The organism is Streptomyces sp. NPDC042002 (assembly GCF_055588305.1).
This window is the reverse complement of the sequence record NZ_JBVJCT010000008.1, coordinates 234,427-289,706: the sequence shown is the minus strand read 5'-3', so window position 1 is coordinate 289,706 and position 55,280 is coordinate 234,427. Positions and strand designations below refer to the sequence as shown.

The 55,280-nt window shown below is 69.5% G+C and carries 52 protein-coding genes and 3 pseudogenes (1 of these 55 running past the window's edge); 27 read left to right on the top strand and 28 right to left on the bottom strand.

Annotation, left to right across the window (positions count from 1 at the left end; genetic code table 11):
• Positions 1–580: the 5' portion of a hypothetical protein gene (locus tag ACZ6KY_RS15860; RefSeq protein WP_469310871.1), read on the bottom strand. 164 nt of this gene lie to the left of the window's left edge; only the first 580 of its 744 coding nucleotides appear in the window; its start codon is at positions 578–580; the stop codon falls past the left edge of the window.
• A 185-nt stretch (positions 581–765) separates the two neighbouring features.
• On the opposite strand from ACZ6KY_RS15860, the gene ACZ6KY_RS15855 reads away from it, so the two are divergent.
• Positions 766–891 (top strand): hypothetical protein, encoded by a 126-nt coding sequence (locus ACZ6KY_RS15855; RefSeq protein ID WP_469310870.1) that lies wholly within the window; start codon positions 766–768, stop codon positions 889–891.
• Between the two features lie 309 nt (positions 892–1,200).
• On the opposite strand, the gene ACZ6KY_RS15850 is transcribed toward ACZ6KY_RS15855, so the two are convergent.
• The 5 genes from ACZ6KY_RS15850 to ACZ6KY_RS15830 all read right to left on the bottom strand — a co-directional run bounded on the left by ACZ6KY_RS15850 (position 1,201) and on the right by ACZ6KY_RS15830 (position 6,733).
• Positions 1,201–1,869, bottom strand: coding sequence for a hypothetical protein (locus tag ACZ6KY_RS15850; protein ID WP_469310869.1), 669 nt, complete (start codon positions 1,867–1,869; stop codon positions 1,201–1,203).
• Between the two features lie 153 nt (positions 1,870–2,022).
• The gene (locus ACZ6KY_RS15845) at positions 2,023–3,390 is read right to left on the bottom strand and encodes a glutamine synthetase family protein (RefSeq protein WP_469310868.1); all 1,368 of its coding nucleotides are present in this window, start codon (positions 3,388–3,390) and stop codon (positions 2,023–2,025) included.
• The gene (locus tag ACZ6KY_RS15840) at positions 3,390–4,814 is read right to left on the bottom strand and encodes an amino acid permease (RefSeq protein WP_469310867.1); all 1,425 of its coding nucleotides are present in this window, start codon (positions 4,812–4,814) and stop codon (positions 3,390–3,392) included. Before ACZ6KY_RS15840 ends, ACZ6KY_RS15845 begins: the two co-directional genes overlap by 1 nt.
• 163 nt (positions 4,815–4,977) lie before the next feature.
• On the bottom strand, positions 4,978–5,994 hold the full coding sequence (locus ACZ6KY_RS15835) for a hypothetical protein (RefSeq protein WP_469310866.1): 1,017 nt from the start codon (positions 5,992–5,994) through the stop codon (positions 4,978–4,980).
• A 217-nt stretch (positions 5,995–6,211) separates the two neighbouring features.
• A complete protein-coding gene (locus ACZ6KY_RS15830; RefSeq protein ID WP_469310865.1) occupies positions 6,212–6,733 on the bottom strand; it encodes an ATP-binding protein in 522 nt (173 codons plus the stop codon).
• 163 nt (positions 6,734–6,896) lie between these two features.
• Between ACZ6KY_RS15830 and ACZ6KY_RS15825 the strand changes: the two genes are divergently transcribed.
• Both ACZ6KY_RS15825 and ACZ6KY_RS15820 read left to right on the top strand, forming a co-directional pair.
• Positions 6,897–8,288, top strand: a complete 1,392-nt coding sequence (locus tag ACZ6KY_RS15825) for a helix-turn-helix domain-containing protein (RefSeq protein WP_469310864.1) — start codon at positions 6,897–6,899, stop codon at positions 8,286–8,288.
• Positions 8,285–9,166 carry an aminoglycoside phosphotransferase family protein gene (locus tag ACZ6KY_RS15820; RefSeq protein ID WP_469310863.1) on the top strand — a complete coding sequence of 294 codons (882 nt, stop codon included), beginning with the start codon at positions 8,285–8,287 and terminating at the stop codon, positions 9,164–9,166. Before ACZ6KY_RS15825 ends, ACZ6KY_RS15820 begins: the two co-directional genes overlap by 4 nt.
• 529 nt (positions 9,167–9,695) lie before the next feature.
• On the opposite strand, the gene ACZ6KY_RS15815 is transcribed toward ACZ6KY_RS15820, so the two are convergent.
• Positions 9,696–9,866 (bottom strand): helix-turn-helix domain-containing protein, encoded by a 171-nt coding sequence (locus tag ACZ6KY_RS15815; protein ID WP_469310887.1) that lies wholly within the window; start codon positions 9,864–9,866, stop codon positions 9,696–9,698.
• Between the two features lie 647 nt (positions 9,867–10,513).
• Here ACZ6KY_RS15815 and ACZ6KY_RS15810 point away from each other — a divergent pair.
• The gene (locus ACZ6KY_RS15810) at positions 10,514–10,978 is read left to right on the top strand and encodes an SRPBCC family protein (RefSeq protein ID WP_469310862.1); all 465 of its coding nucleotides are present in this window, start codon (positions 10,514–10,516) and stop codon (positions 10,976–10,978) included.
• Positions 10,975–11,529 carry a TIGR03086 family metal-binding protein gene (locus tag ACZ6KY_RS15805; RefSeq protein ID WP_469310861.1) on the top strand — a complete coding sequence of 185 codons (555 nt, stop codon included), beginning with the start codon at positions 10,975–10,977 and terminating at the stop codon, positions 11,527–11,529. The genes ACZ6KY_RS15810 and ACZ6KY_RS15805 overlap by 4 nt, the downstream gene beginning before the upstream one ends.
• Positions 11,530–11,698: 169 nt before the next feature.
• On the opposite strand, the gene ACZ6KY_RS15800 is transcribed toward ACZ6KY_RS15805, so the two are convergent.
• A complete protein-coding gene (locus ACZ6KY_RS15800; protein WP_469310860.1) occupies positions 11,699–13,912 on the bottom strand; it encodes an FUSC family protein in 2,214 nt (737 codons plus the stop codon).
• Between the two features lie 589 nt (positions 13,913–14,501).
• Between ACZ6KY_RS15800 and ACZ6KY_RS15795 the strand changes: the two genes are divergently transcribed.
• The 8 genes and pseudogenes from ACZ6KY_RS15795 to ACZ6KY_RS15760 all read left to right on the top strand — a co-directional run bounded on the left by ACZ6KY_RS15795 (position 14,502) and on the right by ACZ6KY_RS15760 (position 22,429).
• Positions 14,502–16,523: a serine/threonine-protein kinase gene (locus ACZ6KY_RS15795; protein WP_469310859.1), complete on the top strand. Its 2,022-nt coding sequence runs from the start codon at positions 14,502–14,504 to the stop codon at positions 16,521–16,523.
• A 77-nt stretch (positions 16,524–16,600) separates the two neighbouring features.
• Entirely contained in the window at positions 16,601–17,683 is a 1,083-nt protein-coding gene (locus tag ACZ6KY_RS15790; RefSeq protein ID WP_469310858.1) for a DNA polymerase III subunit beta family protein, read from the top strand.
• A 413-nt stretch (positions 17,684–18,096) separates the two neighbouring features.
• Complete coding sequence (locus ACZ6KY_RS15785; RefSeq protein WP_469310857.1) at positions 18,097–18,543, top strand: SRPBCC domain-containing protein; 447 nt, start codon at positions 18,097–18,099, stop codon at positions 18,541–18,543.
• Positions 18,540–18,911: an ArsR/SmtB family transcription factor gene (locus ACZ6KY_RS15780; RefSeq protein ID WP_469310856.1), complete on the top strand. Its 372-nt coding sequence runs from the start codon at positions 18,540–18,542 to the stop codon at positions 18,909–18,911. The genes ACZ6KY_RS15785 and ACZ6KY_RS15780 overlap by 4 nt, the downstream gene beginning before the upstream one ends.
• A gap of 29 nt (positions 18,912–18,940) precedes the next feature.
• Entirely contained in the window at positions 18,941–19,426 is a 486-nt protein-coding gene (locus ACZ6KY_RS15775) for a hypothetical protein (RefSeq protein ID WP_469310855.1), read from the top strand.
• Between the two features lie 240 nt (positions 19,427–19,666).
• Positions 19,667–20,309, top strand: a pseudogene (locus ACZ6KY_RS15770) (IS200/IS605 family accessory protein TnpB-related protein); the annotation flags it as partial.
• A gap of 309 nt (positions 20,310–20,618) precedes the next feature.
• Positions 20,619–21,470 carry a lamin tail domain-containing protein gene (locus tag ACZ6KY_RS15765; protein WP_469310854.1) on the top strand — a complete coding sequence of 284 codons (852 nt, stop codon included), beginning with the start codon at positions 20,619–20,621 and terminating at the stop codon, positions 21,468–21,470.
• Between the two features lie 329 nt (positions 21,471–21,799).
• Entirely contained in the window at positions 21,800–22,429 is a 630-nt protein-coding gene (locus ACZ6KY_RS15760) for a class I SAM-dependent methyltransferase (RefSeq protein WP_469310853.1), read from the top strand.
• Positions 22,430–22,660: 231 nt separating this feature from the next.
• Here ACZ6KY_RS15760 and ACZ6KY_RS15755 read toward each other — a convergent pair whose 3' ends face one another.
• The 5 genes from ACZ6KY_RS15755 to ACZ6KY_RS15735 all read right to left on the bottom strand — a co-directional run bounded on the left by ACZ6KY_RS15755 (position 22,661) and on the right by ACZ6KY_RS15735 (position 28,457).
• A complete protein-coding gene (locus tag ACZ6KY_RS15755; protein ID WP_469310852.1) occupies positions 22,661–23,683 on the bottom strand; it encodes an ABC transporter permease in 1,023 nt (340 codons plus the stop codon).
• Positions 23,680–24,642, bottom strand: coding sequence for an ABC transporter permease (locus tag ACZ6KY_RS15750; protein WP_469310851.1), 963 nt, complete (start codon positions 24,640–24,642; stop codon positions 23,680–23,682). Before ACZ6KY_RS15750 ends, ACZ6KY_RS15755 begins: the two co-directional genes overlap by 4 nt.
• Positions 24,635–26,197, bottom strand: coding sequence for a sugar ABC transporter ATP-binding protein (locus ACZ6KY_RS15745; protein ID WP_469310850.1), 1,563 nt, complete (start codon positions 26,195–26,197; stop codon positions 24,635–24,637). Before ACZ6KY_RS15745 ends, ACZ6KY_RS15750 begins: the two co-directional genes overlap by 8 nt.
• A gap of 1 nt (position 26,198) precedes the next feature.
• Positions 26,199–27,299: an ABC transporter substrate-binding protein gene (locus ACZ6KY_RS15740; RefSeq protein ID WP_469310849.1), complete on the bottom strand. Its 1,101-nt coding sequence runs from the start codon at positions 27,297–27,299 to the stop codon at positions 26,199–26,201.
• Between the two features lie 144 nt (positions 27,300–27,443).
• Positions 27,444–28,457, bottom strand: a complete 1,014-nt coding sequence (locus ACZ6KY_RS15735) for a LacI family DNA-binding transcriptional regulator (RefSeq protein WP_328551658.1) — start codon at positions 28,455–28,457, stop codon at positions 27,444–27,446.
• A 159-nt stretch (positions 28,458–28,616) separates the two neighbouring features.
• On the opposite strand from ACZ6KY_RS15735, the gene ACZ6KY_RS15730 reads away from it, so the two are divergent.
• The gene (locus ACZ6KY_RS15730; protein ID WP_469310848.1) at positions 28,617–31,232 is read left to right on the top strand and encodes a PA14 domain-containing protein; all 2,616 of its coding nucleotides are present in this window, start codon (positions 28,617–28,619) and stop codon (positions 31,230–31,232) included.
• Between the two features lie 242 nt (positions 31,233–31,474).
• Positions 31,475–32,665, top strand: coding sequence for an MFS transporter (locus ACZ6KY_RS15725; protein ID WP_469310847.1), 1,191 nt, complete (start codon positions 31,475–31,477; stop codon positions 32,663–32,665).
• A 217-nt stretch (positions 32,666–32,882) separates the two neighbouring features.
• Here ACZ6KY_RS15725 and ACZ6KY_RS15720 read toward each other — a convergent pair whose 3' ends face one another.
• Together ACZ6KY_RS15720 and ACZ6KY_RS15715 are read right to left on the bottom strand one after the other, a co-directional pair.
• Positions 32,883–33,254: a VOC family protein gene (locus ACZ6KY_RS15720; protein WP_469310846.1), complete on the bottom strand. Its 372-nt coding sequence runs from the start codon at positions 33,252–33,254 to the stop codon at positions 32,883–32,885.
• A gap of 110 nt (positions 33,255–33,364) precedes the next feature.
• Entirely contained in the window at positions 33,365–34,300 is a 936-nt protein-coding gene (locus ACZ6KY_RS15715; protein ID WP_469310845.1) for an SDR family oxidoreductase, read from the bottom strand.
• Positions 34,301–34,462: 162 nt separating this feature from the next.
• Between ACZ6KY_RS15715 and ACZ6KY_RS15710 the strand changes: the two genes are divergently transcribed.
• Positions 34,463–35,029, top strand: coding sequence for a TetR family transcriptional regulator (locus ACZ6KY_RS15710; protein ID WP_469310844.1), 567 nt, complete (start codon positions 34,463–34,465; stop codon positions 35,027–35,029).
• A 191-nt stretch (positions 35,030–35,220) separates the two neighbouring features.
• Here ACZ6KY_RS15710 and ACZ6KY_RS15705 read toward each other — a convergent pair whose 3' ends face one another.
• Entirely contained in the window at positions 35,221–36,138 is a 918-nt protein-coding gene (locus ACZ6KY_RS15705) for an NADP-dependent oxidoreductase (protein ID WP_469310843.1), read from the bottom strand.
• A gap of 239 nt (positions 36,139–36,377) precedes the next feature.
• On the opposite strand from ACZ6KY_RS15705, the gene ACZ6KY_RS15700 reads away from it, so the two are divergent.
• Positions 36,378–36,806: a YrdB family protein gene (locus tag ACZ6KY_RS15700; protein WP_469310842.1), complete on the top strand. Its 429-nt coding sequence runs from the start codon at positions 36,378–36,380 to the stop codon at positions 36,804–36,806.
• A gap of 47 nt (positions 36,807–36,853) precedes the next feature.
• Here ACZ6KY_RS15700 and ACZ6KY_RS15695 read toward each other — a convergent pair whose 3' ends face one another.
• Positions 36,854–37,387 (bottom strand): GNAT family N-acetyltransferase, encoded by a 534-nt coding sequence (locus ACZ6KY_RS15695; RefSeq protein WP_469310841.1) that lies wholly within the window; start codon positions 37,385–37,387, stop codon positions 36,854–36,856.
• Positions 37,388–37,613: 226 nt separating this feature from the next.
• Between ACZ6KY_RS15695 and ACZ6KY_RS15690 the strand changes: the two genes are divergently transcribed.
• Positions 37,614–37,874 carry a hypothetical protein gene (locus tag ACZ6KY_RS15690; RefSeq protein WP_469310840.1) on the top strand — a complete coding sequence of 87 codons (261 nt, stop codon included), beginning with the start codon at positions 37,614–37,616 and terminating at the stop codon, positions 37,872–37,874.
• A 104-nt stretch (positions 37,875–37,978) separates the two neighbouring features.
• Here the strand turns inward: ACZ6KY_RS15690 and ACZ6KY_RS15685 are convergent, their stop codons facing one another.
• The 3 genes from ACZ6KY_RS15685 to ACZ6KY_RS15675 all read right to left on the bottom strand — a co-directional run bounded on the left by ACZ6KY_RS15685 (position 37,979) and on the right by ACZ6KY_RS15675 (position 39,623).
• Positions 37,979–38,203 (bottom strand): hypothetical protein, encoded by a 225-nt coding sequence (locus tag ACZ6KY_RS15685; protein ID WP_469310839.1) that lies wholly within the window; start codon positions 38,201–38,203, stop codon positions 37,979–37,981.
• Positions 38,200–38,829: a nucleotide-binding protein gene (locus ACZ6KY_RS15680; RefSeq protein WP_469310838.1), complete on the bottom strand. Its 630-nt coding sequence runs from the start codon at positions 38,827–38,829 to the stop codon at positions 38,200–38,202. Before ACZ6KY_RS15680 ends, ACZ6KY_RS15685 begins: the two co-directional genes overlap by 4 nt.
• A gap of 302 nt (positions 38,830–39,131) precedes the next feature.
• On the bottom strand, positions 39,132–39,623 hold the full coding sequence (locus ACZ6KY_RS15675; protein ID WP_469310837.1) for an SRPBCC domain-containing protein: 492 nt from the start codon (positions 39,621–39,623) through the stop codon (positions 39,132–39,134).
• A 211-nt stretch (positions 39,624–39,834) separates the two neighbouring features.
• On the opposite strand from ACZ6KY_RS15675, the gene ACZ6KY_RS15670 reads away from it, so the two are divergent.
• Positions 39,835–40,647 (top strand): polysaccharide lyase family 7 protein, encoded by an 813-nt coding sequence (locus tag ACZ6KY_RS15670; RefSeq protein WP_469310836.1) that lies wholly within the window; start codon positions 39,835–39,837, stop codon positions 40,645–40,647.
• Positions 40,648–40,771: 124 nt separating this feature from the next.
• On the opposite strand, the gene ACZ6KY_RS15665 is transcribed toward ACZ6KY_RS15670, so the two are convergent.
• Positions 40,772–41,404 carry a TetR/AcrR family transcriptional regulator gene (locus ACZ6KY_RS15665; RefSeq protein ID WP_469310835.1) on the bottom strand — a complete coding sequence of 211 codons (633 nt, stop codon included), beginning with the start codon at positions 41,402–41,404 and terminating at the stop codon, positions 40,772–40,774.
• A gap of 61 nt (positions 41,405–41,465) precedes the next feature.
• Between ACZ6KY_RS15665 and ACZ6KY_RS15660 the strand changes: the two genes are divergently transcribed.
• Both ACZ6KY_RS15660 and ACZ6KY_RS15655 read left to right on the top strand, forming a co-directional pair.
• Complete coding sequence (locus ACZ6KY_RS15660) at positions 41,466–42,416, top strand: ABC transporter ATP-binding protein (RefSeq protein ID WP_469310834.1); 951 nt, start codon at positions 41,466–41,468, stop codon at positions 42,414–42,416.
• A complete protein-coding gene (locus ACZ6KY_RS15655; protein WP_469310833.1) occupies positions 42,406–43,164 on the top strand; it encodes an ABC transporter permease in 759 nt (252 codons plus the stop codon). The genes ACZ6KY_RS15660 and ACZ6KY_RS15655 overlap by 11 nt, the downstream gene beginning before the upstream one ends.
• 70 nt (positions 43,165–43,234) lie before the next feature.
• On the opposite strand, the gene ACZ6KY_RS15650 is transcribed toward ACZ6KY_RS15655, so the two are convergent.
• Positions 43,235–43,828 (bottom strand): TetR/AcrR family transcriptional regulator, encoded by a 594-nt coding sequence (locus ACZ6KY_RS15650; protein WP_469310832.1) that lies wholly within the window; start codon positions 43,826–43,828, stop codon positions 43,235–43,237.
• A gap of 183 nt (positions 43,829–44,011) precedes the next feature.
• Between ACZ6KY_RS15650 and ACZ6KY_RS15645 the strand changes: the two genes are divergently transcribed.
• Positions 44,012–45,031, top strand: coding sequence for an aldo/keto reductase (locus tag ACZ6KY_RS15645; RefSeq protein WP_469310831.1), 1,020 nt, complete (start codon positions 44,012–44,014; stop codon positions 45,029–45,031).
• A 162-nt stretch (positions 45,032–45,193) separates the two neighbouring features.
• Positions 45,194–45,398 (top strand): annotated as a pseudogene (locus ACZ6KY_RS15640) (LLM class flavin-dependent oxidoreductase); the annotation flags it as partial.
• Here the strand turns inward: ACZ6KY_RS15640 and ACZ6KY_RS15635 are convergent.
• A pseudogene (locus tag ACZ6KY_RS15635) lies at positions 45,379–46,149 on the bottom strand (glycosyl hydrolase family 28-related protein); the annotation flags it as partial. The pseudogenes ACZ6KY_RS15640 and ACZ6KY_RS15635 sit on opposite strands and share 20 nt — an antisense overlap.
• A gap of 209 nt (positions 46,150–46,358) precedes the next feature.
• Here ACZ6KY_RS15635 and ACZ6KY_RS15630 point away from each other — a divergent pair.
• Entirely contained in the window at positions 46,359–47,999 is a 1,641-nt protein-coding gene (locus ACZ6KY_RS15630; protein WP_469310830.1) for a WD40 repeat domain-containing protein, read from the top strand.
• 183 nt (positions 48,000–48,182) lie between these two features.
• On the opposite strand, the gene ACZ6KY_RS15625 is transcribed toward ACZ6KY_RS15630, so the two are convergent.
• On the bottom strand, positions 48,183–49,601 hold the full coding sequence (locus tag ACZ6KY_RS15625; protein ID WP_469310829.1) for a DEAD/DEAH box helicase: 1,419 nt from the start codon (positions 49,599–49,601) through the stop codon (positions 48,183–48,185).
• 285 nt (positions 49,602–49,886) lie between these two features.
• Between ACZ6KY_RS15625 and ACZ6KY_RS15620 the strand changes: the two genes are divergently transcribed.
• Positions 49,887–50,174: a hypothetical protein gene (locus ACZ6KY_RS15620; RefSeq protein WP_469310828.1), complete on the top strand. Its 288-nt coding sequence runs from the start codon at positions 49,887–49,889 to the stop codon at positions 50,172–50,174.
• 108 nt (positions 50,175–50,282) lie between these two features.
• Positions 50,283–50,528, top strand: coding sequence for a hypothetical protein (locus ACZ6KY_RS15615; RefSeq protein ID WP_469310827.1), 246 nt, complete (start codon positions 50,283–50,285; stop codon positions 50,526–50,528).
• A 480-nt stretch (positions 50,529–51,008) separates the two neighbouring features.
• Here ACZ6KY_RS15615 and ACZ6KY_RS15610 read toward each other — a convergent pair whose 3' ends face one another.
• Together ACZ6KY_RS15610 and ACZ6KY_RS15605 are read right to left on the bottom strand one after the other, a co-directional pair.
• Entirely contained in the window at positions 51,009–51,185 is a 177-nt protein-coding gene (locus ACZ6KY_RS15610; RefSeq protein WP_469310826.1) for a hypothetical protein, read from the bottom strand.
• Between the two features lie 54 nt (positions 51,186–51,239).
• Positions 51,240–51,836: a TetR/AcrR family transcriptional regulator gene (locus tag ACZ6KY_RS15605; RefSeq protein WP_469310825.1), complete on the bottom strand. Its 597-nt coding sequence runs from the start codon at positions 51,834–51,836 to the stop codon at positions 51,240–51,242.
• A gap of 239 nt (positions 51,837–52,075) precedes the next feature.
• Here ACZ6KY_RS15605 and ACZ6KY_RS15600 point away from each other — a divergent pair, with 239 nt between their 5' ends.
• Positions 52,076–52,684, top strand: coding sequence for an ATP-binding protein (locus ACZ6KY_RS15600; protein WP_469310824.1), 609 nt, complete (start codon positions 52,076–52,078; stop codon positions 52,682–52,684).
• Between the two features lie 384 nt (positions 52,685–53,068).
• Here the strand turns inward: ACZ6KY_RS15600 and ACZ6KY_RS15595 are convergent, their stop codons facing one another.
• Both ACZ6KY_RS15595 and ACZ6KY_RS15590 read right to left on the bottom strand, forming a co-directional pair.
• Positions 53,069–53,884 (bottom strand): alpha/beta fold hydrolase, encoded by an 816-nt coding sequence (locus ACZ6KY_RS15595; protein WP_469310823.1) that lies wholly within the window; start codon positions 53,882–53,884, stop codon positions 53,069–53,071.
• Between the two features lie 205 nt (positions 53,885–54,089).
• A complete protein-coding gene (locus tag ACZ6KY_RS15590) occupies positions 54,090–55,058 on the bottom strand; it encodes an MHYT domain-containing protein (RefSeq protein WP_469310822.1) in 969 nt (322 codons plus the stop codon).
• Positions 55,059–55,280 lie beyond the last annotated feature (222 nt).

Below are 55,280 nucleotides of genomic sequence, written 5' to 3'. Positions count from 1 at the left end.
ACAGTTCGTAGGGGTGCCGGCGCAGGAACAACGGCCAGAAGTTGTCGACGAGTTGCCAGACCATCTCGTCCCAGTGCGCTGTCTGCACCGCACGCAGGATGTCCAGGATGCTGCTCTCGTACGACTCCAGCCAGGCCAGAGCGCTGGCGCCATCGTCGAAAGGCGGCTCAACGGCTGGCAGCGTGTCCATCGGCGACCGCCGGAGAGCCGCCTGGGCAGGGGTGAGCCGAAGCTGGGCCTGCGTGGAGATCGCCAAGACCCACTCACAGAGCCGGCGCAACACAAGGACCAGGTCGTCCTCCGGATCGTGCCGCACAGCCAGCGACCGGGCGTGGTCGCGTGCGGCGGGGATCAGCCGGTAGCGGACGCGGGACCCCTGTTCCTCCAGCGCCTCCAAGAGCTGCTCCTCAGCCAGGACCTCCAGCCCCCACTTTGCCCGCCCCCACGGCAGCTCACAGACTGCGGCGATCTTGTCCGGGTCGGCGTCGGCGACCGGAAGCAGGCCCAGCCAGCGGTAGATGCACTGGGTCTCCTCCTCCAGGTCCTGGTACGTCTCGTCGAGCGCCGTGTTCGTGATCATCTGCGTGGGGTCCTCAGGGTCGGTGTGAAGGGGAGATGCACGGCGGGCCGGGGCGTCGGCGAAGGCCGTGACGGAGTGATGTCGGCGGAGGCCAAGCAGGCGCCGATCAGAACCAACGGCAGCGGAAGCCGGTGGCATGTTTCGGTAAGGCGGGGCGCATCGCCGGGCGCGGCCGCGATCCGTTTTTGGCCGGCGAAACTGGCAGGGAGCTGAAGGGCTGCCTGTTGGGTGAAAGGCCGGAGCTGGTGGAGTACCAGGCCGTCGACGGCCTGGCCACTACACGGTTGTCGGTGGGCATCAGCCCGCTGTGAGCCGAGGCTGATGGATGTCTGGACATGGGTTCTGAGACGAAGTGCGAAGGTGCGGGCGGCTCACGGGCCGGGGAGGTTCACCATGCCGCGGCGGCCGCCGTCCGACTGCCCGCCGCCGATGACCTCAGCGAAAGTGCCTCCTCGTCGGCGGCGCGGTCCTGTTGGGCGTCCAGGCCCCGGGCAGCGCGGAGTGTTGTCGTACCCCGGCCGGAGCAACCCGCGTGCGGCGTCACGGACCTCCTGCTCTGGGCGTACGGCCTGCCCGGTGGCCTGGGCACGGACGGTTTTCCCGGGCCACCGGGCAGGGGTTTATGCGGCCAACGCGAGTTCCCTAAGAAGCTCGTCCACGCCGAGGACGCGGAAGCTCTTGAGCCGGCGGATCATCTGCGAGGCGAGGAATGTGGCCAGGTCAGGGTTTCCGTACGGCACAGCGACGTCGGGTCGGGCAACGACGTGCAGACCCCCGCGGGCGAGGCGGCCGTAGAGCACTCCGCCCACGCCGTACATGGGGGCGCTCTGGGCGAGGAACACCATCGGTTCCTTCTCCATGTGCGGGCACAGCGCTGCAACGGTGCGCACGTGCCGGGCGCACACCGGAGGCTGATTCGTCAGGATCTCCGCCCGGGTGGGGTCCTCGTCCCTGGGCCCCGCAAGGAAGATGAAGCCGATCTTCGTCCTGGCGGGCTGCGTGCACACCTGGCACCGAAGCATCTGCATGGTCATCATCTGCCGGTGCGGGTGCATGAACCTCCACTCGGGTTCCCCGGTCGGCATCCCGTCCTCGCCCAGCGGATTCCAGCCGACCCGCGCGTACAGCACACCCCGGGGGTCGCGATCCTGGGGGTCTTCGTCGAGGTAGTGGAGTCGGCTACGGCCCGGCACGGTGCGCCTGATGACCAGATTGTCGGGCGCCGCCTCCTCTCCTAACCGCTGGGTGACGTACGGGATTACGGCCGGTCCGGCTGCGGTGGAAGGCATGGAGCGATATGTCTCTCTCAACGGGGCGCGCGGGCCGTACGGAAGCAGGGAACCCAACATCAGGTCATCTCCTGAGGGCACTGGATCGCGTGAAGGCGCTGATGGAATTCGTTGGCTGACCGGGCCATCCGGCGCAGGTTCGTAGCCAGGAGGTCAGGCATGGAGAAATCCCCTTGTCCGGTCCACGTCCGTGACCTTCCCGTGGACAGCCTCAATCTCGGCGCAGGCAGCACGGGCGTAGTGCTGCACCGCGGACGGACCGAAGGCACGCGTGGCGAGTGCTCCCCCGGCGAAGCTGGCCGTAGCTTCGGCCAGGGAGCGCGGCACCGGCTGTGGAAGCGGACCAGGCTCATAGGCATCTCCCGCACAGGGGTCCGGGAGCTTGGGCTTTTCCGTGATGCCGTGAAAGATGCCCGCGAGCACAGCGGAGAGGGCGAGATAGGGGTTGGCGTCGGCGCCTGCGAGCCGGATTTCAAGGCGCGTGTCTTCGTGGTGGCCCGCGACGCGGACGGCGCAGCTGCGGTTGTCGAACCCCCACGTGTAGTTGACCGGCGCAAAGGACTGGGGCCGGTATCGCTTGTAGGAGTTGAGAAACGGGGCGTAGAGCGGCGCCATTTGGGGCAATGCGTTGAGGAGTCCGGCAATGGACTGGCGGAGGACTTCGGGGAGATCGACGCCGGGCGCCGTCTCGAACGCCGGCTCGCCGTTGCGCCACAGGGACACGTGGAAGTGCAGGCCGGAGCCGACGCCGGTCTCGGGGGCGGCCATGAACGTGGGAGTCATGCGGTGCGTCGCGGCGACGGCGCGGACGGCGTGCTTGTGAACGGTGTACGTGTCGCAGGCACGCATCGGATCGCCGTACGGCCACGTGACCTCGATCTGCCCCGGCGCGCCTTCCGTCTTGATGGCCTCGACCGGTGCGTCAGCGTGGTGCAGCGCGTGCCTAAGGTCGCCGAAGAACGCGGTGAGGGCGGGAGGATGGTCGAGGGCGTAGTCGAGGTTGTGGGGCGACACGGGCGTCAGGCCGCGGTATTCCGCTCGGCGGATACGGTCGGCGCTGCCGCGGTAGAGCAGGAACTCGCTCTCGATACCTACACGGGCCTCCCACCCGAGGTCGGAGAGGCGCTTGAGCTGTCGGCGCAGCATCTGCCGGGGTGCCACCTGGACGCGGTGGCCGTTGTGCCGGTGGGCGTCGCCGAAGACGAGGACGGTACCGGGGAGGTAGCTCAGGCGCCGGACAGCGGTCAAGTCGGGGTGGACTGCCAGATCGCCGTATCCGTCGTGCCAGCCGGTGAGCCCGAAGCCGTCCAGGGGAGTCATGTCGACGTCGGAGGCCAGGATGTAGGCGCACATCTCGGACCGGGTGGGAAGCCGTGCGAGAAAGTGCCGGGCGTCGAAGCTCTTCCCTTTGAGACGGCCCATCAGGTCCGGGACGCCGAGCATCACTGTGTCGATCTTGTGGTCCTGGACGAGCTTGCCGAGGCTGTCACGGGCCGGGGTGTCGTCGATCTCGTCGGTCATCACAGGACCTCTGAGGCAAGGGCGGCGTTCTGGGCGGCGGAGCCGAGCGGAGGAACCTTGTAGTCGCGTCTGCCCTTGGTGATCCAGGTGATCCAGGCCAGCAGCAGGACGACAGCCAGTGCGACGCCTGCGTAGTTGAACGACTCCGTGGTGATTGGAGAGGTCTGGGGCAGGCAGAACACGACGGTCAGGATGATCACGTAGAGGACGGAGAGCAGGCCGAGGGGGCGGCTCCAGCCGCCGAGGTTCCAGGGACCGGGCCGGAAGCGGTGGCCGGCGCGCAGCCGGAGGTAGACGGGGATTGCGTAGGCCGGGGTGATTCCGATGACGTTGATCGCGGTGACCGCGGCGTACGCGGTCGGCGAGTACAGGCTCGGCAGCGCGAGGAGCAGGGCGACTCCAGCGGAAAGCCACACCGCGGCGATCGGGGTGCGGGTGCGGTGGCTGACGCGCCGCCAGTTCGCGGAGAACGGCAGCGCCCCGTCGCGGGAGAACGCGTAGACCATGCGGGAGGCGGCAGCGGTTTCGGCGTTCCCGCAGAACAGCTGGGCGATGATGACGATAAGCAGCAGCACCTTGGCCATGCCGGTGCCGAGGACGTCGATGAAGATCTGTGCCGGGGGGACGCCTGTGCTCGTGCCGAGGGTGCCGTCGTAGTCCTGGATGGCGAACAGCAGGCCGGCCAGGAGGACGAAACCGGCCGCCCAGGACCAGGCGATCGAGCGGACGATGCCGCGGGGCGCCGCCATCTGCGCCCCGGTGGTCTCCTCCGACAGGTGGGAGGAGGCGTCGTAGCCGCAGAACGTGTATGCGGCGAGGAGACAGCCGAGGGCGGCCACGTAGAGGGGGCTGGAGAATCCGGTGCCGTTGTTGACGTGCCCGAGTACGAAGGATGCGGACTGGTGGTGGGCCGGTGCCAGGGTCAGCGTCCCGACGATCAGCGCGACGCCCAACAGCTGCCACCACACGGAGATGCTGTTGAGGACATTGACCAGGCGGACCCCGGCCGCGTTCAGCATGCCGTGCAGGACCAGGATGCCCGCGAAGATCAGGACCGTTGTCTCCGGCGTGGGCGTCAGGCCCCACTGGAGGTTGGCGAACGCGCCGACGAACAGGGCACAGCCGTAGTCGATACCGGCGATGGCGCCGAGCAGGCCGAGGAGGTTGAGCCAGCCGGTCACCCAGGCCCAGCGGGGTCCGCCGAGACGGTGGGCCATGTAGTAGAGGCCGCCGGAGGTGGGGTAGGCGGACGTCACCTCGGCCAGACACATCCCCAGAAGTAAGGTCATGGCGCCGATGCCGACCCAGCCCCAGATCATGACGGCGGGGCCGCCGGTGTTCATGCCGTAGCCGAACAGGGTCATGCCGCCGGCCAGAATGCAGATCACGCTGAAACTGATCGCGAAATTGCCGAACCCTCCCATCCGGCGGGACAGTTCGGGCTTGTAGCCATGCGCACGCAGTGCGGCATCATCGTCAAGGTCAACGCGTGCATGTGCTCGTCTCGAAGACAATGGGAAATCCTCTGCTTGAAGCGGGGCTGGGACAGGGTTTGCCGGGTATGACCAGGCAGGGGTGCCCGAATGCTCATCGGCGACCGCTGAGGGATCTGCCGCGTGCGGAGCGGAAATCGTCCTGCCACCACGCGGGGTTCGTGCCCATATGGATCCACGGCGCAGGGGTGGCATAGCGGCCGATAGCGTTGAAGACCTCCCGAGCCCTTCCTACGCCCGTCGCGTTGAGGGCAAATCCGAGATGGTTCAGATCCGCCAGCGAATGGGTGCGCGAGTCGCGCGGCTGCGGCCTTTTGCCGGATGGTGCCGGTTCCAGTGCGTTGAACCACCACTCAAGGCCCCGGCGGGCATAGTGCGCTTTCTCCTCGGTGGCCCAGAAGGCGATCACGCTGGTGGTCTGGCTTCGTGCGATGGCGCGTCGGTAGGTCTCGACGAACGCGTACAGGGGCAGCAGCGTCACCGCAGTGCCAGCGGGCGCTGAGGTGGCCACCCACAATGCGAAGTCCAGGTCACCCGCCCCGCGGGCCTGCAAGACCTGCAGGACCCGGTGGTAGGCCTCCCGGTTGTACGGATCACGGGCGTGGACCCAGTTCAGCAGCTTCCACGGCCCCGGCGGCAGGAATCCGTCTCTGTGCTCTACCCAGTTCAGCGGGGAGTGCGGCCATGACGGGTCCACGTCGGTCTGAGCCAGGGCCAGGAGGCAGACACCCGGCACCGGATCCGCCGGCCATTGCTTGGCTGCGGTCCTGCACGCCTGGTCTGCCGCATAGGTCACACGGCGCAGCTCCTCACCGCGTACGCCGACGTGGAAGGCGTGGAGCGCCCGCTGGGTCAGTACCCGGGCCCACATCATCAGCGCATCCACATTCGTGGGCTGCTCGTCCCGCCATGCTTCAACAGCGTGGCTCTTGGCGGCGCCAACGGCCAGGACCTGGCTGCGCGACGTTCGTAACTCCCAGTTCGTTCCGGTGCTTTGAAGGAGTTGTTGGGCTGCGAGCCACCGGTCCAGTTGCAGGTCTTCCATGGCGAGACGCAGCTCATGGTCCCGGCCAGCGGAGTGAATGATCAGGTCCGTAACCTCGGTGGGCATCAACGCACCTCCGAGTACACGGATGAAGGTCCAGCTGACTGCGCAACCAGGGTGGGTAAAAGGGACATGGGGGTTGGTGTCCTCAAAACGGAGTGGAGGAGCCGCCGGGCTACAGGAGGTTGCTGCCCTAGTTCTTGGGGGAGCCAAGGCCGTTTCTGCGGCCCGCCGGCCGATCAGGGGGAATGACGCTGCATAGCAGGAGGGGAAGGTCCATCGGTCATCGTGCGACCACCGCAGGAAGTCCGCGGGGCCGGGAGGCGGACGCCTTCGCCGAGTCTGTAGCGGTGACTTTGACGAGGATCAGCCACACGTCTTTACCGCCGCTGGGCGATGGCGAGACTCCGAATCGGTGCGCGAGTGCCTGGACGAGCCACAGGCCCCGGCCGCTCTCCTGGCCGTCGTTGGCACTCGTGCTTCCGGGCAGAGTGGGGTCCGAGTCATGCACACAGAGCGTTACACCGTCCGGCGTGCGGGTGAGAGTGAGCTGAGCGATCCGCTGTCCGGAACTGCCGGGTTGGGTGTGCTGCCAGACGTTGGTGAGCAGCTCGGACACGGCGAGACATGCGCCTTCGGCGAGTTCCTCCAGCCCCCACAGTTTCAAGTGGTCCCCGACGATGCTTCGCGTGATGTGCACCGAGAACGGCGTCACGTCCTGGTCCATCTCCAGCATGCCCGCGCTGCTCTGCGTGCGCGCACGCACCTCGGACGGGTCGTGGAGGGGTGCAAGGAGGATGGCCATCCGAGATCCAATTCGTTCTGGCGAAACCTCGCCGGAGAGTTCCGGCTGCGGTGTGTACTGGTGCGGAATCGGTCAGCAACCATTGAGGCAGGCCGAAGTCGCCACGTGCAGATGCGGAAGCGGAAACGTCGTTTTTCCGTTTCGGGACCTAGGGGAAACCGTCATGCCACGACCTGAGAAGCCGTTGACGCCAGACGCGTCACCCCGCGACTGGTTCGGGCACGAGGTCCGGTACTGGCGCAAGCAACGGGGTTACACAGCTTCTACGTTGGGACCATTAGTCCAGGTCAGCCCGTCTCTCCTGGAGAAGATCGAGAAGGGCATCGCTACCTGCCGGAGAGACTTGGCGGAGCAGCTCGACGACATGCTCGACACCGGTGGAGTGCTCGCGCGCTCCTGGGGCATGGTCTACGTCGAAGCGGAAATTCCCGCGGGTGAAACGGAAAAGGGTGCCCGCCGGGTAGTTGGGGGCACCGTTCAGGCTCATCAAGGCCGCATCCTGGGCAGAGATACATCACTGCCGTCTGGGAGCACTGAAGTGGACCGTCGCGCCTTTCTGGCGGGCAGTAGCGTCGCTGCCGTCGCCTCGATAGACCTTGCTGCTCTGGTTGCACCGTCAGCGCCGCCGAAGCTTCCTGCATGGATCCGTTCCAAGGACATTGGGCAGGTGCTGAGCGTTGCGGACGATTTGCACCGCCGGGACAACGCGCAAGGTGGTGGTGGCCTGGTCGGGGTCCTGGCTGGCCGCGCCATGCAGTGGGCTGCCGGACTGCTGGCGGTTCCCTGCCCGGATCAGCTCAACGCCCAGTTGTACGCGGCGGTCGCGCGGTTGGGCATCGTGGTCGGCGCCAGCCACTTCGACTCGTACGCCCACGACGATGCGCGGGTGGCCTTCAAAATCGCTGCCGACTGTGCGGAGGAGGCGAACGACTGGCCGCTTCGCGCCAAGGTGTACAGCTTCCTCGCGCGTCAGGAGATCTGGATCGGCGACCCGGACACCGGACTGACGCATGCGGAGAAGGGCCTCGTACGAGCGGACCGCCTCACGCCGACCATTCAGGCCATGCTGCACAGTGCGCGGGCGCGAGCGTTCGCGAAGATGGGCGACGTCGGCGGGACACTTGCCGCAGTGGGAGCGGCCGACGACGCTTTCGCCAAACGGAACCCGGCGGACGATCCGCCGTGGATGGCGTACTACGACGAGGCGCAGCACCACGGGGACAGTGCTCACGCGCTGTTCGATCTCTCGGTCCTCAAGGACCAGGATCCCGGCCAGGCAGAGCGCCGGTTCGAGATCGCGATCTCCGGCCACGGCGACGGTTATGCCCGATCCCGGGCGATATCCGGAACGAAACTGGCAAGTCTGTTGATGGCCAAGGGCGATCCGCTGCGTGCCGCCGCTGTCGGCCACCGGGCTCTGGACGACGCCGGCCAACTGACCTCGCAGCGCGCGGCCGACGACCTCAAGGAGCTCAGCCGCTTCTCGGCCCGGCACCGGCGCCTGTCAGAGGCCGTGTACCTGCGCGAGCGGATCAGCGCTACGTTGAAGGAATGACGATCTCGGTCACACCTTCCGCGGTCTTGACGGAGGCCTGCGCGGCCGCCGGGTTCGATGCGGCGGGCGCTGAGCCCGTCCGCATCGCCGAGAACGAGATATGGCGGCTCCCCGGGGGCGGCGTGATCGCACGCATCGCCAGGCCGGGGCAGCAACACGCGGCCGTCAGGGAAGTGCAGGTGGCCCGTTGGCTCGCGGACAACGCGGTTCCTGCCGTACGCGCCTTGCCTGTTGACCAGCCCGTGGAGGCCGCAGGCCAGCCGGTGACGTTCTGGGAAGAACTGCCGCCGCACGAGAACGGCTCCGTCAAAGACGTCGTGCAGCTACTGAAGCGACTGCATCCCCTACGTCTCCCCGACTTCCCGCTGGGGCGCTTGGACCCGTTCGTACGCGTCTCCGAGCGCATCACCGCGGCGACCTCACTGACCGAGGACGACCGCGACTGGCTACGTGGACGGCTCAAGGAGCTGACGGAACAGTGGGAGCAGCGCCCGGACGGGCGGCCCGACTGCGTGGTCCACGGCGATGCGTGGGTCGGCAACGTCGCCCGCACTGCCAACGGCCCGGTCCTCATGGACTTCGAACGCGTTTCCATCGGCCCGCCGGAATGGGACCTCGTCTCAACGGCCCTCAAGACAACGACTACGGGCGCAGTGACCGAGGAGGAATACGCCGAGTTCTGCGCCGAGTACGGCATGGACGTCACCCGGTGGGAGGGCTACGAACTCCTGGCCGGTGCCCGAGAGTTGCGCATGACGACGTACGCGGCCCAGCACGCAGCGACCCGACCGCAGTGGCGAGCCGAGGCGCAGTACCGAGTCGACTGCCTCCGTGGCCGGACGGCGCCCAAGCCGTGGCACTGGACCGGAATTCTGTAGCACATCAAGCCGAGCCCCGACCAGACGCACTCTGGCCATGCGTGTATCGCCGCGCATGGTCAGACGACGAAGTTCTTCTGAAGGGGCGGACCAACACCGGTGTGTTTGAGTTTTGAGCCGCAGGTCGAATCTGCTGTGCAATTCCGTGCGGGTGGCTGTGGGCGCGGGATGAGGATGGGCGCGCTGATTCGGACGCCGACGAAGTGCACAGTAGTTCTTCCGGGGATTCAAGGAGACCTCGTTGGGTGAAGATCTTTTGAGGGTGTCTGGCGCGAGGGTGGCTTGCGGGTTCTTGATCCAGCAAGGCCACGCCGTGCCAGATACGCCCGGCCGTACGGCGCCGACGCGGGAAAATATGTGCCGGGAGAGGCAGGCAGGTCTACGGTGATGGGCTCCGTGGCGATGATGGACCCGATCCATACAAAACTGTAAGTGGGCCAGGCCCTCAATAGACCTGCGCCCAACTCGTTTGATGAGTCGGAGGTCGCATGCTGGAACAGATTTGGTGGTGTGAACCCTGGTTCCATTTCTAATGGACCTTCTGCTGCTCCAGCCATTTGAAGATCTCAGCTCTCTTGTAAAGGACCTTAGCGTTCCTGCCTCGGCCGAGCTTGTAACCCTTCAAGCCCAGTTTCGAAGCCTCCCTGTAGACCCAGCTCGTGGACATGTTGAGCATCGCAGCGACCTCAGTAGTATCCATAAGTACGGATTCGACGCTAGGGTGCCTGCGCGACGAGTTGATATCGGTGCGGGTCTGCGACTGCGGTTCCACGGGCAAGATGGCTCCTTGAGGCTGGCCTGAGCCTGATCGCGGCATCTGCTCGCGCTTTTGCTCTGGCTGAATTCCAGACGTCCTTGACGCCCGCCCTGTGTCACCGCCAAGAGTCACCGGACGAGCTATAGCTATGGTCATGAGAATCGCCGGTTTGGCCAACCGGCGGGCCGCTGCTATGTTGCCGTGCCCTTTGGCCACTGAGATTCCTTGATGAACATGGGAGCCTGCTCTTCGGTGAAACGGAAGGGCTTGGGTCGGCTGCCCCTTGGGGGCGTGTGGCTCGACCGCCTCGCTCGTGACCATCGTGCCCAGGTTGCCCGAGTGGTGGTGATCACGGACGCCCTTCGAAGGGTGCTGCGTAGGCTTGGGCCGTCGCTGTGGCGGGGTCCGGGAGAGCAGGCGAAGCACTCCTGCAGTCGCCTGACGATGCGTCAGGAAAGTCAGCAAGTGGTCAGCATGAATCCTGTAAAACCTGGGGAAAGCTGCCCGAACGTGCGACTCGTTATAGGGTTCAGAAACAGCCCTTGACCTGCAAAAACGCAGGCAGGGAGCCTGCTTGTGGGAGTACCCCGATGTTGCGTACCATGTTCAGGGCGTACACCGATCCTGATCTCGTCGTCCAGTGGCTCGGCCCGCGCCGCCTCACGATGCGGATCGACGTCTACGAGGCGCGCAGTGGTGGCTCGTACCGCTACACGCATCGCGAGGACGACGGGACGGAGTACGGCTTCCGCGGGGTGTTCCACGAGGTGCGTCGCGACGAGCGCATCGTGCAGACCTTCGCCTACGACGGCTTCCCGGACGGCGTCAGCCTGGAGACCACCGTCTTCGAGGACCTCGGCGGTCGCACCCGGGTCACCACCACCTCCCTCATGGGCTCCGTCGAGGCCCGCGACGCGATGATCAGAAGCGGCATGCGACGCGGCGTCCGCGAAGGCCATGAACGCCTCGACGAACTGCTCGGCGGCCGCCGGAGCGGCAACGCACGAGCGGCAACGCACAATGACGGACCGACAACGGAAGGCTTGAGATCATGACGAGCGCAGCCGATGAGCACCGCACCGTCGCCGGGGTCTTCACTGACCGGGTGCGCGGAGTGCGTCCCGGGGCATGGGACAACCCCGCCCCGTGCGAGGGCTGGGTCGCCCGGGACGTGGTGCGCCACCTTGTCGAATGGTTCCCGGACTTCGTGAAGGCGGGCGCCGGAGTCGAACTGCCGAAGGGGCCCTCGGTGGACGACGACCCGGTGAAGGCCTGGACGGTGCACAGCGACGGGGTGCAGGCCCTCCTCGACGATCCGGCCACGGCGCACAAGACGCTGTCGAACCCGCACATCGGAGAGGTCCCGCTCGACCAGGCGGTCGACCGCTTCTACACCGCCGACGTCTTCATGCACACCTGGGACCTGGCGCGGGCCAGCGGCCAGGAGGAGCGCCTCGACCCCGGCAAGTGCGCCCAGTTGCTCGACGGGATGCTGCCGCTCGACGACGTGCTGCGCATGAGCGGGCAGTACGGGCCACGGGTCGAGGTCCCCGAGACCGCTGACGTGCAGACTCGCCTGCTCGCCTTCATCGGACGCGAGCCCTGAGACGTCACCGGCCTGGTTCCCCTCCATCGGGTCCTCCATCGGGTGGCCGCCCGGCCTGATCACCGTCGCGCCGGATCCTCGCGCGGCTGGATCACCGTCCCGCCCGATCGCCACCCGGCGGATCACGGTCCGCCGGGTTCAGGGTCCGTCCAGTTCGCGTCCGTCCGGTTCACCGTCCCGTACGGGCCGTGGCTTCGTTTGCGCCTGCCGGTTCCGTTCCGCCGTCCTGGACCGGGGACGTCGGCCCGTCCGGACCGCGCCCGCCGATCGCCGTCAGCTCCGCCGCGAGGGTCTGAAGCCAGCTGTCGATGTCGATCAGCGCGGGCAGTACGGGGGCCGGGGCCGCGGAGACGACCTCGGGGGGAAGCGGCGTCGGCCGTGCCCGTACGCCACCTGGCGGGAACGCGGCCGCCCGGTCCATCGCCGTGGCCAGTTGCCCGACCGACTCCCGCGCCCATCGGACGGCGTCGGGCGGCGCGGGACCGTACGCCTGCCGGGGCAGCCAGTGGGATCCGATCTCCGCGTGGGAGGCGCAGTTGAGCGCCAGATGCCAGTCCGGTCCGCCGTCGACGGGATCCCTGCCACCCTCCGTCCGGTACTGCGCGTAGGCGCCCTCAGCGATGCGGAGCCGGTGCCGTGCCAGTCGCAGCGCCTCCTCGGCCGCACCGTCCCGAGGACGTGGATCGCCGGACGCGTCGGACGTGCCGGACGCGCAGACCGCGGCGACCACGGTGACCTGCACCAGGGGGGCCACCGCGCGCAGCAACTCCGCCACACTGCGTCGAACCTCGGCGCGGGCTCCGGCGGGCCAGGCGAGCACGCCGCACATCAGCCCGATCGCGCAGCCCGCCAGGACGTCGAGCAGCCGTGTCTCCGCCAGCCGCCAGGTGGCCGGAGCGAGCTGGCTGAAGGCGGCGGAGACGACCAGGGTGAACAGCCCCTGCGCCCAGGCCGGTCCCGCGATCGGCCCCACGGAGAAGGCCACGAACATCGCCGGAACGAGCATGACGGCGTACACGTCGACGGTGCCGCCCGCCTCGAAGATCAGCACCCCGGCGGCCAGCGCGCCCACCAGTGTGCCGACCGCCGCCGAGCGCACGGTGGACCAGGTCGCTCCAGCGGTCGTGCGGCCCAGTGTCAGCACGGCCAGCAGCACCCAGAAACCGTGCGAGAGCTCCAGGGCTCCGGCCACGAGACGGGCCAGACCGAGCCCGAGGGCCGTGCGCGCGGCGTTCTGGAACAGGACCGAGCGCAACGTGAGATTGCCCGTCAGCCGCATCCACAGAAGCCGTGTCGTGGGTGGCTCGGCGTACCAGAACTGCTCGGGCGGCAGTCCCGCCGAGTCGCGGCGCCCGCCGATCGCCACGGCCACTGCGGCCTGAACGGTCAGGGCCGAGGCCGCTGTGGTCAGCAGGTCGGACCGGCATTCCAGCAGCCGCTGCGACGCTTTGGCATCCGTGTCGAGCCCGGTGCCTGACGGACGTCCGCGTACGGCGACGAAGTCGGCGACCATCTCCTCGAGGGCCTCGGGTCCCGGCACGGCCCGCGCGCCACGGAGAGCTTCCGCCGTCGCGGCGCACCCGGCCGCGACACCGCGCAGCAGCCCCTCGGAGGGCGGATCGCCGGCCGACGCGGACTCCGGCCGCTCGGCCATCCGGGCCAGCTGGTCCAGTACACGCCGTGTCGCGGCTCCGGCCTGCGCCAGTCCGCGGTCGGTGCGGCCCGCCCCGGTCGGGCGCGAAGCCGGGGGCGCCTGCGACAGGCGCAGGGTCAGCCCCTCCTCCCGCAGACGCCGTGCCCGCCCGGGATCGTGGCGGTGGCCCTGAGCGGCCGCGAGCGCCGAAGCGGCCGCGAGATCCAGGGCGGCGGCGATCCGCGCACGGTACGGCTGAGCAGATGGGGCGGGCAGGAGCAGCAGCTCGCACAGGACCAGCAGGGTGATCCCGGTGAGCAGGCCGACTAGCCGCTGCGGCAAGGTCTCCGGCGCGTACGGCGGGAAGCACGCGAGCACGTAGAAGAGCAGCAGCCCCGGGACGGTACTCGCCGCGGCCGGTCCGTACGCGGCGGCGAAGGACACGGTGAAGCCGATCACCAGCATCCCCGCGACGGCGGAGGCGGTCGTCACGGCGAGAGCGGTGCCGAGGGCGGTCAGTGCCACGGCGACCGGCAGCACGCACAGGACGGTACGCGCCCGGTCCCGGCCGCCGCCGGGGACAGGCGAGAGGACGCCGAGCGCGATCGGCGCGAACAGGGCGTAGACCGCCACGACCGGCTGGTCCAGCAGGTACAGGGCCGAGTAGAAGCCCGTGGCGGACGCGACCGTGACACGCGCGGACTGCCGCGCGGCCCGTACGCGACCGGGGGAGGGGGGCCGCTTCGGCATGGATGTTCCTTCCTCAGCGCCTCCCCGGGCCCTTCCCCGCCGTACGTCCATTGTCGACCGGGACCGGTTCACGGGCAGCACGACAGTCGCCGGCCCTGTCCCCGCCCGGGGAACCACGGGCACCGCTCGGTCGGCCTCGGCTTCGCCGCACGGCCGAGCGATGGCTCTGCTCGGGCCGGACTGTGGACCTGCTCGGGCTGCCCGTTGGTTCGGCTCGGCCGGCCGATGGCTTTGCTCCGGGCACTCGATGGTTCCGCTCCGGGCGGCCGTGCGTCCGCCGGAGGCGATGGCCGTAACAAGGAGACGTGGTAAGGCAGTTGGACGGCAGTCTTACGGATCGGGGCCGGGGGACGGCCGTGGACGTGCCGGGCCCGCGACACGGTCCGCAAGCGCGTCGTCACGCGGCACGCGAGAGCACACCGTCTGGTCAGGGGTTTCTCTATCCAGGAGGCGGGTCAGCGCATAACATCCGGACGGGAAAGCGCCCCGAAAGGCCTGCTGGGGCATTCTGCCGGGACCCCGACTCGCCCCGGCCACCTGTCACATCTCCGCCTGCTCCAACGTTCAGTCCCGCACGAAGGAACCATCAGTGAGCGAAGCCGGATCCTCCGGAAGAGTCCAGCCGGCTCATGCCGGCGATCCCTCCCGAATAGGTCCGTACCGGATCATCGGTCGTCTCGGCGCCGGAGGCATGGGTACCGTCCACGCCGGAGTAGCCCCCGACGGAACGCGCGTGGCGGTGAAGGTGATTCACCCCGCGCAGGCCCAAGTGCCCGAATTCAGGGCCCGTTTCAGGCGCGAAGTGGCATTGTCCTCCCGTGTCACCGACCCGTACCTGATCCCCCTGCTCACCGCTGATGCGAACGCCGAAAACCCCTGGCTGGCCACCGAGTACGTCGCCGGACCGACGTTGAACCAGCAGGTGCTCGCCCAGGGACGGCTCGCCGGAGCGAGTCTGTACGCTTTCGCGGCAGCCACCGCGCAGGCCTTGGCCGCCGTCCACGCCGCCGGCGTGGTGCACCGCGACGTGAAGCCGCAGAACGTCATCCTCACGCCCTCCGGCCCCCGCGTCCTGGACTTCGGAATCGCGCACGCCGCCGACGGCACGAGTGTCACCCGGACCGGAGTCATGACCGGTACCCCGGGCTGGATCAGCCCTGAGCGGTACCGCACCGGCGCTGCCGGGCCCGCGGGCGACATGTTCGCCTGGGGAGCGCTCGTCGCCTACGCGGCCACCGGAAGAACGCCTTTCGGGACCGGCACACCCGACGTGGTCGCGCTCCGCGTGATGTCCGGTGAACCCGACCTGGACGGTGTCCCCGCGCCCCTGCGCGGGACCGTGCGGGGGGCGCTGGCCAAGGAACCCGGGGACCGTCCCTCGGCCGCCGACGCCGCCGAGGAGTGCTTCGAACTTCTGGGCTCCCAGGTCACCCAAGTGATGCGAGCCGACAGGTTGTTCACGCGCGCCGAGGACATGGTCACGGCCGTCTGGGACGTACCCCACGCGAACGATCCGGTGTGGCCACAGCCCGCGAGACGTCCGCGAAGGCCGTGGGCGGGCATGGTCGTCGTCGCGGCAGCGGTCATCGGGGGCCTGGTCGGCGGAGTGGTGGCCCTGATGCCCGGCAGGACGGAGGGCGGCCGTCACGTAAGCTCGAACGCGACTTCCGCTCCCGCCTCCTCCTCGCCCCGATCCCCGCGGTCGTCCACGGCGACCGCGAAGGCGAGCAGGGAAGCCGGCACGGCGGCGAAGCGGAAGCAGGCGTCGGGCAACGGCCCGGCAAGCGCGGAGAGTTGGGCCGAGGCGCGGTCGGCACGGGGCGAGGGCGAGCACGACGTGGCACGTGCCGTCCTGCACGACCAAGGGGCTCTCGTCCAGGAACTGGGCGACGGTGTCGAATTCGCCCCGGTATCCGTGCGGTTCGACGCGTCGCGCGGAGAGGTCTACCTCTCGTACCGGCTCTCCTCCGACGAGCAGGGAACGACGTACGCGGAGACGAAGGTCGCCGGTCTGCTGTGCCGGACGCTCAGGGAGGCCGTTCTGCGCCTGCACCCGGAACTGCCGTACCGCACCTATGTCATGGTGAAGGAAGCGACGGGCCATGACCCGCGGGTGACCTGGGACGACGACTTCCTCAGCAACGCGCGGTGCGCGTCGGCCGCCGGCAACGACACCGGGCAGGCGTCCGACGCCGACCTCGGCTGGCAACCGGACGAACAGGGCCTCGGCCAGGCCATGGTCCCCAGTACCGACAGCGATGAGATCAACGTCGCGGACCGCGCGACCAGGAGGATCATCGAGCGGACGAACGGGATGCGGACGACACTCGGCACCGATCACCCGCTCGGCAACGCGGAACTCAAACTGGGCTTCGACCCGGGAGGCTCGGCGATGTACGTGTGGTCGGACTACGGCACTTGGAACCAGGGGCAGATCGCGACCTGGGCGGACATGGCGGCGGGCGAGGCATGCCGGGCTCTGGTGAAACAGAAGGACAGCGCGGGCGGCGCTTGGCCGTACTCCCGCTATGCCGTGGTCCAGAGGGGCGGCTCCCACTACCTGATGATCCGCTGGGGTACGGCCGAAACGGCGGCCGACTGCCCGGCCTGATCGAGGACCGCCCGAGCGTGACCGGGGTTGACCCTCGACATGGCCGAGGGCTCAGGGTTCCGGGTGTGGAGAGCGAGATGCGCAGCATCGGCGAGATGGCCCGCGACAGCGGACTGAGCGTGAGCGCCCTGCGGTTCTACGACCGCGGTGGTGTGCTGGTCCCCGCCTGGGTGGATCCGGTGAGCGGCTACCGCTGGTACGGCACCGAGCAACTCGAAGAAGCCCGGTTGCTGGCCCGGTTGCGCCGGGCCGGCATGCCGTTGGCGGACATCCGGCTGGTTCTCGCCGGCTGGTCCAGCGCGGACACCGACCTGGTGCGCAAGCTGCTTCAGACGCATGTGCGCCGTCTTGAGGCGGGACTGTCCGATGCCCGCAACGAGTTCTCCACGCTCCGAGCACTCCTCGAACGCAGGGAGAAACCCATGACTTCGCCCAGCACCACCGCCGTCCGCCTGTCCCTCTCCGCGCCGGAACTCGCCGACGCGCTGGACGCGGTCCGTTTCGCCGCCGGTACCGACCCGGAGCTGCCGATGCTCGGCGGCCTCCTCTTCGACATCGAGGGCGAGACACTCAACGTCGTGGCCACCGACCGGTACCGGATGGCCGTCGCGCGGGCCGGCACCGGCGGGCACGCCGAAACCCGCGTGCAGGTCATCGTCCCGTCGCCGCTCGCCGACGCGATGCGGGCCTTGATCGGCAGCGAGGAATCCGTCCAACTCGCCGTCGACGGCGGCCGCGTGACACTGGAGACCGGAGACCGGCAGACCGCCGGCCAATGCCTCGACCATGACTTCCCCGACTACCGCCGTCTCGTCCGCTTGCCGGCCGGCCGACGCGCCCTGGTCGATGTGGCGGCCTTCCAGGAGGCGGTGGAGACCGGTCCCGTCCGCACGAGCGAAGGGAGCGGACCGGGTGAAACGGCCGCCGAACTCAGCTTGCTGATCGCGACGGCCGACGGAACACTGACCATCGGCGAAGACGGTCACGACGACCAGAACCAAGTCGCCGTCAACCGCGAGTTCCTGCTCCACGCCCTCGCCGCCGGAGCCAGGGACCGACTGATCCTGGAGATCGGCGCCCCCATCGCGCCCATCGCGATCCGACGGCCCGATGACGAGAACACGTTCTCCCTGCTGATGCCGGTCCGTCTGGAGAACTGAGCACAGCGCCTGCGCTTTTGCCGCTCACGCCGCCTGCTCGGCGCGGGCCACAGCGGCGGTCGCGCGGCAACTACCGCTCGGCGCCGAGGCGTGGGCTCCCCCGCGTCGCCGGGGCGGCGGTTCAAGGAATCCCGCGCCGGCCGTCAGGGAACCCGCCCGCGTCGGCCGTCAGGGAATCTCGGGACGCACGAGTGCCCTGGCGAAGGGCTCACCGGTGCGTCGCGCGTACGTCATCCGCTCGCACCGCCGGCCGTGTACCAGGGAAGACGCGAGGTGTGCCGGTCCCGCGGTGAGTGGATCGCGTGGGACCACTGAGGTGGCGCTCGATCGAAGTGCAACTCTCTGGTTGCGCCTTATGGAGTGTTGTGCAACCCTGGAGTTGCATCTGATCGTGGCGATGAAGGAGTCCCCTCATGAGCGAGGACCGGATCGAACGCGAAACCCTGATCGAAGCTCCCCTGGAGCGGGTCTGGTCGCTGGTGGCCCAACCCGGCTTCTGGGTCGCCGACAAGGCGAGCCTGCCCGGCACCGTGGCGAGGGAGGGCGAGTCGATGGTGGCGAAGAACCCCGAGCACGGTGACTTCCCGGTGCGCGTGGAGAAGGTCCGGCCGCCGACGTATCTGGCGTACCGCTGGACCAGCGCGTTCCCCGGAGAGGAGCTGCGCGAGGAGAACAGCACGCTCGTGGAGTTCACGCTGACCCAGGAAGGCGACCGGACGCGGCTGCGTGTCGTGGAGAGCGGGTTCGCGGCGCTGGCCGGGTCCGGGGAACTGCGCGGCCGGAATCTGAAGGACCACACCCAGGGCTGGCCCGTGGAACTCGACGCGCTCAAGAAGCGCGCCGAGCAGCCGTCGCCGTGAGGGAGGAGCAACCTGGTCGCGCCGCCGAGGACATCGACAGCGTCCTCGGTGCGCTGGCCGATCCGACGCGACGTCAACTGCTCGATCTGCTGGCCGAACAGGGCACCGCCACGGCGACGACCCTCGCCGAACGGCTCCCTGTCTCGCGGCAGGCGGTGGTCAAGCACCTCGCCGTCCTGGACGCCGCGGGGCTGGTCTCCGGCAGCCGGGTCGGGCGTGAGGTGCGGTACGCGGTGCGGTCCGCGGCGCTGGACGCGGCCGCACGGTGGATGGCCGCGCTCGCGGTCGACTGGGACCGGCGGCTCGCGCACATCAAGCGCGTCGCCGAGTCACCGGAACAAGGCCCCCCATCGGCTCGGCCCGACTGACACGAAGCACTCGCTGAAAGGAAGCGCCCATGGACACGACAGGACTTCGCGCCGCCTACGACAGGTTGCTCGAGGTCGCGGCCATGCCCGACCTCGGCGACGCCCACGACGGCGGGTGGAACGCCGATCAGATCCTGGCTCACCTCCTCAGCGTCGACGCGACTGTCGCCGCGGTCGCACTGAGTGTCGTATCGGGTTCGCGCCCGACGTTCGACAACCGCGTCTCTCTCGACCCCTGGAACCTTGACCGGATCATCGCCGAGCACTCGGGCAGGGCAGACCTGGCGGCCCATCTCCGCGGCCAGGTCGCCGTCCTGTGTGACATCGCCGGTCTGCTCGGCGAGCGAGCGGCGTCGGTTCTGGTGCCTTCGCTCCTCCTGTCGAACAACGCCCTTGGGCTGGACCAGCCGGTTCCGCTCGCCGCCCTCATCGACGGCCTCGCCGACGACCATGTGCCCAGGCACACCCAGCAGCTCCTGGACCTTCGCGTCGCCGTCCCCGGGCGCGCCGCCTGAAGGCGGGATCGGATCGTCTCCGCTGCCGGCCCGACGTCGGCAGGGGAGCGCGGCGCGGTCCGACGGGGGCGGCTGTGGGTCGCGGACGGGGGTCCTGCTGCGGGCCGCGGTCCGCCTGTGGCTACTCTCCCCGGCATGCACGACGAGCACGACGTCGAGGTCGCCCCGATACCTGACCCGATACCGCTTCCACCAGGGAAGACGCTGCTCTCGGGCGAGTCCGGGAAGCGGTACGGCAACGAGACCGTCCGGGTAGGTGGCCTGATCGGCGTCGACACCAACGCCGATCTCCCCCACGCTCGGCTTCGCTCGCGCGGGGGACCCCCACGGCCGCCTGGCGGCTCGATGTTCACGGCGACCCGGTCGGCGCCCCGCGCCGCTTCGACTACGACCTGTCCGGCACCGCCGACCACCGCGACGCCCAGGTACGCCACGCCCTGACCCGCCTCCTGCACTGGGCCACCCGCCCCCACCTCGCCATCGCCGTCGAGGACCTCGACTTCACCGCCGAGACCAGCCGGGAGAAACACGGCCGACGCAAACGCTTCCGCAAGCTGATCTTCGGAAGGCGCGCCCTGGGGCATCCGGTCAGGCGTCGGACGGCACCGCCCCGTACCCACCAGTGTGATGGGTACGGGCATCGGACCGTCCAGGCCCGACCGGAAACCCCGGGGCGCGAGGCGCTGTTCATCAGCGGCCTCCGGCCGCGGGCCGCCCCCGCGTTCCCGGACCACGGACACGATCCGTGCCGCCCGGACGCGGAGCGAACGCGGGCAACCAGAACGCCCAACACCGTCCGGGGCGTTCGGCCGAGGATGGGTTCTGGCAACAGGGACCCACTCCCGCTCAGCCCATGGGAACGGTGTTACTCACTTTCGAGTGACGGGTGGGTAGGTGCGGCGATGCTCCGGATGCCCGAATATAGACTAAATGCTTCGGTAGTACGGGAGTTGGTGATGATAGTCCATCACTTTTCAGCTTTCCGTAGTTAAAGGCCTTATGCAGGCGTCTGTAACTGATATGTCCGTAATTGGTAACAGCGGTCTGGTGTCGCTCATCTCGGGCGGGGGTGTGGAGCAACTTATGAGTCCTCGGCCACCGGGCCGGGACTCGCACAGGGTCGCACCGTGCAGTTCCCCGCAGTGGGGCGCTCGCACGGGGTGTGCCGGCTCTGGAACCTTGAGGAGCATTCATGTCCGTTTCCACGTCTGTCACGGCCCGCCGTGTGGCGGCCGCGGCCATCGCGGCAGGCGCGCTGGTCGGCTCGGCCTCCGTGTCGGCCTCCGCCGCGGAGCCGCGCTTCGAGCGCACGCACGTTGCCATCAGCAGGGTGCAGGCCGACGCGCCGGGCTTTGACGACCGCTCCAGCCGTTCCCTGAACGCTGAGTGGGTGGAAATCACCAACTCCGACCGTCACGGAGTGAACCTGAACGGCTGGACGCTGTCGGACAAGGACGGCAACCGCTACACCTTCGACGACTACCGCCTGGCCGGCCGTACCACCGTCCGGATCCACACGGGCTTCGGCCGCGACACCAGCCGTGACCTCTACCAGGACCGCCGCAACGAGGTGTGGGACAACCACTCGGACGTCGCCACGCTGCGGACCGACCGCGGTCGCTTCGTCGACAGTGTCTCCTGGGGCCGGCGCCACGACCGTGACCACGACCGTGACCACGGCCGTGACGACCACCGTGGGCAGGGCGACCACCGTGACCACGGCCGTGACGACCACCGTGACCACGGTCGTGACGACCACCGTGGGCAGGGCGACCACCGTGACCACGGCCGTGACGACCACCGTGGGCAGGGCGACCACCGTGACCACGGCCGTGACCACGACCGCGGGCAGGGCGACCACCGCGGCCAGGGCCAGGGACGCAGCCAGGGCCAAGGCCAGGGGCAGGGCCAGGGTCAGGGTCAGGGTCACAGCCAGGGCCAGGGCCAGGGCCAGGGCCAGGGTCAGGGTCAGGGTCAGGGTCAGGGTCAGGGTCAGGGTCAGGGCCAGGGTCACGGCCCGCTCCACGGCCTCATCGGTCACTGAACGGCTCCTGAAGACAGGCCCGTTCAGGGTGTACGCGGGTGGCATCCGGTCAGGACGTGGAGGTGACCGGCTGTAACCCCGGGCCCGATCGGACCCGGTGAACGCGCGAACCCGCAGGTCGGCATCGCCGCACGAGACCCGCACCGCACGGTGCGGGTCTTCTGCGTCCGAGCACGAGCCTGAGCCCGGCGCCGCGCAGCGTCACCGGCGTGCCATCGCCCGCACGGTCCGAGAGGTCTCCTCCGGCGTACAGTCGACCGGTAGAACGCCGCCGTGACATGATCCCGGGCGCCGGACCCGGGCGACGGCGGCGGTGGAAGGTCGATCGCATGGCCGGACCGCCCCCGCACGACGACACTGACGCGCCGAACCCCTGGCAGTGGCTCGACGACCTGTACGCCGTCCGGCCGCCGTGGGAGATCGGGCATCCGCAGCCGGTCTTTCTCGACCTGGCGCGGTCGGGCGCCATCCGTGGACGGGTACTCGACGTCGGCTGCGGTACGGGGGAGCACGTACTCATGTGCGCCGACCTCGGCCTCGAAGCCACCGGCGTCGACCTGGCGGCCACCGCGCTGGCGGCCGCTCGGGACAAGGCACATCGGCGTGGGGCCACCGTGCGGTTCCTCCACCACGACGCACGGCGGCTGACGGAGCTGGGAGAGCAGTTCGACACCGTGCTGGACTGCGGTCTGTTCCACCTGCTCGATCCGGAGGACCGCGCCGCGTTCACCGACGGGCTGCGGGCCGTGCTGCGCCCCGGAGGACGCTACTTCTTGCTGTGCTTCAGCGACCGGCAGCCCAGGACCGGGGCCAGAGGGCCGCACCGGCTGACGCGGGACGACATCACGGCCGCGTTCGCCGACTCGCTGCGGATCGACTCCGTCGAACCGGCCACGATCGAGATCACCTTGGACCCGGCGGGCATCCGGGCCTGGCGGGCCGCCATGACGAGGGTATGAGGGTGCTCGTGATGACGGGGGAGTGAGGATGCTCGTACGACTCCGCGGGCGGCCCGCCCTTCCCGCCCATGACGGCCCGCCCTCCCCACCGGTGACGGGCGGGCCGTCACGCGGCGCGTCCGGTCCACGGCGACCGCGTCCGCGACGCGCACGGATCATCCGCGACGCGCACGGATGATCCGAGGCGGACGGATGATCCGCGACCGATCCGGATCCGGACCGGTCGCACCTTCACAGCACCCGGCGCCGACGTCCCAGCCAGGTCTGCGCGATGACGACGACGGCCAGGAAGGCGCCGCTGACGACCTGTTGGTAGGCGGAGTCCAGCGAGCCGATCTGGTTGATGACGTTCTGGATGACCTTCAGCAGCAGCACACCGACGAGTGAGCCGCTGATGAAGCCGAACCCGCCGGTGAGCAGGGTCCCGCCGATGACGACCGCCGAGATCGCCTCCAGTTCCATGCCGGAGCCGAGGATCGTCACGCCCGACGCCAGCCATGCCGCGTTGAGCGCTCCGGCGAGTCCCGCGCACAGCCCGGAGAGCGCGTAGACGGAGATCTTCGTACGGGCCACGGGCGCGCCCATCAGAGCCGCCGCGTCCTCGTTCCCGCCGACCGCGTACACGTACTGCCCGAACCGGGTGCGCCGGAGCACGACCGCGCCGAGCACGAACAGTGCCACGGTGATCCACACAGGCACGCCCACGCCGAGCAGCGCGCCCTGTCCGAGCTTCGCGAAGAACGAGCCCTTGTCCACGAGATACGTCTTCGAGCCCTCGTCGGTGACGGAGAGCAGGAGACCCCGCGCGCCCAGCATCGAGGCCAGCGTGACGATGAACGGAGCCAGCCGTGAACGGGCGATCAGCAGGCCGTTGACCAGACCGATCAGTCCGCAGACGGCCAGCGGCAGCAGCAGTGCGACGACTGTCCCGTACTGGGAACCCCAGGCCGCCAGCACGCCGCCGAGCGCGAAGAGCGAGCCCACCGACAGATCGATGCCGCCGGTGACGATGACGAAGGTCATGCCGAGCGCGACCACGGCGAGGAACGCCGAGGAGAGCGCCATGTTCTCCAGGTTGTCGCCGGTCAGGAACGTGTCGAAGCTGAAGGACGCCACGGTCATCGCGACGATCAGGGTGACCAGCGCGCCGTGCTGCTGGGCCAGGGCGCTGAGCCGTTCGGAGCGGCCGGCGCCGGACGGTTCTTCCTCGGCCGTGTCTCGTGCGCGCACCGGAGTGTCCACGTCGGTCGTCATCGCTTTCCTCGTTCCCGTGCCGCGTAGACGGCGAGGACGATCACCACGGCCTGGGCGATCTGGGTCCACGACGGCGGCAGATCGTGCTTGATGAGCGTGGTGGTGAGCAACTGGATGAGGACGGCGCCGGCGACCGTGCCGCCGATGCGGACCCGGCCACCGCTCAGCGGGGTGCCGCCGACCACGACCGCGGTGATCGCGGACAGCTCCATCAGGTTGCCGAGCGAGGTCGGGTCGCTCGCGGTGAGGCGGGCGGTGGCGAGCACTCCCGCGACGGCGGCGAGGACGCCCGAGCAGACGTACACCAGGATGAGGACGCGGCGTACCGGCAGTCCGGCGAGCCTGGCCGCCGGACGGCTGTCCCCGATGGCGAGCAGCTGGCGGCCGAAGGTCGTACGGCGTACGACGAAGGCGACGAGCAGCGCGAGGGCGGCGGCGATCAGTACGACGTACGGGACGCCCAGGACATCGCCGGAGCCGAGTTCCGCCATCGCCGGGTCGTGGACGTCCTTGAGCTGGGGGAGGAGGACCAGGGCCAGCCCGCGCCCGGCGACCATCAGGGCGAGCGTCGCGACGATCGGCTGGACGCCGACGAACGCGATGAGGGATCCGTTCGCGACGCCGATCACGGCGCCGCCGGCCAGGGCGATCAGGATGGCGACGCCGGGCCCGTAGCCGAGGTAGAGGGACAGGAGCGAGGTGGACAGGGCCATCACCGAGCCCACCGCCAGGTCGACGCCCTCGCTGCCGATCGCCAGCGCCATGCCGAGCGCCACGATCAGGACCGGGGCGACCTGGACCGCCTGGGTGCGGAAGTTCTCGGTGGACAGGAAGTGCGGGGTGAAGACGGTGTTCACCAGGAAGAGGACCACGACGCCCAGGTAGACGCCGTACTCCTGGAGCAGGCCCAGCAGACGGTCGCGGTCGGCGGTCACCCGGCCGAGTGTCAGGTCAGTCATCGTGGCCTCCCGCGCCGGTGCCCGTGCCCGCAGCGGTAGTTGTGACGGGGGCTGCGGCGGGTGCGGCGGCGATGGCGCGCATCAGCCGGTCCTCGGTGACGGCGTCGCCGGTCAGCTCCTCGACGACCGCGCCGTCCTTGAGCACGATCACCCGGTCGCTGCCCTCGATCAGTTCCTCGGGGTCCGAGGAGATGAGCAGGACGCCGAGTCCGTCCTCGGCCAGTTCGTCGATCAGTTTCTGCACCTCCGCCTTGGCGCCGACGTCGATGCCCCGGGTCGGCTCGTCGAGGAGCAGGACCTTGGGCTGCATGGCCAGCCAGCGGGCCAGCAGCACCTTCTGCTGGTTGCCGCCGGACAGTTCGCCCACCTTCTGGTGGGGGCTCGCCGCCTTGATGCGCAGCCGTTTCATGAAGGTCTCCACGATCCGGTCGACGCGTGCCTCGTCGACCAGTCCGAAGCGCGAGAGGCCGGGCAGCGCGGCGAGCGCGATGTTCTCGCGGACCGAGAGGCCCGGCACGATCCCCTCGGCCTTGCGGTCCTCGGGCAGCAGGCTGATGCCGGCCCGGATCGCGGCGGGCGTCGAGCCGGTGCGCACGCGGACGCCCGCCACCACGACCCGTCCGGAGTCGGTGGGCAGCGCGCCCGCGATGGCCTTGGCGGTCTCGGTGCGGCCCGAACCGAGCAGCCCGCCGAGCCCCACCACCTCGCCGGGCCGCACGGAGACCGAAACGTCGTGAAGCTGGTGACGCACGGTCAAATGCCGTGCTTCCAGGACGGGTTCGGCCTCCGTGTCATGGCCGCCCGCGAACTTGGTCAGGCCCTCCTGTCGTACGTCCGCGATCTCCCTGCCCAGCATCAGCGCCACGAGCCGCAGCCGGTCGAGTTCGGCGATCCGGCCCGTGTGCACCACCAAGCCGTCGCGCAGCACGGTGACGGCGTCGCAGATCTCGTACAGCTCGTCGAGCCGGTGGCTGACGTAGATCACCGCGATGCCCCGCTCGCGCAGCATCCGGATCACCCCGAACAGGGTCCGTACCTCGCGTGGTTCGAGCGAGGAGGTCGGTTCGTCCATGACGACCACGCGGGCGTCGACGGAGACGGCGCGGGCGAGGGCCACCATCTGCTGGGCGCCGACGCCCAGTTCACGCAGCGGCCGGCGTACGTCGACCCGCAGGCCGAGTTCGCGCAGCGCCTCCCCGGCCTGCCGGTGCATGCGCCGGAAGTCGATCAGGCCGAGCCGGCCGCGGGGTTCGCGGCCGAGGAAGAGATTGCGGGCCACGCTCATCAGCGGGACGAGGTTGACCTCCTGGTAGATGGTGGAGATTCCCGCGTGCTGTGCCTGAAGCGGCGTGGCGAAGCGGACCGGGACGCCGTCGTACGTCACCTCGCCCTCGTCGGGCCGGTACACGCCGGTGAGGACCTTGATGAGGGTCGACTTGCCCGCGCCGTTCTCTCCGATGAGGGCGTGCACCTCCCCGGCGCGGGCCGTGAAGTCCACCGAGGACAGGGCCTTCACGCCGGGGAAGGACTTCGACAGGCCGGTCACTGACAACATGTCAGAAGGCCTTGCCCAGGTCGGACTTGGCGTTGTCCTTGGTGTACGCGCTGTCCTGGATGACGATGTCCTGGGAGACCTTCTCGCCCTGGGTGAAGGTGTCCAGGGTCTGGAAGGCGAGCGGTCCGAAGCGCGGGTTGGACTCGATGACGCCGTCGATCCAGCCGTCGACGATGCCCTGGACGGCGTTGCGGGTGCCGTCGATCGTCACGATCTTCACGGCGCCCGGCTTCTTGCCGGCGCTCTTGAGGGCGTTGACGGCGCCGAGGCCCATCTCGTCGTTCTCGGCGTAGATCCCGGTGATGCCGGGCTTGGACTGGATGAGGTTCTCGGTGACCGACTGGCCCTTCTCCCGGGCGAAGTCACCGGTCTGCTTGAAGACGATCTTGAGGCCCGGGGCCTTCTCCTTGAGGCGCTCCTCGAAGCCCTTGGTGCGTTCGGTCGTCACGTTGTTGCCCGCGGCGCCGAGCAGGATGGCGATGTCGCCCTTGCCGCCGGTCGCCTCGATCATCCGGTCCGCGGCCCGCTTGCCCTGCTCCACGAAGTCGGATCCGATGAAGCTCACATAGTCCTTGCAGGCGGTGGCGTTGATCTTGCGGTCGATGGTGATGATCGGGATGTGCTTGGCGGACGCCGAGCGCAGGACGGGTTCCCAGCCGTCGGAGTTGAGCGGCGCGATCACGAGGAGGTCGGCGCCCTTGGCGATGAGGTCCTGGACGTCGCTGATCTGCTTGGAGAACTGCGACTGAGCGTTGGCCGTCAGCAGTTTCACGCCCCGCTTGCCCGCCTCGGCCTTGATCGACGCGGTCTCGGCGATCCGGAAGGGGTTGGCCTCCTTCTCGGACTGGGAGAAGCCGACGGTGGCCGACTTCAGGTCGATCTTCTTGGCGCCGTAGGCGTCGATGGCGCAGGTCGGTCCCGCGCCCGTGGACGGCGAGGCGACGACCTGCCCGCCGTCGCCCTGGCCGGTGGAGTTCTTGTCCTTGCCCGCGGTGTCGTTCTCCGACTTCGCGCATCCGGAGACGAGCGCGAGGCTCGTGATGAGGCCGGTGGCGAGGAGGGTCCTGGCGGAGGTGCGGTGACGTGGTGCGATCGGCTTCATGAGATCCCCAGACGGCGCGGCCCCGGCGGCTGAGAGCGCTCCCGGGGATGATCGGCTCTTGCGGTCAACTCGGTGTACACGTCGTTCCGGGGAGGTTTTTACATCGTTGAAAGGAGGCTGTAAAGCCTTCTGTCCGAAATCTCGTCAGCGCCGCCCCAGCGTGCTCTCGCGCTCAACCAGCCTGAAATCCGCGGTCAGTTCACGTCCGCCGGGCTCCGTCCGGCCCGACAGGCTGCGCAACAGGGAGGCCACCGCCATCCGCGCGATGGCCTGCTTATCAGGCGAGATCGTCGTCAGCGTGACCGCACCGAACCGTCCCTCTTCGATGTCGTCGAAGCCGACCACCGCCACGTCCCACGGAACCCGCAGGCCACGCTCGTGCAGCACCCGCATCGCGCCGATCGCGACCAGGTCGTTGTACGCGAACACGGCGTCCGGACGGACCCCGGAGTCCAGCAGCCGGGCCATCGCCCGCGCGCCCTCGTCGCGGCTCCAGCCGCCGACCGGTACCACCAGTTCATCGGGCGCGGGCACCCCGGCCTCCGTCAACTCCTCGCGCCAGCCCGCCAGTCGCAGATGCGCGGGCCGGTTGGCCGAATCCGTTCGGGCCCCCAGGTAGGCGATCCGCGAGCGTCCGCGGCTCAGCAGATGGCGTACCGCACTGCGCGCGGCCGACACGTTGTCGATCGCGATGTGGTCGTAGGGCACCTCGTACTCCCGCTCGCCGAGCAGCACGAGCGGCACGTCGTCGGTGCGCGAGCGCAGATCCTCGTCCTCCAGCTCCAGCGGGCTGAGGATCAGACCGTCGATGACATTGGCCCGGAAACCCTGGCTCACCAGCACTTCCTGCTCGCGGTCGCCGCGCGTGTGGTCCAGGAGCACGGTGAACTCGTGCTCGGCGGCGGCGTCGATGACGGCACCCGCGAGCTCCGCGAAGTACGGGTTGCCCAGCTCGGGGATGGCGAGGGCGATGATGCCCGTGCGGCCCTTGCGCAGGTGGCGGGCCGTGAGATTCGGCCGGTAGCCCAGCTCGTCGATGGCCTCCTGGACCCGTGCCCGCATGGCCGGAGCGACGTGCGGATAGTTGTTCACGACGTTCGAAACCGTCTTGATCGAGACGCCGGCGTGCTCGGCGACGTCCTTCAGGCTGACCCGCAAGGGATCTCCTCTTCATCGATGTGCGCCCCTGTCACCTGGGCGTTTGTCATGCCCCTGGACAGGGGCCGGGACCCGTGCTGTGATGCCAACTCCCCTTCCTTCCAACGTTGTACAGACTGAAGCAACGAGCCGCCACCCTTCCTCAGCCAAGGAGGATCCGTGCGCATCAGTGGACCCAGAACCCTCAGAACCCGACTGGCGTTACTGCTCGTCGCGGTACTCGGCCTCGCGGGACTCACCGCGGTCCCCGCCGCCACAGCCGCCGACGACCCCGTGGAAGTCCACGGCCTGAAGGGCGAGTACTACACGCAGTCCGCCCCCGGCGCCTTCGACTTCCACGAGCTGAAGGCCACCGGACTGGACACGAATCTCGACTTCGACAACCTGGAGCCGCGACTGGCCTTCGCCACCGGACAGTCGGACGACGTCAACGTCCGCTGGACCGGCCGGATCGTCCCCGAGAAGACCGGTGCCCATACGTTCTCGATCATCGGGGACAACGGCTTCCGGCTGTGGGTCGACGGACACCTCGCCATCGACCACTGGGTCGACGACTGGGACCGAGAACAGACCTCCCAGCCCATCGACCTGACCGCCGGACAGGCCTACGACATCAAGGTCGAGTACTTCGAGCACTTCGGGGGCTCCAACCTCCATCTGCGCTGGACCCCGCCCGGCGGAACCAAGACGGCCGTTCCGCAGTCGGCGCTCCGGCTGCCCGACGGCTACGCCTACGACGGCGCCATCGCCACCACCGTCCAGGGCGACGGCCGGACCCTGCGCCTGGACTTCGCCCAGCCGCTCACCGCGCCACCGGCCGGTCTCACCGACCACGTCGAAGCCGTCATCGGCGGCGCCAAGTGGCCCCTGTCCACAGCCGAGCTGGACCCCGCCGACCCCAAGTCCCTGATCGTCGGCCTGAAGGAACCCGTCGTCGGCAACAGGACCGGCACGGCCAAAGGCACCGCCGACCTGCGCTACGACGGCAAGGGCGGCCTCTCCGGAACGAACGGCAACGTTGTCAACGCCTTCTGGAGCAGCGGACCCAACCGTTCGACCCACGAACTGCGCACCAAGTGGGCGGACGACGTCGGCCCCCGCAACGCCCTCCCCGAGTACCCCAGGCCCCAGCTCACCCGGCCCGACTGGCGCAACCTGAACGGCTCGTGGCAGTTCGCCGCCGCCAAGGCGGGCGAGCAGCCGCCGGTCGGGAAGAAGCTCGCCGAGAAGATCCTCGTGCCCTACCCCGTGGAGTCCCAGCTCTCCGGCGTCGAACGCCACGAGGACCGCATGTGGTACCGGCGCACCTTCACCGTCCCGGCCGGCTGGAAGGTCGGTCGGGGCAAGCGCCTCCAGCTCAACTTCGGCGCCGTCGACTGGCGGGCCGAGGTCTATGTCAACGGCACCAAGGTCGCCGAACACCAGGGCGGCTACGACAAGTTCAGCGCCGACGTCACCGCAGCGCTGAGACCCGGACGCCGTACCCAGGAACTGATCGTCGGCGTCTACGACCCGACCGACGCACAGAGCGGCGAGAACCCGCCGGTCGGCAAGCAGCGCATCGACCCCAGCGGCATCTGGTACACCCCGTCCTCCGGTATCTGGCAGACGGTCTGGATGGAGCCGGTCGCCGCCGCCCACGTCGACTCGCTCAAACTGACGCCCGACGTCAGGAACAGCCGGCTCACCGTCGAGCCGCAGGGCATCCGGAACGGAGTGCCGGTCACCGCGACCGCGTACGCCGGACACCGCAAGGTCGCCACCGCGAAGGGCCGCACCGGGCGGCCGCTCGTCCTGAAGATCACCGACCCACACCTCTGGTCACCCGACGACCCGTTCCTCTACGACCTCAAGGTGACCGTCGGCGCCGACCGCGTCGGCAGCTACTTCGGGATGCGCTCGATCGCCGTCGAGCAGGTGAACGGAACCCCGCGCACCGTCCTCAACGGCAAACCCGTCTTCATGATGGCCACCCTCGACCAGGGCTTCTGGCCCGACGGCCTCTACACCGCACCCACCGACGAAGCCCTCGCCTACGACCTGAAGATGCACAAGGCGATGGGCTTCAACGCGGTCCGCAAACACATCAAGGTGGAACCCGACCGCTGGTTCTACTGGGCCGACCGGCTCGGCCTGATGGTCTGGCAGGACATGCCCGCCATGACCGCCGGGGTCGATCCGAACGCCGCGTCCCGCGCCGAGTACGAGCGCGAGATGAAGCAGATGATCGACGAGCACATCAGCAGCCCGTCGGTCGTCATGTGGGTGACCTTCAACGAGGGCTGGGGCCAGTACGACGAGGCACGCATCGCCGACCAGGCCAAGGCCTGGGACCCGACGCGTCTCGTCAACTCCATGTCGGGCATCAACCTCGGCGTGGACGGCGGCACCGGCGACATCATCGACGAGCACGGCTACCCGAGCCCCGCGCTGCCACCGAACCCGGACGGGAAACGGGCCCTGGTCAGCGGCGAGTACGGCGGACTCGGACTCGCCGTGCCCGGCCACGCCTGGTCCGTCCAGCAGTCCTATGTGGACGTCGACCCCTCGACGTACACCGACGACTACCTGGCCAGGCTGGACGAGGTGCACAAACTCGCCTGCAAGGGCGGCAACGGCGCCGTCTACACCCAGATCTCGGACGTGGAAGGAGAGTTGAACGGGCTGATCACGTACGACCGGAAGGTGGTCAAGCCCGATGTGGCCCGGCTGAAGGCAGCCCACGACGCGCTGATCCATGACGCGTCACAGGCGACACCGGCGGGCTGCTCCTGACGACGAGGCGCCCGGCACACGCCTCCCCGCTGCTCCGCGCGCGCCTCGCCCCGGCCCCCTGACGGGTCGTCGGCACGGTCCGCCCTCCCCGCGAAGGGAGGGCGGACCCTGCCGAGTCCGTCACTCGTCCGAGGGGAGCCGGGCATCCGATCGCGAGCCCCCGCACCGCGGCCCCGCCTCCGGTTCCTTCGGGCGGCACGTCGGGCCGGACCACGGCGGTCCACGACGCTACTGTCGGCGGCATGGACGGTGATCGCCAAGGGTGGCGCCAGTGTTTGCTCGGCGGGGCGGTGTTCGCCGTCTGCATGGCCGGCACCACGCTGCCGACTCCCCTCTACGGCCTCTACCAGGAGAAGTTCGGATTCTCCGAGCTGACGGTCACCGTCGTGTACGCCGTGTACGCCTTCGGGGTCATCGGCGTGCTGCTGCTCGCGGGCAACGCCTCGGACTCGGTGGGCAGGCGTCCGATTCTGCTGTGGGGCCTCGGATTCGCGGCGGCGAGCGCCGTCTGCTTCCTGTGTGCCACCGGGCTGGGCTGGCTGTACGTGGGGCGGCTGCTGTCGGGCCTGTCCGCAGGGCTGTTCACCGGGGCCGCCACGGCGTACGTGATGGAACTGGCACCGCCGGGCGGCGCCACCCGGGCCACCTTCGTCGCGACGGCCGCCAACATGGGCGGACTCGGCTGCGGTCCCCTGCTCGCCGGGCTGCTCGCGCAGTACGCGCCCTGGCCGCTGTACCTGCCCTTCGCCGTCCACCTCGCCCTGGTGGCCTGCTCGGCCTTTGTCCTGCTGCGACTCCCGGAGACCGTACGGGAACGCCGGCCGCTGAGCACCGTACGACCGCAACGGCCGGGCCTGCCACCGCAGGTGCGGCCGGTGTTCGGGCCGCCCGCCATCGCCGCGTTCGTGGGGTTCGCCCTGTTCGGGGTGTTCACGTCGGTCAGCCCGTCGTTCCTCGCCAAGTCCCTGGACGTCGACAACCACGCCGTGAGCGGACTGGTCGTCGCACTCGCCTTCTTCGCCTCGACCGCCGGGCAGCTCGCCGTCGGCCGGGTCGGAGTGTGGCGCTCACTGCCGCTGGGCTGCGCCGCGCTCCTCGGCGGTCTCGCGCTGCTCGCGGGCGCGCTGCGCTGGGACCTCCTGGTCCTGGTGGTGCTGAGCGCGATCGTCGGCGGAGGCGGCCAGGGTCTGGCGTTCCGCGGGGCGCTGGCCACCGTGGCGCAGGCGTCCCCCGAGCACCAACGCGCGGCGGTGATCTCCACCCTGTTCGTGGTCGCCTACGCGGGCATCTCGGTGCCGGTGATCGGAGTCGGCGTGCTGGTGGGCCCGATCGGCCTGGAGGGCGCGGGGCTCGTGTTCATCGCCTGCATGGCCGTCCTGGTCTCCGTCGCGGGCGTCTACCTGCTCCGGCGGCCGGCACCGGTGAAGACGTAGTCCGGACGGACGCGGTGAGGCGCGTGGCCGAGCGACCGCGTGATCGGGCGACCGAGCAATCGGCGACCGGCGACCGGCGACCGGCGACCGGCGACCGGCGACCGTGAGACCGCGTGATCGGGCGACCGCGTGGCCGCCGGACACGGTGTGCGGGCATCCGACCCGAGCCGTGATCACTCCAGCGGTGATCACCTGAGATGTCTTCGCCCGAACGGTCCTAGCCGATGAGGGTGGCCTTCGGGCGGACCACGCAGAACTCGTTCCCCTCCGGATCGGCCAGCACGGTCCACGACTCCTCGCCGCTCTGCCCGACGTCCGCTCTGCGGCCACCGAGCGCGAGGATGCGCTCGATCTCCGCCTCCCGGTCCTCGGCCGCGGATGTCAGGTCGAGGTGCAGACGGTTCTTGACGACCTTGTGGCCCGTCACCGGCATGAAGCAGATGCCCACCGGCGCCGCCTCGTCCGGCCCGATCACGACCTCCCGCTCCCGCTCGGAGAGGACCCGCCAGCCCAGCACCTCGGCCCAGAACCGGGCCAGGGAGGGGAGGTCGTGCGCGTCGATGACGATGTGATGCAGCGCGAGGGGCATATCGGTCAATGTGCCCCGATTCCGCCCGGACGGCATCTGGCGGACGGCTTCGTACGACCCCGCAGGATGACCGGCGACTTCCGGTGTCCGGAGACGGTCGTGCGGGCCGCCTACTGCCCGTCGGTCCGGAAGTAGTGCCCCTTGTCGAGGTCTTCGATCAGGCCGGGCTGGGTCGGTCGCCACCCCAGCAGTTCGCGGGTCGGCCCGCTGGAGGCCGGGCTGTCGAGGCCGAGGAATCCCGCCAGCCAGGTGAAGTGGCCGGCCGCGTCCTCGGCGGGGACGGAACGGGTGGGCACGTCGAGGTGGCGGCCGATGACCTCGGCGACCGAACGGATCGGCACGCCTTCCTCCGCGGCCGCGTGCAGGACCGACCCGGCCGGTGCGCCTTCCAGGGCGAGCCGGAAGAGGCGGGCGACGTCGTCGCGGTGCGCGGCCGGCCAGCGCTGCGAGCCGTCGCCGATGTACCCGGCGACGCCCTTGTCGCGGGTGATGCCGACCAGAGCCGCCATGAACCCGTTGTCGCCCTCACCGTGGACGGTCGGGGGGAGCCGTACGACGGACGAGCGGACGTTCCGGTGGGCCAGGGCGAGGGTCAGGTGGGCGGTGCCCATCCGGGTCCGCGGGCCGATCGGCAGGTGCGCGGGCAGCTCGTCGGGTGTCCGTACGTCCGCTTCGGTGCTCACGCGGCCCGGGGCCAGTCCGAGCAGTCCCGAGGCGAGGACGAACGGCCTTCCGGAACCCGCGAGCGCCTCACCGAATGTCTCGACGGCGCGGCGGTCCGCGTCGGCGGCGTCCTGGAAACCCCCGGAGAAGGCGATGTCGTGCTTGAACGCGAGGTGGACCACGCCGTCCGACGCCCCGGCGGCGTCGCGCAGGACGTCGAGGTCGTCGAGGGTGCCGGACGCCACGTCGGCCCCTGCCTTCGTGAGGGCCGCGGCGGAGGCGTCGGAGCGGGCGAGCCCGACGACCTGGTGGCCCGCGCCGATGAGTTCGGGTACGAGTGCGGAGCCGATCCATCCGGATGCCCCGGTGACGAAAACGCGCATGAGAAAGCCTCCAGCGTTGGGTGATCGCCCTGGCGCCGGGAAGGCGCGTGGGACGACCGAGCGATGTCAGTCACTGTCATCAAACGTAGCACTCGATGTCAGACACTGTCATCAAACGGTGGCTCTCGATGTCAGACACTGTCATCGAGTACGATGCCGGGCATGGGTCGATGGCAGCCGGACGCGCGCGGCCGCCTGGAACGGGCGGCGCTGGAGCTCTACGTCGAGCGCGGTTTCGAGCGCACCTCGGTGGCGGAGATCGCCGAACGGGCGGGACTGACGGAGCGGACGTTCTTCCGGCACTACGCGGACAAGCGCGAGGTGCTGTTCGCGGGTTCGGGCGCCCTCCAGGAGCTGCTCGTGGACGCCGTCGCACGTGCTCCCGAGACCGCCACCCCGATGGACGCCGTGGCGGCGGCCCTGGAGGCCGCCGCGGGTCTGCTGCAGGAACGCCAGGAGCACGCCCGCCGACGGCAGTCCGTGATCGAGGCCAACACCGAGCTGCAGGAACGCGAGCTGATCAAACTCGCCTCGCTCTCCACGGCGCTCGCCGACGCCTTGCGCCGACGCGGTGTCGACGACGCCTCGGCGGGCCTCGCCGCGGAGGTGGGTATCGCCGTCTTCAAGATCGCTTTCCGGCGCTGGGTCGAGCGGACCGATGACCAGGAACTGTCCCAGTTCATCGGAGAGTCGTTGGCCGGCCTCAAGGCAGTGACCGCGGACGCGTGACTCCCGATCCACCCGGACTCCCGATCGACCGGGAGCCCCGATCCTGGGCTTCCGATCCTGGGTCCCTCGAAGTCGGGCCCGGTGTCCGGTAGTTCACGGTCTCGCCGTATCGAACCGCGCGTCGGCGCCCTTGATCTGCGCACTGAGTCCGCGGCGGGAGGGCCGGACCCGATGGCTGCCTCCGGCAGCCCTCAGGGCCGGAGCACGATCTTGCCGTGCGTCTGCCGCTGTTCCAGTTCGCGGAACGCGTCTCGCACCCGCTCCAGCGGGTAGGCGCGGGCGATCGGCACCTCCAGTTCCCCACGCGCGGCAAGCCGGGCCAGCTCGCCGACCGTGACCGCGCTCGCCGCCGCGCCTTCTCCGTAGGTTCGCGCACCGACCCTGGCCGCGGCCTGCCAGTCGCGGATCGTGTTGATCCGCTCGGGCCGCACGCCCAACTCGACCGCCAGTTCCACATATCCGTCGCCGAACGTGTCGATGAACGCGTCGACGTTCCCGCCGGAAGCCTGCCGGATACGCTCGGCCACGCCCTCCCCGTACTCGACCGGGACGACACCGCGATCCTTCAGCCAGGCGTGGTTCCGCTCGCTCGCCAGCCCGATCACCGTGGCGCCGCGCCGCCGTGCGAGCTGCACGGCAAGGGACCCGACGCCGCCCGCCGCTCCGGACACGACGACCGTGTCGGCCGGACCCGGGTCCACCGCGAACACGGTGGCGTACGCGGTCGTACCGGCCACGTACAACGACCCGGCCACGTCCCAGGCAAGACCCTCCGGACGCGAGGTCAGCTTCACGTCCTCGACCACGACGAACTCCGCGTGGCTCGCCCTGTTGTGGGTGAAGCCCAGGACCTCGTCGCCGACCGCGAAGCCACGCACCTGCGGACCCAACTCCACCACGATACCGGCCAGATCGCTGCCCTGCCCGGAAGGGAACGTCGCCGGCCAGCGTCCGTGCCGCGCGCCCTCGCGGATCATCGCCTCACCGGGCTGGATCCCGGCCGCGCGGACCGCGACCAGCAGTTCCCCGGGGCCGGGCGCAGGCCGTTCCACCTCCTCCACCCGCAGCACATCGATCCCGCCGTACTCGTGGAACCGCACCGCCTTCATCGCGTGATCACCGCTCTTCCTCGTTCGGGCAGGCCTTGGACAGCGACGCTTCGGAACGGCCACACATCGACCGTGCCACGGCATACAACAGCTCGGGGACGGAGTTGTGTTCCCAGGGGCAACGCTCGGATGGTGTGTTCACCGACCTTCCAAGAGGCTCTGGCCACAGGTCCGTTGAACCGGTACATCAGGTGGTGCCGCCCTGTCATGCTGGGCTTCCGGCACACCGAGAGGACTTCATGTCAACGGACCGCGACACAGCCCTGTTCGCCGAGCGGCCGTGGTTCGCGGCCAACGAACTCCTGGCGTTCGCGGTGGAACTCGTCGCGCTGGCCTGTCTGACCTGGTGGGGATTCACCACCGGTCACAGCCGGTTGCTCCACATCCCGCTCGGTGTGGGGACGCCCCTGCTGGCGATCGTGCTCTGGTCGTTGTTCGCGGCACCGAAGGCGCGACTGCGGCCCGGGTTGCCTCTCGTGCTTCTCGTCAAGGCGGTGGTGCTGGGCGGTGGCGCGGCGGCCCTGTACGGAGTGGGCCATCCCGTCGCAGCCGTGGTCATGGCGATCGTCGTGGTCGCGAACACGGCGGTGGCCGAAACCCTTCGCCGTACCGTGCCCGGCCGGCCCACGGGGCCGGAGGGCGCGACAGACTCACCGGAGTCCGGCTGAGACCCACCGAAGCCATCTGAGCGGGCTCACGGCGCCGAGGCGAAGACTCATGCCTGGAACTCGGTGAGGTCGATGGCGTGGATGCTCAGCGGGAAGCCGTACACAGGGTGTGTCGTCTCGCTCTCCGGCTTCATGCCGAGCTTGCGGACGACGTTCTCCGAGGCCTCGTTGCCCATCCGGTTGATGCTGATGACACGGTCGAGGCCGCGGTCCTGGAGCGCGAACTCCAGTGTGGCGTGGGCCGCTTCGGACGCGTAGCCCTGGCCCCAGAACTGTGAGCCGAACCGCCAGCTGATCGCCACGGCGGGCAGCACCTCAGGCAGGTACTCGGGCACGGACAGCCCCGCGAAGCCGGCCATCTCGCCGGAGGCCAGCAGTTCGACGGCGAAGAGACCGAAGCCCTCCTCGTCCCATTCGTCCTCCCACTGTTCGATCGCCTCGGCCGTGGCGTCGAGATCGCGGACCGACCCGTCGTCGACCCAGCGCATGACATCGGGGTCCGCGTTGATGTCCGCCATGGGGGCGAGGTCGTCGTCGTACCAGCGGCGGAGGAGGAGGCGGGGGGTGCGGATCTCGGTCATGACACCATCCTGCCTTACGGGTGAGGAACCGGCTGGTGGCCGGGGGTGGCGCCGGACCGCTTCGGAGCCCGGCCGGGAAGCGGGACCGGCCCGGCGGGCACCCGGCGGCCCACCTGCGCAGGCGTTCCCGGACAGACGGACTCCGGGGACTCGACCGGCCGCTCACGCGGTTCCTCGCCTGAGCGGGCCCTTGTTTTGGACCGGTCGACCGGGGCAAGCGGCCGTCATGGAGACGAATGACGGCACGGAAGAAGTGATCGAGACCCAGGGGGACGAGCATCACCTCGTCCTCAGCGCCGATACCAACGGCGACGGAAAGACCGACGTCTGGATGACCGACACCACAGGTGACGGCAAGGCCGATCTCTACCAGTTCGACACCACAGGTGACGGGGAGATCGACCTGACGATGGTCGAACGTGCCGACGAGCCGGGCACCGACCGGGTCGTGGTCGAAGGCGACGGCGGCCACCCGATGGAGACCTGACCCTTCGTCACGGGTCCGCGCCGCCTCGGGGAACCGCCCCGCGCCTCGCCCGATGCTCCCTGCGGCGGGCCCTCATGGGTATGCCGGGCACGCCGGCACCGCGCCTACGTGGTGCCCATGAGCGGGCGCAGCACGGTCGCGCCGGCGCGCAGGAGCGCGGAGACGGGCGGTCCCACCCACCGGGTCAGTTCGCGCGGCAACGCGGGGTCCAGTTCGATCGTCACTCGGACGTATCGCGTGTCCAGTCGCGCGACCTTGGTATGGCGGGATGCGGCGACATCCGGTTCCCGTTGGAGGGCGGCTCGGTAGGTGTCCTTGCGCTGGTTCACATCGTGTCCTGACGCTTGATGAGCTCGTCCGCGAGATCCATGTACGCCGATCCCTTGACGTCGACAGGGCTGCCGAACGACTGGGAGTACAGGTCGAGTCGGGGAATGTGGGTGGACAACACGTCGAAGCCGCGCTCGGTGAGCGCTTCGCGGGCGTCGGCGTCGGGACCGGTACGCGTGGCGTCGGGACGGTTCGTACGGTTCAGCAGTACGGCGGAGCGGGCCGGCCGGGCCCGCAGGGACTGGACGTCGCCCATCTCGCCGCCGATGGGTGCCATCCGGTCCAGTTCGATGGGGGACGGGGTCACCGGCACGATCCACTCGCTCGCGTACCGCATGACGCTGCGGGCGATGTGGGCGTGGTCCTCCATCTGCGGGGCGTCGAACACGACGGCCTGCCGGTCGCCGAGGAAGTCGTTCACCCGCCGGTGCACGTCGCCCACGGGAAGGGAGAACACGGGGAAGGGGAAGCCCCCCGCCAACTCGCTCCACCGCAGCGCCGAGGACGCGGGGTCGCTGTCCACCAGCAGCGGTGAGAAGCCCGACTCGTGCAGTGCGTGAGCCAACCACACCGCGCTCGTCGTCTTGCCCACTCCGGGTTTCAGGTTCACAAAGGCATAGCTCATCGACACAAGGAGCCACGCTAGTGACCGCGAGGGGCCGGCGACCGCCCATGCGGGGCGTACCGTCCCGTCGTTCACTCTGCGGCGCCGGTGAATCATCCCAATGGACGAATGCGGTATGCTCCGGCACCGGCCCGACCTACGACCGCTGTGCACTCGCCCTTTGAGCCGCCGGCCGCCCGGTCCGTCCAACGCCACCGCGCGACCGTAGCGTCTCGGGCGAAGCTGCCGAAGCGACTGCCGAAGCGGCTCCCGGCCGAGGCGGCGACGCGGGTGCCGGGGCGGCCGTGACCGCAGCCGTGGTGTCAACTCCGTCGCGTGTCACCGGGGTTGACGTCCTGCCCCGGCTCGACCAGCCGGGCCAGGCTGTCCAACGCCATACGCGTTCCGGTCTCGTTGTCGGCGGCGGGCACCGCGTCCGGCACCCCCTCGTGCACGATCACCACCTCGGTGCCGCCGTCCGCCTCGGTCAGCACCGTCGTCATGGTCATCTCTCCACGGAGCCCGGGATCGGCCGTCTCGAACTCGACCACCTCGACCACCCGTTCGTCCGGGACGAGCTCCACGAAGCGGCCGTGGTACGTGTCGGTGCGCGCCTCCGACTTGCCCGTTCCGGTCGGTGCGTCGTAGGTGAGTGAGACCCGGAAGGCGCCACCCTCGCGGGCGTCGAACTCGTGCACCTCGCTGCGCATACCGGTCGGCACCCGCCACTTCGCGACAGCGGTCGCGTCCAGCAGCGCCCGGTAGACCTCTGCCCGCGGGGCGTTCATCCGCCGCGAGACGCGCGTCGTATACACGCCTTTCAGGCTATACAGCGCGGACGCTGACGGAGGGTCAGGCGGGGCGGGGTGCTCTCCCCAGGTCCTCGCGCGACCCCTTGACGGGGCTGGTTCAGACCTTTAGCGTCACGGCACGCGAGTTCATAGGTGAGCTCATCGTTCATCAACGTGAACGTCGCCTTCCCCCACCGTCTGCATCCGCTCGACCAGACGAAAGGCCGTGACCGTCATGCTGAACACTCGACCACGTACCCGAACCTCAGCCGAACGCGGCGGGAGGCTTCTGACGACGGCCACCGTCGCGGGCGTCATCGCCGCGGCCACCGTCCTGGGCACCTCCAGCGCCGGCGCCGCCGACCCGAAGGTCGCGCCCGGCGGCAACTTCGACCTGTCCGTCTGGCAGTTGCAGGAGCCCGTCGGCTCCCCGGGCTCGCCCACCACCATCTCCTCCGCCCGGCTGCAGGGGGCGAACGGCTACCAGGACGCGTACTTCTACACCGACACCCGTGACGGCGCGATGACCTTCTGGGCGCCCGAGAAGGGCGTCACGACGCCGAACTCCTCCTACGCCCGCTCCGAACTGCGGGAAATGAACCGCGGCGGCAGCGCGGCGGACTGGTCGCTGAGCGGAACCCACCGGCTGAGCGCGACGCTGCGGGTGGTGTCGGTGACGTCCAATGTGTGTGTCGGTCAGATCCACCTCGGCTCCGGCGGATCGTCGACCAAACCGCTGGTGGAGCTGTACTACCGCTCCAGCGGCGACATCGTCGCCGGCACCGAGAACTCGCCGTCCGGCGGACAGACGACCCACACGGTGGGACATGTGGCGGTCGGCAAGACGTGGACCTACACGATCGCCGTCTCCGGCGGCAACACCATCGACCTGACCGTCAACGGCAGCACCACGCACTACGCGATCCCGTCGTCGTTCTTCCCGTACAAGCAGTACTTCAAGGCCGGCTCGTACAACCAGTCGTCCTCCGACAGCACCACGAAGGGGGCGCGAGTCGCCTTCTACGGCCTGAACGTCTCGCACGGCTGACAGGTCGTCGCACCTGACAGGGGGGTGAGCGCGGTGAAGGCGCCGCGCTCACCTCTCTGTGCGAGGCGCTCCACATCGAACCCGCGCGTCACACCGGTCCGGCGAAGCGTGCCGGGCACGCCGGTCACTCCTGTCGTCGCGCGACCGCCTCGACCAGCCGTCGGATGTCGGCGAGATCGGCCTCGAACTCGGCGTCGAGGTCGACGGGCAGGTCCAGCCATGGTTCGAGCGCGCGGTGTCCGGGGAGTTCGCTGTCCGGGAGGTGGCCGCGACGGCCGCGCGGGTCGAGGTCGCCGGGAGTGAACCGGCCCGCGGCCTCGGAGGCGGCGAATCCGATGACGAAGGTGCTGATCAGGCGTTCCAGCCGGGGCACCTCGGGGGCGGGAACCCCGGCCTCGATGAGGGCGGTGTAGATGATGTCCACCGTCCGCACCGCGTCCCCGGTGACAGCGGGCCGTGAGAAGAGCAGGTGCGCGGCCCAGGGGTGCCGCTGGGTCACCTCTCGGCAGGCGTGCGCGAGGTTGTCGAGCCGTTCGCCCCAGGCCTGATCCTCGGCCGGATCCGGCGGCAGCAGCGCGGCGAGCAGACGGCCGACCATGCCGTCCAGCAGCGCCGCCTTGTCCTTGACGTGCCGGTACAACGCCATCGGCGTCACGCCCACGCGATCGGCCACCGTGCGCATCGAGACCGCGTCGACGCCGTGCTCGTCGGCGATCGCCAGCGCCGCGTCCAGGATCTCTTCCCGCCTGCCACTCATGGGTCTACAGTGTAGACGTGTACGGCGTATACGTGTACGCCGTAGACCTCATGGAGGACGGATGCTGATCGCAGAGGGACTGGTGAAGCGCTACGGCCCGAGTCGCGCGCTCGACGGGTTCGACCTGACGGTCCCGGCCGGGGAGATCGTGGGCCTGATCGGGCACAACGGCGCCGGCAAGACCACGTTCGTCGAGATCGTCGCCGGTCTCGTACGTCCCGACGCGGGCCGGATCACCATCGCGACGCTCGACGCACTGCGGGCCCCCCGGGCCGCACGGCGGTTCCTCGGCGTGGCTCCACAGGAGCTCGCCCTGTACGGCACCACCACCGTGCGGGAGAACGTGCGACTGTTCGCCGGGCTGGCGGGGCTGCGCGGCCGGCGCCGGGACGCGGAGATCGCCCAGGTCCTGGAGGACCTTCGCCTGACAGCCGTGACGGACCGGCCCGTGGGTGCCTTGTCCGGTGGTCAGCGCCGCCGGGTCCAGGCGGCCACCGCCATGGTCGGCTCACCGCCGCTCCTGCTGCTGGACGAGCCGACCGCCGGAGCCGATCCGGAAACCCGCTCCGCCCTGCTGAGCGCGGTCAGGGCCCGGGCCGAGGCGGGCGCCGCCGTCGTCTACACGACCCACTACCTGCCGGAACTGGTCGATCTCGACGCCACGCTGGCTCTCGCGCGGGCCGGCCGGATCATCGCGCGCGGCACCCAGGACGAGCTCACCCGCCACCTGCCCGGCGAACTCAGGGTCACGTTCGCCGACCCGGCCGAACCCGAGCTGCGCCGGCCGACCACGGACCCCGGTGCCGATCTGGCGGCCCTGCTCGCGTCCGGTCGTACACCCGTGTCCGTCGACGTACGCCGCCCCGGCCTCGACGACCTCTACCGGTCCATGGAGATCGCGGCGCCCGAGACGAGGACGGTGTCCGAGACGAAGACGGTGTCCGAGGGAAAGGCGGCGAGCGACGGGAAGGCGACGACCGAGAGGAAGCCGGAGGTCTGTGATGCCGCGTGAGTCCGTCGCCCGCCTGGGCGTGCTGGTGCGCCACAACGTGCTGCTCATGGCGCGCGAACCCGGCCCGGTACTGAGCCGGATGATCCTGCCGCTCGTCTTCGTCACGCTGTTGCGCCCGCTCTACCTGGCCGGGCAGGGCCGCACGGCCGGCACGGAACAAGCGGTCGTCGGCACGCTGGTCACCTTCTCGCTGCTCGCCCTCAGTATCTGCGGCGGCGCGATCCTCACCGAACGGCTCGGCCGCACCTGGGACCGGTTGCGCGGAACCGCTCTGCATCCCGCGGAGCTGCTCGCCGGCAAGGCCATTCCTGCCTTCGTGGTCCTGCTCGCCCAGCAGTTCCTCATCGTGGGCTTCGGTGTGTGTGTCTTCGGCCTGCGCGTCCCGCACCCGTTCCTGCTGCTGGACGTTCTGCTGAGCTGGAGCTGCACACTGCTCGGACTCGGCACGCTGCTCGGCGTCCTGGTCCGCAGCATGGGTGCGCTCTCGGCCGCCTACGACATCGGCGGCATGCTGCTGAGCAGCGTCGGCGGCGCACTCGTCCCGCTCGCCGCTCTGCCGGTGTGGGTCTCGGACGTGGCCCCGGCCTCACCCGGCTACTGGGCCGCCCGCGGCCTGCGCGCGGCCCTCGCCGGCGACACGTCCACGGTGGCGGTCGCCTGCGGCACGCTCCTCGGCGTGGCACTGGTCTGCGGCGCCGCGGCCTCGGTCCGACTGCGGGGCCGCAGTGGTCGGTTGGTGGCGCTCTAGGCGATCGAGGGCTTGAACTCCCCTGTCCGAGTGGGGAGTTCAAGCTGTTCGAAGGGATCCGGCCGGGTGGTCAGCGGGGTTGGCGCAGGCCTGCGATGAGGAGTTCGACCAGGCGCCGCGCGTCGTAGCGGGGATCGTTGTGGGCGCCTATGCAGAGGTTGCCTGTGCCGCGCATCAGTTCGTACGCCGTCAGGCCGGGGCGAATCTCGCCGGAGTCGGCCGCGGCGTCGAGGAGTTGGGCACACACGGGGAGGAGACGGTCGAGGAAGTAGGTGTGCAGGGCCTCGAAGGCCGTGTTGTCGGGCTGCAGAACGGCGGCGAGTCCGTGCTTCGTGACGAGGAAGTCCACGAAGAGGTCGATCCATCGGGCCAGCGCGGCATGAGGGGACGCGCAGTCCCTCAGCAGGACCGGCCCCGCCTCGGCGCAGGCTTCGACCTGATGCCGGTAGACGGCGACGATGAGATCCGCCCGCGTCGGGAAGTGCCGGTAGATCGTGGCGGTCCCGACACCGGCACTGGCCGCGATGTCGCGTACGGGTGCCTCCACGCCCGACGTGGCGAAGACCGCGGCGGCCGCGTCGAGCAGCGTCTCCTGATTGCGCCGGGCGTCGGCCCGTCTGGGCCGGGCCGTCTGCCTGGCGGCGGTCTCGTCGCTGTCGCTCATCGCGCCCTTCTCTCCGTGGCCGGACCATCAAACGGAACATCGTTCCGTATCGCCTTGCTAAGCGGGACCGTGTTCCGTATCGTCAAACGGGACGGTGTTCCGTTTGCCCATGATGGCAGACCGGGGACCCGGCAACCAATCCACGCCCCACCACGCTTCACCCGCAATGGAGGAGACAGGGCCATGCAGTACCGCACCTTGGGCCGCACCGGTGTGCAGGTCAGCTCGCTCGCGCTCGGCGCGATGAACTTCGGCAGGATCGGGCGCACCACCCAGGACGAGGCGACCGCCATCGTCGACGCCGCTCTCGACGGCGGGATCAACCTCATCGACACCGCCGACATGTACGGCGACGGCGAGTCGGAGGAGATGGTCGGCAAAGCCATCGCCGGCCGCCGCGACGACATCGTGCTGGCCACGAAGGCGGCCATGCCCATGGGCGACGAACGCAACCACCGGGGAGCTTCGCGCCGCTGGCTGGTCACCGAACTGGACAACAGCCTGCGCCGCCTGGGTGTCGACCACGTCGATCTCTACCAGATCCACCGCTGGGACCCGAGTACCAGTGACGAGGAGACCCTGTCGGCCCTGACCGACCTGCAACGCGCGGGAAAGATCCGCTCCTTCGGCTCCTCGACCTTCCCCGCCCACCGCATCGTGCAGGCCCAATGGGCCGCCCGCGAACACCACTTGAGGCCCTACGCCACCGAACAGCCCAGCTACTCGATCCTGCAGCGGGGCATCGAGACCCATGTACTTCCCGTGACGGAGGAGTACGGCCTCGGAGTGCTGGCGTGGAGTCCGTTGGCCTCGGGCTGGCTGTCGGGCGCGGTCCGTGCGGGCCGGGAGATCACCACCAGCCGCTCGAAGTTCCTGCCGCAACGCTTCGACCTCACCATCCCCTCCAACCGGGCCAGGCTCGACGCCGTCGAGCAGCTGGCCGAAGTCGCCGACGGGGCCGGCCTGACCATGATCCAGCTCGCGCTCGGATTCGTCACGGCGCATCCCGCCGTGACGAGCGCCCTCATCGGCCCCCGTACGCCTGACCACCTGCACGCGCAGCTCGCCGCGGCCGACACCGTGCTCCCCGCCGACGTACTCGACGCCGTCGACGCGATCGTCGCCCCCGGCACGGACCTCGCCGCGCACGAGAAGTTCGACACTCCGCCCGCGCTCCTCGACCCGTCACTGCGACGCCGCTGATCGTCCAGAAGACCGGTTCCCTCACCCGGACCCGCAGCTCCCGAGACCGCGGACATCGCGCCGAGGCCCGACGAGGACTGCTCGTTCCCCATCCAGCCGGTGCGCCCGGTCGGCGTCGGCGTCGCCGGTGCCGGTGCCGGTGCCGAAAGGATCTGTCACCCCATGCCGCACACCCCCCGGCCCAGTTTCGGAATCATGACCGCTCCCTCGCAGGTCGACTACCACGACGTACTACGCGTCTGGCGCGAGGCGGACACCGTCCCGCAGATCGAGCACGCCTGGTTGTTCGACCACCTCATGCCGATCTTCGGCGATCCGGGCGGACCGGCCTACGAAGGCTGGACGCTGCTCTCCGCCCACATCGCGAGGCCGTCGTCACCCGTGTTCCGTACGAAGGTGTTGGTGACCGTGGAGTCGGACAACGCGCCGCCGATGGCGTGGACCTGGTCGTTGTCCACCCGTTCGCGGATGTCGCCCATGATGGCGAAGTCCTTGAGGGTGACGTTCTGGCTGCCGCCCTGGCTCGCGTACTTGCCGTAGACGCCGACGGCCTTCGACCGGTCCACCGGGTCGCGGCCGGTGAGGGCGCTGTACCAGGGGCCCGCCCCGGCCAGGGTCACCTGGTCGACCGCGATGTGATCGCGTACCTGGAAGGTGCCCTGCGGGATGTACACGGTCCTGCCCTGAGCCTTGCCCGCGTCGCCCGCGGCCTGGATCTTGACGGGTGGAATCCGATGCGCCGGTCGGGTCGGCGCCGAAGTCGCTGACGACGTCGAGGGCCCCGGACGGCTTGCCGATGGGCGCGCCCACCTGCTCGAAGTCGGCGAGATCGATGGTGAACGTGGGGGAGTCGCCCGTCGAGGAGACGTGTAAGCGCACCTTGCTGCCGACGGGCAGGGTGGAGCCGAACACGGTGCGGGTCTCGTCGTAGAAGTGGTGCGGGTTGGTGTCGCCAGGGTTGTTGTTGAACGGGTAACCCCCGTAGTACCAACCGTACTTGGAGGTCACCGGGACGCCTCGGAGGGGAGACGACCGTAGAGGCGGTCCGGGCCGATGACGGTGCCGTTCGTGGCGGCGTACTCGGCCTCCTGTTCCTTGAAGGGAACGTCCGCGCCCTGGTCAAACGCAAGAAGGCTAGAAATGACAGCAAGGGAAGTCCACTAACGTGCACAAGATTGATACGGAGGTACGCAAATAATCGACGGCGATGTCCGTTGGTGGATGCCGCCCGCGGCGGCGGGTTCGTGCGGTGGCCTCAAGGGAATGTCTACGCGCAGGCGTTCGAGCGGTCTCACTGGGGTTCCATCTGCGGGCGGGGGCACGGGCGATGAGAACACCGCGGGCGATCTGGGACGGGTGGCGCTTACGCCGGCACGAGGCCCTGCGCAGGGCGCGCGATGCCGAAGAGTGGGAGCGGGCGACCGGCCACAAGGACTGGGGAGACGACCGGATCGGCACCGCGCTGACGGCTGTACTCACCCTGCGTGAGTCTCTCGGGGCCCGGCACCTGTCGGCACTTCGGCCCGGCGTCGAACTGGGTGTGACGGAGGTCAAGGAGGCCTGGGCCGGGATGGACGGAGGACACTACGCGTTCACGCTCGACCTCCTCGAACGTCTCCGCGACGCGCGACTCGTCAGCATCGCCCCGGCCGACGACGGCAGGGCGCGGCTCACCGTCCCCGAAGGACTGTACGACCGCCTGAGATCACGCTGGCCGGCGGACGAGGAGGCCGAGTGGCACGAGCAACTCCTCGGCAACGCGCGCGCATTGGCGCAGCCCGGTGGCACCTGGCTGGACCTGCCCCTTCTGGCCGGGTACTGGTGGCGGAACCTGGTGTGGCACCTGTGGCACTGCGATCCCGAGAAGGCCGCGGCGCTGCTCGCGGATCCGCGTTGGCAGATCGCCAGGATCCAGCGGTTCGAGGTGCGGGGACTGCTGGCCGACCTGGCCCTGATCGACTCCCCGGAGTCCAGGGCCACGGCTTCGGCGATCGACAAGGTCATCGGAAGACGGGATCCCGGGGCACAACACGATCCGGGAGAGCTGGCCCACGAGCTGCTGCAAGCCCTGGGCCACGCGGGGCAGGTCGCCGCCCTCGCCGTCCGGCAGCCGCCGGGGCTGCACGCCGTGCTGCAACTACCGCGGTTCACCGAGGACTTCGCCATGTCACCGGACAACACCTGGTTGGTGGCGGTCGGCCGGGACAAACACATCAGGATCTACGACGTGGCGACGAGGTCCGTGCGCCTGGTGATCCCGGCCCTGCCCGAGGTGGGCTACCACTGTGCCGTCGCGCCGGACGGCAGTTTCGTCATGGCCCGGTGTGCCGGTGAGGGCGCGCGGGCGTGGGACGCGGCCGACGGCGAGGAACGGATCCCCTTCGAGGCCGGTCACGTGACGGACTCCGTGTACGGCCCCGACGACATGTGGCTCGCCTACGACGCGGCCACCGGCGACCTCGTCAACCCGTTCACGGGCGAACGCCGGCGAACGAAGCCGCTGGCACGGCAGGTTGGACACCTGGCTCTCGCCGCCGACGGCTCGGCGCTGGCCATGGGCAACGCACGCGGCCAACTCGGGCTCTGGGACCCGCGTACCGGCCACCGGATCGCGGAGCTGCCCGACCATCCGCACGCGGTCAACCGGCTCGGCATGGCCGCGGACGGCTCGTGGATCGCGATCGGTGACGTGTACGGCATCCGGGTTCTGGAACTCCCCAGCGGGGACGAGCGTTTCACGCTGCCGCAGAGAGGCACCGATTTCGTCACCACCGACGACTGGCTGGCCGTACCCGACTTCGGACGGGTGCAGATCCGGTCCATCCGCACCGGTGACCTTCTCCGCACGCTCGAAGTCCACAAGGACAACGTCCACGAGTGCCACATGTCACCCGACCGGAGATACCTGCTGACCATGGACCGCGAGGGCACCCTCATCGTGTGGGACGCGGCCGCTGTCGTTCCCTGACTCTGCGCGTGTACGCGTGTGCCTGCGTATGCGTGGCCTTGTCCAGCAGAGGGGCGTTCTCTGTTCTTCTCCCTGTTCAGGGACGGTCGTTGGGCTTGGTACGGATTCCCAGGAATCGCCCCGACGATGCCGCGCGCGAGCGTCGCGGAACTCGACGGGGGCGCAGGACGACTCCGTACGGCGTCAGCGGCTCTTGCGTACCCGGGCCGCCGCGCGGGCCTCCGCGGCCTTTCGGGCGTCCGCGGTCTTGCGCGACTCCTTGGCCGGGCGCCCCGGACGTGTGCCGATGCCGCGGAAGGGCGCGTTGCCGGTGCTGGTCTTCGGCCCGGTCGGCGGCCGCTTGGCCCCGGTGATGGCGGTCAGTGCCGCCTCGCCCGAGTGCACCTGGGTGACGGTCGGCCGGATGCCGGCGTCGGACATCAGCCGGTTCACATCGCGCCGTTGGCCGTGGGTGACCAGGGTGACCACGCTCCCGGACTCCCCGGCGCGCGCCGTGCGCCCGGCCCGGTGCAGATACTCCTTGGCGTCGGCGGGCGGGTCGACGTTGACGACGAGGTCGAGCGCCTCGATGTGAATGCCCCGCGCGGCGACGTTGGTGGCCACCAGCACGTTGATCTCATCGTTCTTGAACTGGGCGAGCGTGTGCATCCGTTGCGGCTGCGACTTCCCGCTGTGCAGCGCGGAGGCCCGAATACCGCTGGCCCGCAGGTGGCGGGTGAACTGGTCCACGCCGGCCTTGGTGTCCAGGAACATCAGCACCCGGCCGTCCCGCGCGGCGATCTCGGTCGCCGTCGCGTACTTGTCGGCACCGTGAATGTTCAGCACGTGGTGTTCCATCGTGGTGACGGAGGCCGCCACCCGGTCGACCGAGGCGAGAACCGGGTCGTGAAGGTACGTCTGTACGAGCTGGTCGACGTTGTGGTCGAGCGTGGCCGAGAAGAGCAGCCGCTGGCCGTCGGCCGGGATCTGACCAAGGAGTTCCGAGACCTGCGGCAGGAAGCCCAGGTCGCACATCTGGTCCGCCTCGTCCAGCACCGTGATCCGCACGTGGTTCAGGACGCAGTCCCTGCGCGACACCAGGTCGGTCAGCCGCCCCGGCGTCGCGATGAGCACTTCGACGCCGGTCCGCAGCTGCGCCTGCTGACGGTTGATCGACAGGCCACCCACCACCGTCGCCAGTCGCACGTTCAAGGTCTGCGCGTACGGTTCCATCGCGTCGCTCACCTGCTGTGCGAGCTCCCGGGTCGGCACCAGGACCAGTGCCAGCGGCCGCTTCGACTCCGCTCGGCGGCCCGCCGTCCGGGTCAGCAGCGCCAGTCCGAAGGCCAGCGTCTTGCCGGAGCCGGTCCGTGCCCTGCCGAGGACGTCGTGCCCGGCCAGCGCGTTGGGCAGCGTCGCGGCCTGGATCGGGAAGGGCTCCGTCACCCCGAGGCCGGTCATCTTGTCCACCAGTTCCGGCGGCAGACCGAGCGCGTCGAACGACGCGGCCGGAGGCAGGCCCGTGGAGCGGGTCCGTGGTGTCGAGACATCGTCCTGCGGCGCTGTCGTCGGCCGGTGCTCGCCGGCGTCGGAGAGTCCAGGGGCCGGCGGCTTCGCGTTCATGGGGAACCTTCCTCAGTCTGACGCCCGGAACGCCCCGGGGCCCGTACCCCTTGGTACGGGCCCCGGCGACTTCGAAGCGTGCGGCCATTTTACCAGCGGGCACTCGGGCGACCGCCGGTCCGGTGCGGGTACAGCTGCGGGTGGTGTGACGACGACCCCGGCCGGCAAGCCCGGCTGGGGTTCCCGGACAGCCGATCGCGAACAGCGATTCCGGGAATGTGGTCGCCGGATCACGCTAGCCTGAAACTCTGGCGATTTGAGTTTCGCGAGCTGGGAGGCCCCGGGATGAGCGAGCAGCCGTGGACCATCGAGTCCATCCGCGACGCCCTTGGGAACCCGACGCTGGCCCAGCGCTTCCTGGACGAGATCAACCGGGCGCCGGCCCACCAACTGCTCACGGTCTTCGCCCGCTGGGAGCTCATCGCGAAGGACACCCTCGCCGCCGTCGAGCGCGGACGTGAGATCGCCGCCGCTGAAGCCCGCGGTGAGCAGCCGGCCGGCGAGTGGATCGACGTCACCGACCGGGTCCTCGCCGAAGCCGAGCGCATCCGGACCGCTCGCGGCGCGGCCTGATTCACCGCTTTCCGGAACGCAGCATCCAGGTTCGCTACTCTGCGCAATCTCGCACCTACCAAAGCCGGAGCCCGTTCACTTGATAACGTCCCGCTTTGGAGGCAGCACGTGCCCTACCGCCTCAAGTACGCCCCGGCCGTCGACGCCGTCCACGAGGCGATGCCTCGGGCAGCCGGCGAAGCCCTCACCCTCGCGCTCGCCGGCGCATGTCACGACCCGCTCGGCGCCACGCAGCCCTACATCGAGGACGACGACGTCGTGCGGATGATCGTCAGCGAGCAGGCGCTCGCCGTACTCCTCATCGGACAGACGCTCAAGACGATCACCGTGATGCAGGTGACCCACCTCGGCTGAACTGCCGAGGGGTATCGCCCCGGTGGCAATAGCGAGCAAGACCTACGCGCCCGAGCGGTATCCGCAATACCAGTGGCCTGCGGTGACCTCGCCGGTACTCATTGTCATGGTCCGGTAGGGGGAGAGGCCAATGGCATGTAGCTATTGCCACGAACTGGAGGAACTCCAGCACGGGGTAAGCCAGCACCTGCCACGCATGCAGACCTGGGCCGAACGGTCAATCCAGTCTTCCCTGCGCGCCAGCGCGCCTTATGGCAGCCCGCAGTTGGTTCCGCCGGGCCGCGGCTTCTTGTTGTCGATGCGAGAACTGGAAAGCCGGTCGGCTGAGTCAGGTCGCGGCGCGACAGGCCGCTGCCCACCGTCAATACCGGCACGCTCTCGAACGGACGCTGCACAGACCGCAACCGGTACATCGTGGCAGATCGTCGGTTCAGCATTCCCTGAAGCTCCTGGGCGAAGTCGTAGGCTTTCCGCTCCAGTTCAGAGGTCAACCGTGCCGCCGATCGAAACCCACAAGATATGCGCCTGCGCAGACGTGAAGTCCCGTTGGCGGGCTTGTTCTTCCGGCACCGCGTAGGTCAGGCCGAGCTCGGCGAGAGCCCGCGCGGCTTCCCGGAATTCTTCGGCAGATACGACGATCACGGTCTTGCCGCACACACCGCGGGTCCGGATGCGTCTCTGGTCAGGATCCGTCTCGGTTCGGACAACCCCTCAGGTGACGTGCCAGCCGGGTTCGAGGCGGTCGAGAAGAGCGCGGAAGGCCGCGTCGGCCCGGTCCCGGCCGGTCCCGGCGAGGGAGGCGATGACCAGGCCGAAGGTCGCGTCGACCAGCAGGGTGGCCTCCGTCCGGGCGTGGGTCTCGGTCATGCCGAGGCCGCGGAAGGCGGAGGTGAGCAGGTCGGTCCACTCGGTCAGCGCGTCGTGCATGACAGGCCCGTACCGGTCGGGGTGGAGCAGGCTGGCGGCCATGATCTCGACGTAGAGCGGAAGCGCGGGTCGCAGGTCGGGGGCGCTGAACTGCCGCCAGGTCTCCTCCATGAAACGGCGCAGTTCCGCCGGGTCCCGGGGGGACTCGGCGGGTTCGAGCATGCCCCGGGCTCGCAGGAGCGGGCGCCTCTCGTCCAGGACGAGCGCCTCGGCGACCATGGCTTCCTTGGTTCCGAAGTAGTACAGGAGCATGCGGTCGCTGGTACCCAGCGCTCGGGCGAGAGGGCGCAGCGACAGGTCGGCCAGACCGTTGCGAATCAAGTACGCGCGGACCCGGTCGATCAGATCGCGTCGTTTGGCCTGATCGGGCGGCCGTGGCATGAGGGCTCCCCAAGTGGCTGCGGTGTCGCTACGGTGTGGACGTGACACCGAACACGTCCCATATGTCCGGATAGCTACTCTTGGAAAGAATTCTTACCGTAGCGAGTGCTACATGTATATTTGTTATCGTGACGGGCGTTACGTGAACGCGTGACCTGGCACATGCTCGGACCAGTCGCCGACGGGTCCACGCCGCACCGGCAGACTGGTCGCCAGCAGTGCAGAAGGGACTGATTCCCATGGCCCCGGGGGCCATCGACCTCCCGGCGATATCCCGCCGGGGGCGCTTTGCCCGGCTCTACCGCCGGTCTGAGGGATCGGGGCGCAAGGACGCCGCGAAACGAGCTGAGGAGCCGGAAGGATCCGCCGAGGCCGCACCCACCTCGTGGCTCGCCCGCAACCGGGCTCTGTGGTCGCGTGCGCTGGAACCCATTCGACCGTTCGACGCGCCTCGCGCCCGTGTCACCCCGTGGGACGCCTCCTGGCCCCTGTCGCGGGAGCTGACCTCGGCCCGCCGGGCCCGCCGCCTCGTGACGGCGCAACTGGACGAGTGGAACCTGGAAGACCTGGCCGACACCGCCGAGCTCCTGGTCAGCGAACTGGTCACCAACGCTCTGCGGCATACGCGCGGCCCGCTGCGGCTGAACCTGTGCGTGCGTGGCGACCGCTTGCTGTGCGAGGTCGAGGACACGGAGCCGGCCCGTCCCGTACGCCGCGAGGCCGACGCCGACGCGGAAGGCGGACGCGGCACCGAACTCCTCGACCTGCTCGCCGCGAACTGGGGCAGCACATGTACGCCCACCGGCAAGACCATGTGGTTCGAAATGCCGACAGAGACCCTGTCGTAATTCCCGCAGCGCCCCTCCCGCAGCGCCCCTCCCGCGTGACCGCTCCCGCCCCGTCGATCCGGTGGCGGACAGTGACCGCCTGACGCCGACGCTCCCGCCACCGCGGAAGCAGGGCGCCGAGAGTCGCCGCCATGACCGCCCCGAGCGGCAGCCCCCCAGGGCGCGCCCCCGAGCGAGCGATGACGGACCAGTTCGTACGCGACGAAGCCGAGCCCGCCTCCCACGATGAAGCAGGCCCCGCCGCGCACCGCGAACCACCATCCGGGGCGTTCCGTCGTTGAAGTCAGGCGAGCGGCATCCCCGTACGACGCCACGGCACGCCAATGTCGGCGACCACCTCAGCCACCCCGCACAGGCCTGTGCGGCGACGACCGGTCGGCCTGTTCAGGTGCGGCTGGCGGCATGGGCGGCCAGGAAGTCCAGCAGCGCTGCGTTGAACCGTCCGGGCTGTTCGGCACCGGGGAGGTGACCGGCGCCGTCGATGACGGTCAGGATCGCGTGCGGGACGAGCTCATGGATGGCCTCGGCGTCGGCGACCGGCGTGTACACGTCGTCGGCGCCGACGACGATCAGCACGGGGGACCGCACGGCGGCGAGTGTGTCCCGATAGTCGGGACGTTCCGCCCGGCCGCGCAGGGCTGCCGCCGCACCGCGGGGGTCGGTGGCGCGCATCATGCGCAGGACGCGCTCGGCGACGTCCGGCATCGCGGTGACGTTGTAGGCGGCGAGCATCTTGCCGATGACCTCGTCCGCGTAGCCGTTCATCCCCTCGGCCAGGAGACGGTCCGCCAGCCGGTTGCGGAAGGCCTTGCCCTCGTCCGTCTCGGCCGGCGCGGAGGTGTCCGACAGGACGAGGGCGCGGACGCGATGGGCGTGGCCGCGCTGTAGTTCCATGGCGATCTGGCCGCCCATCGAGACGCCGCCCACCACCGCCCGCTCGATGCCGAGGTGATCCAGGAGTCCGACGAGGTCGTCGGCGAAGTCCGAGAGGTACACGGTCCCGGCCTCCACCCCGCTGTCGCCGTAACCGCGCAGGTCCGGGGTGATGACACGGTGTCCGGCCGCGACGAGTGCCTCGGACTGCGGGGCCCACAGGGTCCGGTCGAAGGGGTGCCCGTGGATGAGCAGGACGGGCAGCCCGGCCGAGGGTCCGGCGTCGTCGTAGTGGAGCGTCGTCCCGCGCAAGGCTATGGAAGTCATGCCGGGCACCCTAAGGGCTGTCCGGCAATCCCCGGCGGGCGCACGACGACAGCTACGGCGCCTCGCCGCGCTGTCGGATCGCAGCGCCTGCCTGGCCCGCTCGGCCGGGTGTCGCGCCGAAGGCGTCCGTCAGATGTGGCGATGGCCCGGCAGGAACGCGAAGCTGAACGCGCCGGCCGGGCCATCGACGGGGAGAGCGGCGGGACTACTCCGCCTCGTACCGGGCTCCGTAGGAGTCACCGGCGCCCGTGCCGCCGTAGTGGGGGGCGCTCTCAGCGGAGGCGGGCCACTGGGACGATGCCGACGACCAGCCGTCGGCCTGCGGGGCAGCGTGTGCCATCGGCGCCGAAGAGGCCTCGATGCCGGACACCTGCACCGGCATCCCGTTTCCGCGTGCCACGATCTTGGAACGTCCCTGGGACGGCTTGTTCCAGTCGCCGTCGCCGAGGATCAGGACCGGGTCGAACATGACGATGGCCGCGGCGAGGATGAGGAAGATGATCGGGCCCAGAAGCATCGGCAGCAGGAGCGAGGTGCCGTCCTGGCCGCCGGTGGCCGCTTGCATACCGTTGTGGAGATGGACGCTCACGGCGGCCATGCCCGTGTAGTGCATGCCGGTGACAGCCAGGCCCATGACGAGGCTGGCGCCGAGGGTGTGGAGGAAACCCTGCACGGATACCGCGGCCCACAGCGCGGCCGTCGCCGCGATGAGCGCGATGACCACGGACATGGTCACGGTGAACGCGTTGTAGCTGAGGTCTCCGTTGAGCTGCATCGCATACATACCGAGGTAGTGCATCATCGCGACGCCGAGGCCCGTGATGCTGCCGCCCACGGTGAGGGCGGCTCGCGTGGCACCGCGGTGCCCGACGATGAACACGCCCGCCGAGACCACCACGATCGCCACGACCAGGCTGAGCACGGTCAGCGGGACGTTGTAAGTAATAGGTGTCTCCGCCACGGAAAAGCCGGTCATGGCGATGAAGTGCATCGTCCAGATGCCACAGCCGAGAGCGCTGGCTCCCAGCGCGAGCCAGCCCAGCCTCCAGCCGGGCTCATGGTGCACCGTCCGCACCACACAGCGCAGCCCCAACGCCGAGCCCACACAGGCCATGACGTAGGCGGCCACCGGTGTGACCAGCCCGTAGCTGAAGCCGTCGATCGTGCCGTTCATCCGCTCCCTAACGCTTTTCTGCTGACATAGCAAGGACATTGAGCCCTTTTCTTGGTAGCGATAGCAAATTCTCAGGCCGATGTTGGTTGAAACTTGCGCGATTGTTATCGGTGCCGTGGGGGGGGGTGGGGGAGGCGGGAGGACGAGACCGAGTCTCCTCCCCTCTCCTGGGTAAGACCGGGAAATGCTAACTCACCCCTCATGCCTTCTCCATTCCCTTCC

Bases quoted from the DNA above. Each gene is read 5' to 3' on its own strand.
- ACZ6KY_RS15850 (WP_469310869.1), bottom strand. From the start codon at position 1,869: ATGCCTTCCACCGCAGCCGGACCGGCCGTAATCCCGTACGTCACCCAG.
- ACZ6KY_RS15845 (WP_469310868.1), bottom strand. From the start codon at position 3,390: ATGACCGACGAGATCGACGACACCCCGGCCCGTGACAGCCTCGGCAAG.
- ACZ6KY_RS15840 (WP_469310867.1), bottom strand. From the start codon at position 4,814: ATGGGAGGGTTCGGCAATTTCGCGATCAGTTTCAGCGTGATCTGCATT.
- ACZ6KY_RS15835 (WP_469310866.1), bottom strand. From the start codon at position 5,994: ATGCCCACCGAGGTTACGGACCTGATCATTCACTCCGCTGGCCGGGAC.
- ACZ6KY_RS15830 (WP_469310865.1), bottom strand. From the start codon at position 6,733: ATGGCCATCCTCCTTGCACCCCTCCACGACCCGTCCGAGGTGCGTGCG.
- ACZ6KY_RS15825 (WP_469310864.1), top strand. From the start codon at position 6,897: ATGCCACGACCTGAGAAGCCGTTGACGCCAGACGCGTCACCCCGCGAC.
- ACZ6KY_RS15820 (WP_469310863.1), top strand. From the start codon at position 8,285: ATGACGATCTCGGTCACACCTTCCGCGGTCTTGACGGAGGCCTGCGCG.
- ACZ6KY_RS15815 (WP_469310887.1), bottom strand. From the start codon at position 9,866: ATGGATACTACTGAGGTCGCTGCGATGCTCAACATGTCCACGAGCTGG.
- ACZ6KY_RS15810 (WP_469310862.1), top strand. From the start codon at position 10,514: ATGTTGCGTACCATGTTCAGGGCGTACACCGATCCTGATCTCGTCGTC.
- ACZ6KY_RS15805 (WP_469310861.1), top strand. From the start codon at position 10,975: ATGACGAGCGCAGCCGATGAGCACCGCACCGTCGCCGGGGTCTTCACT.
- ACZ6KY_RS15800 (WP_469310860.1), bottom strand. From the start codon at position 13,912: ATGCCGAAGCGGCCCCCCTCCCCCGGTCGCGTACGGGCCGCGCGGCAG.
- ACZ6KY_RS15790 (WP_469310858.1), top strand. From the start codon at position 16,601: ATGCGCAGCATCGGCGAGATGGCCCGCGACAGCGGACTGAGCGTGAGC.
- ACZ6KY_RS15785 (WP_469310857.1), top strand. From the start codon at position 18,097: ATGAGCGAGGACCGGATCGAACGCGAAACCCTGATCGAAGCTCCCCTG.
- ACZ6KY_RS15775 (WP_469310855.1), top strand. From the start codon at position 18,941: ATGGACACGACAGGACTTCGCGCCGCCTACGACAGGTTGCTCGAGGTC.
- ACZ6KY_RS15765 (WP_469310854.1), top strand. From the start codon at position 20,619: ATGTCCGTTTCCACGTCTGTCACGGCCCGCCGTGTGGCGGCCGCGGCC.
- ACZ6KY_RS15760 (WP_469310853.1), top strand. From the start codon at position 21,800: ATGGCCGGACCGCCCCCGCACGACGACACTGACGCGCCGAACCCCTGG.
- ACZ6KY_RS15755 (WP_469310852.1), bottom strand. From the start codon at position 23,683: ATGACGACCGACGTGGACACTCCGGTGCGCGCACGAGACACGGCCGAG.
- ACZ6KY_RS15750 (WP_469310851.1), bottom strand. From the start codon at position 24,642: ATGACTGACCTGACACTCGGCCGGGTGACCGCCGACCGCGACCGTCTG.
- ACZ6KY_RS15745 (WP_469310850.1), bottom strand. From the start codon at position 26,197: ATGTTGTCAGTGACCGGCCTGTCGAAGTCCTTCCCCGGCGTGAAGGCC.
- ACZ6KY_RS15740 (WP_469310849.1), bottom strand. From the start codon at position 27,299: ATGAAGCCGATCGCACCACGTCACCGCACCTCCGCCAGGACCCTCCTC.
- ACZ6KY_RS15725 (WP_469310847.1), top strand. From the start codon at position 31,475: ATGGACGGTGATCGCCAAGGGTGGCGCCAGTGTTTGCTCGGCGGGGCG.
- ACZ6KY_RS15720 (WP_469310846.1), bottom strand. From the start codon at position 33,254: ATGCCCCTCGCGCTGCATCACATCGTCATCGACGCGCACGACCTCCCC.
- ACZ6KY_RS15715 (WP_469310845.1), bottom strand. From the start codon at position 34,300: ATGCGCGTTTTCGTCACCGGGGCATCCGGATGGATCGGCTCCGCACTC.
- ACZ6KY_RS15710 (WP_469310844.1), top strand. From the start codon at position 34,463: ATGGGTCGATGGCAGCCGGACGCGCGCGGCCGCCTGGAACGGGCGGCG.
- ACZ6KY_RS15705 (WP_469310843.1), bottom strand. From the start codon at position 36,138: ATGAAGGCGGTGCGGTTCCACGAGTACGGCGGGATCGATGTGCTGCGG.
- ACZ6KY_RS15700 (WP_469310842.1), top strand. From the start codon at position 36,378: ATGTCAACGGACCGCGACACAGCCCTGTTCGCCGAGCGGCCGTGGTTC.
- ACZ6KY_RS15695 (WP_469310841.1), bottom strand. From the start codon at position 37,387: ATGACCGAGATCCGCACCCCCCGCCTCCTCCTCCGCCGCTGGTACGAC.
- ACZ6KY_RS15690 (WP_469310840.1), top strand. From the start codon at position 37,614: ATGGAGACGAATGACGGCACGGAAGAAGTGATCGAGACCCAGGGGGAC.
- ACZ6KY_RS15680 (WP_469310838.1), bottom strand. From the start codon at position 38,829: ATGAGCTATGCCTTTGTGAACCTGAAACCCGGAGTGGGCAAGACGACG.
- ACZ6KY_RS15670 (WP_469310836.1), top strand. From the start codon at position 39,835: ATGCTGAACACTCGACCACGTACCCGAACCTCAGCCGAACGCGGCGGG.
- ACZ6KY_RS15665 (WP_469310835.1), bottom strand. From the start codon at position 41,404: ATGAGTGGCAGGCGGGAAGAGATCCTGGACGCGGCGCTGGCGATCGCC.
- ACZ6KY_RS15660 (WP_469310834.1), top strand. From the start codon at position 41,466: ATGCTGATCGCAGAGGGACTGGTGAAGCGCTACGGCCCGAGTCGCGCG.
- ACZ6KY_RS15655 (WP_469310833.1), top strand. From the start codon at position 42,406: ATGCCGCGTGAGTCCGTCGCCCGCCTGGGCGTGCTGGTGCGCCACAAC.
- ACZ6KY_RS15650 (WP_469310832.1), bottom strand. From the start codon at position 43,828: ATGAGCGACAGCGACGAGACCGCCGCCAGGCAGACGGCCCGGCCCAGA.
- ACZ6KY_RS15645 (WP_469310831.1), top strand. From the start codon at position 44,012: ATGCAGTACCGCACCTTGGGCCGCACCGGTGTGCAGGTCAGCTCGCTC.
- ACZ6KY_RS15630 (WP_469310830.1), top strand. From the start codon at position 46,359: ATGAGAACACCGCGGGCGATCTGGGACGGGTGGCGCTTACGCCGGCAC.
- ACZ6KY_RS15625 (WP_469310829.1), bottom strand. From the start codon at position 49,601: ATGAACGCGAAGCCGCCGGCCCCTGGACTCTCCGACGCCGGCGAGCAC.
- ACZ6KY_RS15620 (WP_469310828.1), top strand. From the start codon at position 49,887: ATGAGCGAGCAGCCGTGGACCATCGAGTCCATCCGCGACGCCCTTGGG.
- ACZ6KY_RS15605 (WP_469310825.1), bottom strand. From the start codon at position 51,836: ATGCCACGGCCGCCCGATCAGGCCAAACGACGCGATCTGATCGACCGG.
- ACZ6KY_RS15600 (WP_469310824.1), top strand. From the start codon at position 52,076: ATGGCCCCGGGGGCCATCGACCTCCCGGCGATATCCCGCCGGGGGCGC.
- ACZ6KY_RS15595 (WP_469310823.1), bottom strand. From the start codon at position 53,884: ATGACTTCCATAGCCTTGCGCGGGACGACGCTCCACTACGACGACGCC.
- ACZ6KY_RS15590 (WP_469310822.1), bottom strand. From the start codon at position 55,058: ATGAACGGCACGATCGACGGCTTCAGCTACGGGCTGGTCACACCGGTG.